Below are 56,495 nucleotides of genomic sequence, written 5' to 3' on the forward strand. Positions count from 1 at the left end.
GCAGCCTGCCCGCAAGCGGCATGTGTACCCGGTGATAATCACGCGGCGAGAGGTAGATGGTCGCGAAGCTGCCGCCGGCAAATTTTTCCGCCCACTCGGGGTCTCCCCCCAGCAGTTCCACACAGCTGTAGTCCTGGCCCTTGGCCTGGAAAATACGGCCATCGATGATATCGTCCAACTGGCTGATCGCCCCATCGGCCGGGCACACCACGTCGGCCTCGGCAACCGGTCGCGCCCCTTCCTTTAAAGGGCGGGTAAAGAAGGCGTTGAAGTTGGGGTAACGTTGGTAATCCGGTTCCTCCGCTTCACTCATGTCGACGTCGAAATGGCGAACGAACAGGCCGATGGCCTGGTTTTTCAGCCAGACGGGGTGTTCCAGTTCAGCCAGCCAGCCGGTACAACGGGAGAGCAGGTGCTGAGGCAGAATGTGCTGCAAATAGATGAAAAGTTTGTCCATGAGGCGTAGTGTATCGACTATGCGGGGAAACGAAATCAAAAACTGACGTGAAGATTTGGCTTGTACCCCTCCTGTTGGTATCTGCAGTCGCCCTGGCCCAGGAGGAACAACTCGACGAGGTCCCGGTAGCCCCGGAGGCCGACTCACAACAGGTCGAATCCGAAGAACCTCCCATCAACTGGGTAGACACCAGCCACACCGCGGTCGCGGACCAGGCCCAGGCCATGGTGGAGTGGATGGACGGTTTCTTCGGCGACCCGAACTACGACCTGGACAAGGCCGCCTCCTACCTGCGACTGGAATTTGAAAACGACTGGGAGCAAAACAAGGGCAACGACCTGGGCGTGCGCCTGCGCGGCAAAGTGCAGCTCCCCAAGATCAGCCAGCGGGTCGACCTGCTGTTCAGTGATGAGGAAGGTGACACCACCGACCAGGAAGAGCGTGAGGACAGCGACAATGTTTCCCTGCAATACAATGTCCGCAAGAGCACCCGCTCACGCTTCGACGCCACCATGGGCTTTTCATCCGGCAACCTGAAACCGGGCGTTCGTTACCGCATCGAGGGCGACCTGGATTTTGGCCGTCGCTACCGCTATATCCAGCGTATTCAGTACGAGGACGGAGAAAAGTTTTTCACCATTGGCCAGGCCGACCTTTACCAGAGCTTCAACACCCGCGACGTACTGCGCTGGAGTAACCGCCTCAAGTGGGGCGAGACCACCGAGGGAGTGGAGTGGCGTACCCGGCTGTCCCTGTTCCAGCGCTTCGCTGCGGATACTGATCGGCCGCTGGCGCTGAACCACTTTGTTTCGGTTCGGGGGGAATCCCGGCCCACCTCATTTATCAAGAATTACCGCCTGGGTACCATCTGGCGCCGCCAGGTGTATCGCGATTTCCTGTTCCTGGAAATGGAGCCGGCGATGAATTACCGACGCCGTGATTACGAGGACAGCCGCGACCTCAGCTGGAGCTTTGTCATTCGCCTGGAAATTGCCTTGTCGCGGGATTTCTCGCGGGGACGCAGTCAGGATCGTGAGGATGAGCGGGCGGCGGCGGATATGCCGGTCCCGGAAACCTGAGGGACAACGGTCATGGCTAGGACAGCGGCCAATCCACGGCCTGGGCAGATAGTGCCTCTCAGGGGCGCTGGATTCCCGCCTGCGCGGGAATGACGGAGTGGGTGCGACAAGGATGGGAACCGGCACGGGCAGAGGGACCGGCACACCGACCGGCACACCGACCGGCACGGGGACAGGGACCGGGGCAGGGACAGGGACAGGGACAGGGACAGGAATTGGCGCCCGACAGATAGAGCCGGTTGCCAGCAACCGGCGCCGGGGTCAGCGGCAACATGTGACCGGGCCTGGCCCGGTCACGATGAGCGCCACCTCGCTGCTATCGACCTACAAATTCTCCTCGGCAAACGCCGCCAGCCTGGAACGCACGATGCCGTTCACATGCATGATCCCGGCGTGGGGATAGCGCTTGCTCTTCTCCACCAGGTAGGTCAGTCCCGATGTCAGCGGACTGATGTACTTGTTGTCGATCTGGGCCAGGTTGCCCAGCACCACGATCTTGGAGTCGGCGCCCACCCGGCTGATCACTGACTTGAGCTGGAACTGGGTCAAGCCCTGACTCTCGTCGATAATGATATAGGCGTTATTGAAGGAGCGGCCGCGCATGAAGTTGAGCGACTTGAACTGGATGTTGGCCCGCTCTTTCACGTAATCGATACTGCCGTGGCAGGATTCGTCGGTACCGTGGAGGATCTCCAGGTTGTCGTCAAAGGCCGCCAGCCAGGGCGCCATCTTCTCTTCCTCGGTGCCCGGCAGGAAGCCGATCTCCTCGGCGATGGGCGGCGTTGACCGTGCCACTATCAGCTTGGAGTATTTCTTCTGCTCGAGTATCGCATGCAGGCCGTAGGACAGGGCCAGCAGGGTCTTGCCGGAACCGGCGGGGCCGGTAAGCACGGTCATGTCCACGCTGTCATCGTCGAGCAGGGACATCGCCATGGCCTGCTCCATATTGCGCGGCGCCAGTCCCCAGAAACGCTTGTGCATGAGGTTGTCGCGACTGTCGCAACGCAGGTAGACGAAGTCCTTGTCGACCCGTTTGACGAAGGCCATGAAGTCCTGATCGTCGTACAGGAACTGGTTGGGGTAGGCATGGGGAACCGACTTTCTCGGCACCCGGTGCAGGGTGCAATCCCCCTCGCGCAAGGTGTCCACCTCGCTGATTGTGGACCAGAAATCCCCTTCGATATGCTCGTAGCCCTTGGCCAGCAGGTCGATATCGTCGAGCACCCGGTCGCGCCGGTAATCTTCCACGTGCACCAGGCCGGAACCCTTGGCCTTGATGCGCATGTTGATGTCCTTGGTGACCAGGCAGACAAACTCGTTGGGATTCTCGGCCTGCAGCCGCAGGGCGACATTGATGATGCGATTGTCGTTGGCCTGGGCCGGGGTGCCGTCCAGGTAGGGCACGTCGGTATTTTCTGCCAGCAACTGGTCCGGGAAAATGGCCAGGGTGCCGGGCTGCATACCCTCCAGTTCCGACCCTGGTACCTCCACGCCCTCCTGGATTTCCTGGGGTGAGGCGGAGTCCACCACCTTGTCGATCATCTGGATGGCGATGCGCGCCTCGCGGCTCACGGTTTTGTCACGACGGTCCTTGATGTGGTCCAGCTCTTCGAGAACGGTCATGGGAATCACCACCCGGTGTTGCTTGAAGGCGGTGACGGCGGTGGGGTCGTGCAGGAGGACATTGGTGTCCAGTACATAGGTCTTTTTTACAACGGGTTTCAGGGTGGCAGATTTTTCTACGCGCAGGGCGGAGCCTGAATCCATAAAGCATTCCTCGCAGCTATTTCACTAATAGTTGGGTTTTGGTCTTGGGGAATGGGGTGACAGGCGCAGCAAAACTGCCAGGCCTGACCCGGTACTGCTGGTTGTGGGGTTTCCATGCTTGCCGCCGACTTCTGCGTTCGACGATGGTTTTTCCGGGGGGGGTGTTGGGGGTGGACTGTAGTGGAGAGCGAACAGGGCCGGAGCATGTCGAGCTCGGGGGCAGCGCAATCGCGCTTGATGTCTGACGCGTCTAAGCCAACCATCACTGGCTGGCCTGCGTCCGGAAATATTTCAAATTTCGCTTCCCGACGGGTTCATTACAGCAGCGTTGAATTTCATTACAAACGCTTCGACGGTACCTGTCAATGGAAAATAGCCACATCTGCGGGAATGACGGCAGAGGGAAGCGGGAATGCGGCGAGAAGACACGATAACTCACTGACAGCGGTGGCGATTTCCGCTAGGATAGCCCGCTTGTCTGTTCGCAATCGTAAGAATTCCCCTCCATGCTCAATCAGGACTCTCTCGCCCAGCTCAAAGGCCTCAAAACACAAATGGAGGCCGAAAAAGAGCGTGCCGAGGCGGTGGTCAAAGGTACCCAGGCCCGTTACGGATTTGCAGTCCTTGACGACGGCAGGGAAATCTTCATTCCCCCGGACGAAATGCTCAAGGCCTTTCCCGACGACCGGGTCCGGATCTGCATACGTCCGACCAAAGACAACAAGACGATTGCCGATATCGAGAAGCTCGTCGACAGCCCACTGGGTGATTTCACCGGCCGCTGCGTGCGCAAGGGCAAGGCGTTTTTCGTGGAGCCAGACCTGCCCCAGTTGAGCCGCTGGCTGTTTATCCCCCCCCACGCGCGCAACGGGGTCAAGGAAGGGGACTACGTGCGCTGCGCCATCCTCCGTCACCCGATTCGTGACGGCAAGCCACAGGCCAAGATACTCAGCGTCATTGGCAACGAGGAGACCCCCGGAATAGAAAATCTCTATTCGATGGCCAAGTACCGCCTGCCCGCCGACTGGGGAGCCACCAGCCGCAAGGAACTGGAACAGCAGCTGGCTGAATGCCGGCCGCTGGAAACCGAACGCCGCCGCGACCTCACCGATCTGGAATTCATCTCCATTGACGCGGCCAAGACCCAGGATATCGACGATGCGCTCTACGCCCAGATCGCCGATGATGGCTGGACCCTGTTTGTCGGCATCGCCGACCCCACCTCCTACATCCCCGCGGACTCCGACCTGCACCGCGACGTGGCCGCCCGCGGCACTTCCGTCTACTTCCACGGTGACGTGCTGCCGATGTTGCCGGAGGAACTTTCCCAGGATACCTGCGCCCTGTCAGAGGGGGTGGACCGACCTGCCCTGGTGTGCAAGATATCCGTACGGGACAACGGCGAGGTTGGCGAATTTGAATTTATGGAGGCGACGGTACGCTCCCGGGCCAAACTGTCCTACTACGCGGTGGACAAGTACCTCACCGGCCAGGACGATGAACTGATGAGCCATGCCTCCCCGCTGGAGGCCTTGTACCAGGTTTACCGGGCCCTGCGCGCCCACCGCGAGGAACATCACCTGGTGATGGAAGAGCGCCAGGAATACCGCTGGATCATGGACGACAACAAGCAGATCGACCATATCGAGCCCTTTGAGAAAATGCTCTCACAGAAGCTGGTGGAAGAGTGCATGATTGCCGCCAACCGCTGCGCCGCGCGCTTCCTCAATGAGCATGGCGCCAGTGGTCCCTATGTGACCCATCCCGGATTTCGCGGTGACCGGCTGGACGAGATCCGCAAGTTTCTGGAAATGCACGTGCCGGAAGCTGCCGAGCAGGACCCCACTACGGTGGCTGGCTACCGGGCCATCATTCGTGCCCTGTCGGCCCCCGAACACCCACTGCCGCTGCGGCCCATGATTAATCGCCTGCTGACCAGGGCCGAACTGGCCGCATCACCGGGGCCACATATGGGCATGGCGCTGGAGCATTACACCAACTGCACCTCGCCACTGCGCAAGTACGTGGACTTCCTGGTGCACCTGCAGATAAAGGCGGCACTCCACGGCGACGAAGCCCGGATGGTCGACGACCCACTGCTGGAGCAGCTGACGGAACGCATCAGCACCGTCCGCGCGGCGACCCTGGAGGCAGAACGCTGGCTGGCGGGCAAGCACCTGGCCCGGATGAACGAGCAGCGCGAGGGCATGACCTTCAAGGGCAAGGTCGTTCACGTCAACAGCAGCGGCTTCAACGTGCGCCTCGATGACAACGGGCTGGAAGGCTTTGTCGACCTGCGCAAGGACCCGGAAAAATTCAGTTACGACAAGTGGACCGCCAGCCTCACCAGCACTACCCGGCGCTTCCAGCTGGAGCAACCGGTCGAATTGAGGTTTACCGCGGTCGATCGTGACAACCAGCACCAGGCCAGCTTCGAATTGGTGGAGGGATGCGGCCTCAAGCCGCCGAAGGAAGAGAAAAAGGCCGCCGCAGAATAGCTGCAGCCAGGTCGCCAGTCAGTGTACCCGGCGATTCAGGGCAGTGGGCCGACTTACCGGAATCACTGCCGGGTCGGTCACTACCGGCGCTTCGTGCGCCAGTTGCCCCTGTACCTTGCTCACCAGCTTGATCATCTCGCCAACACCCAGGGCCCGCAAATAGGCGCCCATGTCCCGGTGTGAATCAAAAACCACATTGTGATCGGCATTGCGAAAGGCCCGGATAATCAACAGCTCGGAATTACTGTACTGGTTCTCTTCACCGAAAATCAGCTTGGTGAAGGTATCCACGATAGCCATTTCGCTGACCTGGCCCGCCGCCGGGCCGGTAATTGCGCGTTTCATTTCCCTTCCTCGGTGCTCCGGGTCTCACAGCTCACCCCCGGATGCGTTTGTTATGGGGTTCTGTTTTAGTATGGGCCACTGAATGTGACAGCCTGATTAAATATTAGGCAATATTTCACATTTTTGCTCAGGTTTTGAGCAAATTTACCCGGATGGGGTAGCTGTTTGGCTCTTTATTGGACTAACCCCCGGGCGCGGCTGGGCCGATATGCCTCGTCGGGACCGCCAAAAAACGTACGTCCTTGTACAGGCTCGGCTGCGGCCGTCCATGGCCGCAGACGCCCCGCCGAGGCATATCGGCCCAGCCGCGCCTGCTTAACCGAAACTGACCACCCAGAACTCCGGGTGTGCTCGGTGCCCTTGGGCGAAGGGTTCGCAGGTTCCCCTGCGGGGACGTCCGAGGGCAGGGACGCCCGAGGCCGAGCCTGGCATGGATGCCGCTTGTTGGCGGTCCCCGCAGGGATACCCGCGGAACCTGAAGCAGGGCCGAAACTTTGGGCCCTAAAGGGAGGGTTCGTCCAACGCAGGCTAATTAAAAGTGCGCGTTACCCGGCGTCCGCGGGAAGGGAATTGCGTCGCGGACGTTTTCCATGCCGGTGACGTAATTGAGCAGGCGTTCGAAGCCGAGCCCGAAACCCGCGTGGGGGACCGTGCCGTAGCGGCGCAGGTCGCGATACCACCACAGCTCCTCGCGCAGGTGCTCGTCCATGCGCGCGTCCAGCACATCGAGGCGTTCCTCGCGCTGGCTGCCGCCGATGATCTCGCCGATACCCGGGGCCAGCACATCCATGGCGGCAACGGTTTTCTCATCATCATTCAGGCGCATGTAAAAGGCCTTGATGTCTTTCGGGTAGTTCATCAGCACCACCGGGCGCCCCACGTGTTCCTCGGCGAGAAAGCGCTCGTGTTCCGAGGCCAGGTCCACGCCCCACGCCACCGGGAATTCGAATTTCCTGCCGGATTTCCTCAGGATGTCGATGGCCTCGGAGTAATTCATGCGCTCAAAGCGATTGTCGATCACCCCGCGCAGGCGGTCCAGGACCGTGTTGTCGATGCGCTGCTGGAAGAAGGCCATGTCGTCCTCGCACTCATCCAGTACCCGGGTGAATATGTGCTTGAGCAGGTCTTCCGCCAGGTCGGCGTCGTCGTCGAGGTCGGCAAAGGCGATCTCCGGTTCCACCATCCAGAACTCTGCCAGGTGACGGCTGGTGTTGGAATTCTCCGCCCGGAAAGTCGGACCGAAGGTGTAGACCTTGCTCATGGCCAGGCAGTAGGACTCGACTTCCAGCTGGCCGGAAACCGTCAAAAAGGACTCGCCGGCGAAGAAGTCCCGGCCATAATCCACACTACCCTGGTCGGTGAGCGGCAGGTTGGTCATATCGAGGGTACTGACCCGGAACAGTTCGCCGGCACCCTCGCAGTCACTGCCGGTGATGATGGGTGTATTGATCCAGTTGAAGCCGTGCTGATAGAAGTAATTGTGAATCGCATTGGCCAGGCTGGTACGCACCCGGGTTATGGCGCCAAAAGTATTGGTCCGCGGCCGCAGGTGAGCCTGGGTACGCAGGTATTCAAAGCTGTGGCGTTTCTTGGCGATGGGATATGACTCGGCATCATCGACCCAGCCGACCACTTCCACCGAGGTGGCCTGAATTTCGACACTCTGGCCCTTGCCCTGCGACTCCACCAGTTCGCCGCTGACCACCACGGCACAACCGGTGGAGAGCCTGAGGACTTCCGCTTCATAGTTGGCAAGGTCGCTGGGCACCACCGCCTGGATGGCGTCAAAGGCTGTGCCATCGTGCACCGCAAGGAAGGAAATGCCGGCCTTGGAGTCGCGCTTGCTGCGCAACCAACCGCGCACGGTAACCTGCGAGCCGACGTCGACTTCACCCTTGAGGGCGGCGGCGACACTGGTAGATTCAGACATGGTGATCTCTCCGCTGTAGAAGGCGCGGAGGATACCGGATTGGCCGGGTTCCGTCATGTACAGCAAGCCCCACGGGGTTGCGGGAGACGGGCGTCAGCTGCGGGCCGGGCACTGCGCAATCAGCGCGCCAGCCGGGTCAGCTTTGCGCCCTCGAGGCTGAGATCCGCCATCAGGCCCGCGTCGGTTAACACGAAACCGAGCACCTCCTCCCGGATATCGCCCGAAGACAGCTCGGCCAGTGATTCCGGGGTGATTAACGCCACCTCCCCGTCCATCCCGACCCTGAACACCCGGTGACCGAGAAAGTCATGCAGCGACTGTTTGGTCACGAAGACAATGACTTCGGACTTGAACCCGACACCGAGCGGCAGGCCAAAGGGCGCACCAGCGGTGGAGTAGTAACCCTCGGGCTTGCCATCGACGAGCAGCACGCCCTCGCCGTACTGGTCACCGACCCCAAATCCGACCTTGACGATGTCCGGGAAGACCAGCACGCCGGCGGCGTCACGCAACAGTTGCCCGCTTGCGCCGACCTGCTGTCGCAGGTGGGAGAGCAATTCAGCGCTTTTGGCCTGGATCTGCTCCAGCGTATCGGCACTCGCGCCCTGCGACCACAATGCCAGGGCAAGACAAAACAGGTGGGTAATCCTGCGCATGGGACACTCCCTTGGCCTAAAGGCTGAGTTTTTCGCCCACCATGGACTCAGACATCTGCCACAGCTGGTCGGCCAGATCGGGATCCAGGGCGTAGTCTTCCACACCGGCATCGCTCCCCGGGGTGGCGGCCCCGGCAATGTGGCAGTCCTCCAGGTACAGCCCGCCCTTGCCCTCCAACTCCGCCGAGGTGGCGGCCCAGACACTGGTTGCGGAGCCCTGCTCCACGGTCTTGAAGACGATATCGGCGATGTCCCTGCCCCTCAGTATCGCTTCCATATCGGCGGGCTCCATGTGCCGGCTGAGTTCAGTCATGATCATGCCCGGGTGCACTGCCAGGGAGCGCACACCCTGGTCCCGCAGGCGCTTATCAAGGGCAACCGTAAACAGGGCGTTAGCAGTTTTGGACTGCCCGTAAGCGGACCATTTCTCGTATTCACGGCGCTGGTAATTGGGATCATCGAGGTCCAGGGCGCCGAACTTGTGCCCGGCAGAACTTAGGTTGATGACCCGCGCTGGCGCCCCGGCCACCAGTGCCGGCGCCAACAGGCAGGTCAGCAGGAAATGGCCAAGGTGGTTGGTGCCGAACTGCATTTCAAAACCCTGGACTGTGCGCATGAGCGGGCAGGCCATGACCCCGGCATTATTGATCAACAGGTTGATCTGCGGGCATTTTTCCCGGATCTCGCGGGCGCCAGCGCGCACGCTGTCGAGGTCTGCCAGGTCAAGCAGAACCGTGTCAATCCGGGCGCTGGGCAGGGCTTCGCGCAGGGTGGCGACCGCCGCATCCAGCTTGGTCGCGTCCCGGGCCACCATCATCACCGCAGCACCGGCGCCGGCAAGCGCCCGCGTGGTCTCGACCCCGAGACCTGATGAAGCGCCGGTGACAACAGCCTGTTTGCCGCTGAGGTCTATACCGCTGATCACTTCGTCGGTGGTGGAATCGAAACCAAATGCAGTCATTGTGGATCTCCTTTTCGTTGGGGCCCTATTGTGACCCCGGGGCTTAGCCGCTTTAATGGCCGCAGGGGCCAGGACCACTGGCACACTCGATACGGAGCACAGCATCAACCATGAAAGCACAGCAAATCAAGGACTTTGAGGCCGGCGACTATATGAGCCTTGCCACGCGCAAGAAGTCGGGGGAGTGGGTGGCCACCCCGGTCTGGTTCGCGCCACTGGCGGGCAGTTACTATGTGTTTTCCGCCGGCCACGCGGGCAAGGTGAAACGCCTGCGAAACTTCAGCGATGCCAGGATTGCCCGCTGCACTGTCACCGGCAGGATCACCGGCGAGACGTTCGAGGCGGACGCCTTTGTCCTCGAGGGCAAGGATGAGGCCACCGCACTCAAGGCCCTGCATCTCAAGTACGGCCTCAAAATGAAAATCACGGATATTTTCTCTGCCCTGAGCGGCAAAAAACAGCAACGCGCCTATATCCGGGTCGACCCCCGCTAGCTACCGGGGTCATGGCGCCGACGCCATGGCGCGACTGATGGCCTCGTACTGGGCCCGGTAGGTTTCCTGCTCGTTGTACAGGTTGGCCTGGTTGATGGCCTTGTCGATGTAGCGCAGCGCCGCCCGCGGCTGACCCAGCTCCCGATAGATAAGCCCCATGGAGTACAGCAGCCTGGCGTCGTTCGGCTCCAGGTCCAGGGCGTCGCTGTAGTGAACCCTGGCGCCTCGCCAGTCCCCCTCCTCCGCCGCCTGGTCGCCCAGCCAGGCATGGTAGAAGGGGTTGGTGTCGCGGTAGCTATCGACCCTGGCCAGCCAGTAGGCATGCTCCTCCTCGCGTCCCAGCAGTTCATACAGGACCATCAGGTTATTCATCGCCGAGCGTTCCCAGGGATCGATTTCCAGGGCTTGCAGATAGGCCATTTCGGCCGCTTCATGTTGCTCCGTGCGCCGGTATACCACGCCCAGATTGACCCACAGGTGGGCCATGCGCGGGCTTAACTGCAGGGCGCGCACCTCGTGAAGCCAGGCCTCGCCCAGTTGATCACGGGCCAGTGCATTCATGGCGATATTGTTGTGGTACAGCGCCTGGGCATCGCGATCAGCGATCTCCCGGGAGCCGGCGATATCGCGCGCGGGCAACGGGTCGAGGTCGACCATGAACTGCTCCGTGGAGCTCAGGTGTACGACCGCGTTAACGTGCAGGCGAACCGCCACCCGCTCTCCCATGCGGGTCCAACTGGGCCTTACATCCAGCCACTGGTAGCGGGCATCCAGGCCCGCCTCCCTGGCCAGGGCAACAAACAGGTTGGCATAGGACAGGCAATTGGCCGACCGGCGGTGAAACGCCTCCCGGGCGGTGCCCTCGGCGAAGGGGTCGTAGTCCACACCGAGGGTGGCCGGACCGCTGACCGCTCGATGCAGCATGCGCAGGCGCTGGCGGCGGGAGCCGATTCCAGCGGTGTAGGTGTCTACGAAATGGCGCATCTCCTCATCCAGGGCCAACAGATCAGGGGTTTGTACCCGCTGGGAGACGTCGGCGATGGACAGTGTCTGGCCATGGAGGGACAGCGGCGCAATATTGGCAACCGCCATGGAGGCCGGGCCATGGCTGGCGCAGGCGCTGCACAGCAGGGAAACCAGCAGGCAAAGCGCTCTCCAGCCCCCCGGGAAGGGCGCAACGCCGTGAGTAAACCAGCCTGCGGGTTGTTGTGCCATAACCTGCCTCTACCCCCAGTATAACCGAGTTTGACCCAGGTCAATGCGCGATCAGCACGCCGGCGGCACTGTTACCCCCAATGTCAATGTTTCTGTCTAACATTAATAAAAGGAGCAAGCACATGACCCAGCACTTACTCGAGGAAGACACCGTCGCCGATAGGCAGGCCATGCGGCGCCTGGCCACCGTCATCGGGTGTTTTGTGGTCGCTACGGCGATTCTCGCGCTGGTCGTGGGACTGACAATGGGCTGACGCCCGGGGACTTGCTCAGGCCGCAGTGTGCAGCCCGCATTCGCGGCCGTCGTGGACCTTTGTGGGGTCGAAGTAGTGACGGCAGGTGGGCAGTGCATGCTGCTCCATATAGGCTTCCACGTCGTCTTCTGACCAGTTGAAAATGGGGGCCACCTTGATGATCCCCCGGCTGTCCATGGAGACAATATCCAGGGACTGGCGGTGCTCGGTTTCTTCCTTGCGAATACCGGTCAGCCAGATCTCGGGTTTGAAATCTTCCAGCGCCCGGGCGAAGGGTTCGAGCTTCACCTGGTGGGTAAACGCCTGGTGGCGTTCTTCCTCGTCCACGGTGGGTACGCCGCCCATGATCGCGTTGCGCCGTTCGGAGGTCATCAGCGGGGAATAGACGTGGATATTCAGTTCCAGGTCACGGATCAGGCGTTCGGCCACGATGTAGGTATCGCGCAGGTTGTAACCGGTATCGACCCAGATGGTGGGCACATGCTTGTCCACCTCACTCACCAGGTGCAGCATCACCGCCGCGTTCCTGCCCATGCTGGTGGTGGCGATGGTTTTCGCCTGCAACGCCAGTGCCCAGCGCACGATCTCCTGTGCGCTGGCATCGCGCAGGGCTTCGTTCACACTGTCCAGGTCCAAATCCAGCACTGGCACTGCTCTCATCATGGTCATCGGAACCGAACTTTAATGAATCAAAACCCGGTTTACAAATAACTGAAACTTATATGGATATTCCGATGCGCCATCACCCCGACCCGATCAGGCTGCCTTCGACAGGGTTTTTTCCAACTCCGCGTGCAGGTCCAGGAACTGGCCGGTGAGCTTGTGGCTGGGGGCCAGGTCGATCAGGGGACGGTGCTCGCGGTGCGATTCTTTCATCTTCACCGAGGTGTTGAGGTAGGTGTCGAACACCGGGTAGCCCTCTTCCTCCAGTTCAGCGACCAGTTCCCCGGGCAGTCGCGCCTGGGAGTTGAACTGGTTGATCACGATGCCCTCAACCTCAAGCTCCGGGTTGTGGTCTTCCTGCAGTTCCGCCAGGTTGTCCATCAGCGAGTACAGGCTCTGGCGGGCGAAACTGTCGCAGTCGAAGGGCACCAGCACGGAATCGGCGGCAATCAGGGCCGATTTGGAATAGAAATTGAAGTTTGGCGGCGTGTCGATGTAAATGCGGTCGTACTCACCATCGAGTTTTTCCAGTGCGTCGCGCAGCTTGTAGATCTTGTAGCGGGACTCCAGCTCTTTCTCCATGTCCGACAACACCGGGCTGGAGGGCATCAGGTAGAGGTTTTCGTAGGGGGTTTCCCAGACAAAGGAATCGGGGTTCTTCTGCATGCGCCGCGACCCCACCGTCTGCTTGAACAGACCAGCCACACCCTGGGCCTCGGCGGGAAATGCCTCGGCGTCGATTTCACCGACCAGATAATGGGTGGTATTCCCCTGCACATCCAGGTCAATGATCAGCGTTCGATAGCCCATACTGGCGCCAATGGCTGCGAGGTTACAGGTGATGCTGGTCTTGCCGACCCCGCCTTTCTGGTTGAATACAACACGTTTCATAGCTTCAGGAACCGCTCAGATAGTGGCTGGAAGGGAAGCTACCAGTGTAATCAATCACTTATTTCATTGTAAGCATCCGGGCCAAATTTCTGTCATGAAACTGCCTCGAGTCCGTTCCTGGCGTGCCCCGGGCATCGCCCAGGTGGCAGGGTTTTATCGGCCGCCGCGTGGGGCGGGCCCGGAACCTGCGGCAGATTGCTGCTGGCCTGGCCCTTGGCCACAACTAGTCCTTGATCCCTATCAGGTGAATCTCGAACACCAGGGCGGTGTTGGGCGGTATGGCGTCGCCGGCGCCCTGGTCACCATAGGCCAGCCGGGGCGGGCAGGCGATCCGCCATTTGTCACCCACCGACATCATCTGCAGGGCCTCGGTCCACCCGGGTATCACCTGGTTGACGCCGAATTCAGCGGGCTCGCCCCGCTCCACCGAGCTGTCAAACACCCGGCCATCGACAAAGGTGCCGTGGTAGTGGGTCACCACGGTCGAGGTCAGCCCCGGGGTGTCGCCGCTGCCGCTTTCCAGCACCTCGTACTGCAGCCCGCTGTCAGTCACGGTGACTTCGTCCCGCTCTGCATTGGCCTTCATGAACTGTTCGGCAAGGGCCTGGCGCTTGCTGGCGAGTTCCGCGGCGATGGCCTGCTGCCTGTCCTGGACCACCTGGTAACTCGGATTGAGCTCAGCGTCGCTGAGCTGGGCCTGCTGGTGCTCGTACCAGTGGCGCATACCGGCAATCACGGCCTCCAGGTCCAGGCCGTCAAAGGTGTTGCGGCGCAGCTGGTCGCCAAATTGCAGGCCAAACCCGTAGCTGACTCTCTGCTCGTCGGTGGTCAAATCCACCTCGGGGAGTAGTGACATAAGAAATTTCCACTATGCTGGTGATAAAGGCCGCAAACCTTAGCACATTAAACCCCAGCGGGAGGAACCGGCCATGCAGCCCGACATCGCGCAGATTCATGACTTCTGGTTCGGCCCTCTGACCGACGAAGGCATGTGCGCCGCCGACAGGCACGACCTGTGGTTCAGGGCCAGCGACAGCACCGACAGGCTGTGCCGGGATCGGTTCGGCCTGCTGGTGACCTCGGCGCTGGAGGGCCAGCTCGCGGACTGGCCCGACAGTGACCCCGGGCTCATCGCCCTGGTGCTGCTGCTGGACCAGTTCACCCGCAACATCTACCGGGGCACGCCGCAGGCATTTGCCGGCGACGAGCGAGCCCTGGCGCTGGCCCAGCACTGCATTGCCCACGGCCATCACCAGCGCTTGCCTGCCATTCACCAGGTTTTCCTGTTCATGCCACTGGAGCACTGTGAGAACCTGGAGGTACAGGATGAGTGCGTGGAACTGTTCACCCAGTTACAAGCCATTACCGGCCTGGAACAGGTCGCCAGCTTCTGTCGCTACGCCATCGCCCACCGCGACGTGATCGCACAATTCGGTCGTTTCCCTCATCGCAACGCCATCCTCGGTCGGGATTCCACCCCCGGGGAGCTGAATTACCTGGAACAACACGGAGGCTTTTAATGCGCTTACTACTGTTGCTGCTGTGTCTGCTGCCGCTGGCCGCTTTCGGCCAGCAAAAACCCTTTGACTGCAATAGTTCACCCCCCCACCGGCAGTTCGATTTCTGGCTGGGGGATTGGGAGGTACGGGATGGCGAGGGCAAGCTCGGCGGCCACAACCTCATTACCGCCGAGCAGCAGGGCTGTGTGCTGGAAGAGCAGTGGCGCAGCGTACAGGGCGGCACCGGCCAGAGTCTCAACTATTACGATCCGGACAGCGGCCAGTGGCGCCAGCTATGGCTGGACGCGGGGGCCAGCATTATCGATATCAGCGGCGGCCTGGTGGATGGCAGTATGGTGCTGGAAGGCAGTATCTATTACCTGGCGTCGAAGACTGAAAAACCCTTCCGCGGCACCTGGACCCTGCTGGCCGATGGCCGGGTGCGGCAGTTTTTCCAGGAGCAGGATGCCGAGGGCAACTGGCAGACCTGGTTCGAAGGCTTCTACCGCCGGGTCGAACAGCCGGAGTAGCTCAGTCGCTGCCCTGGGAAACCGACCAGAAGTCGTAACGGCCCTCGGTCATTTCTGCCTGCCAGACATCGAAACGGCCACTCTCCAGGTCGGCATAGGCCTGCTCGATGGAGTCGTTGACCTGGGGGTAGGCAAGCTGGTCCCAGGGGCAGTCGGCCCGGGAGAAGAACCCGCAGTCGAGAGACTCCGGGCCGGGAATACAGAAGTCGGTGTCCACCCGGGCGCGAAACGCCACGTAGACCTGGTTGATGAAGGTAATCGTGCCGGTCATATACAACTGCAATTGCTCGTCGGGCAGTAATATGCCGGATTCCTCGTGCAGTTCCCGGGCGGCGGCCTGGGCCAGGGTTTCACCGCGCTCCATAAAGCCTCCGGGAATTGCCCAGGCACCGCGCCGGGGCTCGATGCCCCGCTGCACCCACAGCAGCCTGTCGTCGTTGGCAACGAAGGCTGTCACCACGATCATGGGATAGTCGTAGTCGAGCTGGCCGCAGCGTGTGCAGCGCCAGTGATTGCGCGACTCCCCGGCCACCACGTGCCGTTCCAGCGCGCCACCACACTCCGGACAAAATTTGTGTTTTTCCAACACCAGGGCTCCTCCCCTTGCTGAAAAAACCATAGCACTTTGCCCTGGCAAAAGCATTGGCGCTATGCTGTCGCCTCGATAACAGCGCCAGAGACACCAGAATGACAAACCAGACCCCGCAGGTGCAACTCCTGCTGACCGGCAATGAGATCATGAGCGGCGACACGGTGGACTCCAACTCGGCAATGATCGCCAGGCGGCTGGATGAGCTGGGCATAGGCATTTACCGAAAAATCACCGTGGGCGACGACCCCTCACTGCTCAAGCGCGAACTGGCGGCGATCACAGCAGAGGCGGACCTGGTCATCGTCAACGGCGGCCTGGGACCAACCGTGGACGATCTCACCGCCGAGATCCTGGCGTCGGTGGCCGGGGTCGACCTCGAGCAGCATCCGGAGGCGGTGGCTCACCTGGAGCAGTGGTGTGCCGGACGCAACCTGGCGCTGAATGACGCCAACCTCAAGCAGGCCATGCTCCCCGCGGGCTGCACTATCGTCGACAACCCCATCGGCAGCGCGGTGGGTTTTGAGATGACCGTGAACCGCTGCCGCGTGATCTGCACCCCCGGAGTGCCCTCCGAACTGGCGAAAATGCTGGATATTATTCTTGCCGGTCTCGCCGCCGGGCGCGACAGTCCGGTAGAGAGAGACATCCTGCGCCTGCAAACCTTTGGCCTGGGGGAGTCCTCCGCCCAGCAGATCATTGCCGACAATATTCCCGACTGGCCCGCAGAGGTGGAGCTGGGATTTCGCGCCGGGGCGCCCCAAATGGAGATCAAGCTGAGTGTGAACAGCGCCGCCGCCCTGCCGGCAAGGAACCGCTGCCGGCAACAGCTGGAACAGCTGTTCGGTGACCACATTCTCGGTGAAGGCGACACTGTGCTGGCCGAACGGGTACTGGAACTGCTGCGGGAGCGCGGCGAAACCCTGACCACAGCCGAGTCCTGCACCGGCGGACTGATCGCCTCAATGCTGACCCGGATAGCGGGTTCGTCCGCAGGTTTTCACGCCGGTTTTGTCACCTATGCCAATCATATCAAGCACACCGTGCTGGGTGTTCCGCTGGCAGACCTGGAGACCCACGGTGCGGTGAGTGAAGCAGTGGTGCGGGCGATGGCCCTCGGGGCACTGGAAAAATCCGGGGCGGACCACGCTATTGCCGTGTCCGGTGTTGCCGGCCCCGGGGGCGGCAGCGAGGAAAAACCGGTGGGCACGGTCTGGCTGGCCTGGGGCAGCCCGGACACCCTGCGTACCCGCTGCCTGTACTGGCCGGTCGAGCGGGGTTTGTTCCAGACCATGATCGCCGCCGCCGGGCTGGACATGATCCGCCGCAGCCTGCTGGGGATCGACCAGGAACCACGCTACTTCCAGCAGCGCCGGGTCCGCCAGTCGCAGGATGAGTCGAATCAGACCTCCAGGGCGGGCTGATCCTCCGTGGGCACAGTCCGGTGCCATACCAGGGAGTGAAAACGCGTGACCTCTCCCGCCCGGTCCTTGCCGCTGAGCACCAGGGTCTGTCCATCCAGTTCGGCATGGCGCAGCTGCTCGCTGCCCGGGAAATTGGGATTGAGGCTCTGGGTGACATAATGGATTACATCGCCATCGGCAACGCGGTAGCGTCCTGCGTATTGAAAGTAGGAGCTGAAAGCTGCCGCCTTGCGGTCGTCCGGCAGCTTGCGATAATTCACATCCTCGGGAAACAGCGCGCGCTCACGGCGGGCGATACAGGCGCTCATCCAGCCATCCTCGGAATACATCAACAGGCCCTGGGGCTCTTCGCCAAAGGGGTAGCTGAAATCATCCCGGTCCGAGTAACCAATCGTCCAGGACTCCAGCTGCCAGGTGCCCACGAGGTCGTTTTTAGTGATCATCGGTTTCCTCTCGCTCAGGGTTGTAGTTGTGAGATTTGCCAGTCCCCGGACGCTGTCCGGGTGTAGAGAAAGCGGTCGTGAATTCGGTGCTCCCCTCCCTGCCAGAATTCGATTCTGTCCGGGATCACGCGATACCCCCCCCAGAAATCGGGCACGGGAATGTCCCCCTTGCCGAACTTTTCCTTGAGAACCATGACCTGCTTTTCCAGCATGGCCCTGGCGGATACCGGCCTGCTCTGGCGCGAGGCCCAGGCGGCTATCTGGCTCTCCCGGGGCCGGGTTACAAAATAGCTGGCGGATTCCGCCACGCTCATTTTTTCCACCCGGCCACCGGCAATGACCTGCCGGTCCAGCTCATTCCAGGGAAACAGCAGCGATACCGAGGGATTGCCGGCCATCGCCTGCGCCTTGTTACTGCCGTAATTGGTATAAAACACAAAGCCCCCCCTGGACAGCCCCTTCAGCAGGACGATGCGCTGCCAGGGAAGGCCCGCCTCATCGACCGTTGCCAGCACCATGGCCGTGGGATCCTCCAGGCCCGCCCGCACCGCCTGCTCCAGCCAGTGCTCGAACTGTTTCAGTGGATCGGCGTCGAGCATGTCGCGATCCAGCCCGCCGGCGGTATATTCGCGCCTGAAATCCTCGTATTGCACTAGCGCCCGCCCCCACTGGCCGGGTCAAGCCCGCCGCTAACGGCTGCGTGCCCTGTGCTGAGGCCCCGTTGATCTGCAATTACCAAACTTCTGTCCTCGCGTTGCTGCACCGAACCACCCGACTGGCGCTTTTCTGTCTCAGCAGGGCCGACCTGGAGAGTGTGAACCGGCCCCTGACCCTGCTACTCTTTGCCGCCAGATGACCGGTTGCTAATAGTAGCGGCCCCGTCCGGCACAGGCAAAGAAGGCGATACATGCAGGCACCCGAAATCATTGCAGCGACAGACCGGCAGGAACAAACCCTGGTAGACGTGCTCGCCGAGGCGTTCAGCGAAGACCCGGTGATGAACTGGGTGATCCCGGAACCCGCGCTGTACGCTGATTTTTTTACCCTGCTGGTTCGCGACCTGTTCCTGCCCAGGGGAATCGCGCATCTTGACAGTGGCAGGCAGGCGGCGGCACTGTGGCTGCCCCCGGGAATCAAGTTCGACATCGCGCCCAGCTTCTCGCTGCTGGGCCTGGTGTTGAGGCTGCTGCTGCGCAAGGGACCGCGCCCGCTGCTGCGTATCCCCCAGCAGGAGCGACTGTTCGGGCGCCATATTCCGGTCGATCCCCACTACCACCTGGTGTTCATCGGCTGTCGCAAGTCGGCCCAGGGCCAGGGGCTGGGTTCAGCCATGCTCAAGCAGGGCACCCGCATCTGCGACCAACAGCAAATGCCCGCCTATCTCGAGAGCTCCAACGAACTCAACGTGCCCCTGTATCAACGCCACGGGTTCGAGGTCATCGCCGAAGAATCGCTACCCGGCGGCGGCCCCAGGGTCTGGTTTATGTGGCGGGAGGCCCGCTAGCGGGGAGGAAACTCCGCCAGCGCCGCGGCTGCAGCTTGCCTGCGAAGTTCCTCGCCGCCTTGCTCAGCAGGCTTGGAGCTGAGCCGCGATTCAATAATCGAACGCCAGACGGAGCGGTTTCGCAGTGGGTCTATCATGTCGACAATGAAGGTTCCCTGGGTGTACTGGCGTATGCTGACATCTGACACCGACGGGCCACAGCCCCAGCAATTGTAGTAACTCATGCTGTTGTAAGTGCGCACGTCGGTGCGTTCCTCGGTCACCAGGTGCCAGACCAGGTACATGTCGGCGTCGGTGTTGTCTTTCACTATGTCAAAGCCCTGGAGCCGGAGTTGCTCCGCCAGTGCCGCGTCGATGCGTGCCTCCTGCATGTCGCTGATGCTGATCGCCGACAGGGCCTCGCGCTCCAGCGGTTGAATGGCGATTGTGCGGACCTTGCTGAAATCGAAGCTGGAATCGTAATCCGTGGTCGCCTCCAGCGGCGTGGTACAGGCGGTTGTGAACGCCACCAGGGTGGCGGCAATTAGGATCTGCAAGGCACGTGACAGCATGGGGCGGGGCTCCTCGGGTTTGACCTCATTATGAAATTGATCGCCGACACATTCAATCGGCGGTGCTGGGATACACCGGCGCCCGACGGGCCATGGCAGGTATTTCCGGGAACGGGGTAAAGCCGCGCCAGTCTTCCCCGAAATCGTCCGCCAGAGGGCGGCCAAAGGCGGCGTAATAACATTTGTCCATGATTTCATCGAGCTCTTCGGCGGTGGCCAGGCCCAGCAAAACCGCCGCTTCGGCCATGCCCTCGGCGCGCAGCCGGCGCCCCGGTGGCAAGTCCTCACCCCGGGCCAGCGCGGCAAACATACGCTGCCATCGCTGCTGTAACTCTTCCTGTAGTGGTTCCATGTCACTGCCTCCCTGATCCGGCCACTGGGCGAAACCCCGGGCGAGTAGCCAATCGCCAGCGGGATGCGCGCTTTTACCAACCGGCGTGAGAGTGTATATACTTTCTAGTCGGCCTGAACCCTTATTAATAACTGACAGGTGGCGACAGCGCCACCGGGACGAGCTTTCCAATGAGCAGAGCGTCTCTCATTCTCTACCTCGGCTGCGCCCTGCTGTTTGGCTCGGCGGCCAACAACCCGGCCGGGGCCGCCCCTACCGGAGAGACAGGGGCCCAGGGACAGGATTCACCTTCAGCGGAGAAAGCGCTGCTGCACAAGGACGACAGCGACGCCTACCGCCGGGAGATCGCCCGGCTGGAGTCCGCCATGGGAGCCTACGCTGACCAGTTACCGGAATACCTCCTCAGCCTGGGTCTCAACCTGCAGCAGAGCGGCCAGCACGAGGCCGCCATCGATGCTTTCAAGCGCGGCATACACCTGGCGAGAATCAATGACGGGCTGTACAGCGCACAGCAGATTCCCATGCTGCAGCGGGAAATTTCCAGTCACATTGCGCTGGGACAGTACGCCAAGGCAGACGAGCGTCAGTTTTACCTGTACCGGGTACAGATGCGCAATATGGAGGGGGGCATGAATCGGGCCCAGGCTTTCATGCAGCAGGCCCGTTGGCAATACAACGCCTACCGGCTTGATCTGGATGGCCAGGGCTTCGCCCGCTTGATGAGCATGTGGGATTTGTATCGCCTGGCGCTCAACGACATCATCGATCGCCAGGGTGAAACCTCACACCTGCTGGTCGAGCCGCTGGAGGGCATGTTGCTCGCCCAGTACCTGATCGCCGCCTACGATGTGGATGACGTCAACAGCCACCAGGGCGGCGACAACGTTTCGGTACAACAGCAACTGAACCGGTTTCACGCCTATCGTGCCCAGAGCTACCAGAAGGGTCGCGCCGTCATCCAGGCGATTTATGACATCGAACTTGCCAACGGCGGCGCTGATAATCGGAACACCGCTAACTCGAAGGTGATGCTGGGAGACTGGCTGCTCTGGCACGGCCAATGGGATTCGGCGATGAACGCCTATCAGGAGGCTACCGCGGAACTTGTGGCGCTCGGCGATGCCCAAGAGGATGTAGAGGCCATCTTTGCCGAACCGGTGGCACTGCCCAATTTCGACGGCGCCCGCCACCTGCCCGCGACAGTCCCGCCGGAGCAGGCTAACCTGCAGGTAGAGTTTGACGTCAACAAACATGGCAAAGCGCTCAACATTGAACGGGTGGACAGCAGCGACCTGTCCAGCGGACGCGCAAACCGGGTTCTGCGGACCCTGCGTAAAACCCGCTTCCGGCCACAGCTGGTCATGGGGGAACCGCAGGACACAGAGGGGGTAACCAGAGCGTATGAAATCGAGCAGCCGGAATAAGGCGTTGACACGGGCAATGACGCGACTGGCCCTGCCAACCGCAGCGGCGGGCCTATGCCTGTTACTGGCAGGCTGCCCGAGCGCCAGTAACCCGACCACACCGCAGCCGCCGGCCACACCCAGCAGTTCTTCCTCGAGCAGTTCTTCCTCGAGCAGCGCTTCCTCGAGCAGCGCTTCCTCCAGCAGCTCCGCCAGTCGTCCGTCCTCAAGCAGTGCTTCCGCCAGCAGTCCTTCGGCCAGCAGTTCGGCCTCCCGGCAGGGCGAGACCGGCACGACCGGGTCTTCGTCAGCGGGCGAGTCCACGCCGGGCGAATCCACGCCGGGCGAGTCCACGCCGGGCGACTCCACGCCGGGCGAATCCACGCCGGGGGAATTTCCCGCCGATACGGGTGGCAGTGAAGGCCAGGGAGAGCAGGTTGCGGGCCAGGACGGGAGCAACGCCGAGCCCAGCTTTGAGGAGGGTGGCGGCGATGGTGCCGAGCCCGGTTTCGAGGCCGGCGGCGCAGGCGGGCTGCCGAACATGAGCGACGAGCCCAGCTTTGAAGACATTCTCGCCGGCATGGAAGACGCCATGGGCGACCCGCCCGCCGGCAGCAACTCCGGCGGTGATGCACCCGGCGGGGCACAAGGCGCCGGCCAGGACGGCACTGCCGCTGAGCGGGGCGCGGAGGGGAACTTCCCAGGCCAGGGATCCGGCGGGGGTGCCAGTAGCAACGCTGGTGGTGGCCCGCTGACCCCTGCCGAGCAGGTCGCCATCCTCGATGCCCGGCTGGAGCAGGGTACCGGTGAATTCGACGCCATGATCCTTGAGGAACAGGCGGTGCAACGGCAGGCTGCCCGCAACAGCACAGCCCAGCAATCGCCGGTGAGTGAGGCCAGCGGTTCCGGCGGCAGCAGCGATTCCGGCGAGTACGGCGGCGGTGTCGCCAGCAACAGCGGCGGCTACGGCGGCGGCATCGGGGGGGCGAGCGCCGGCGGCGGTGACCTGCCGCAAAATACGGCCAAATACCCTCCCCCGGGCGATATTCCCTCCGGCGATGACGATGACGTGGTCGCCCGCCAGCTGCGGGAAGCGGCCATGCGCGAGCCCGACCCGGCGGTGCGGGAGAAACTCTGGGATGAATACCGCAAATACAAGGGTATAGAGAAGTAATGATGGTGCGTGCATGCCTGGCCAAGGTACTGGGTGTTGTCACCCTGGCGGCCCTGTTGGGCGGCTGTGTCAACCAGACCGTCAAGAGCACCTCCGTGCCCACGATCGACAGGGCATCGTCGGTGATACCGGAAAGCCAGCTGCTGGACGTGGCCATTGTTATTTTCGATCCCGGCCTGGATGACTACGACGGCGATGAGCAGATCTACCCCGAGGTTCGCAAAGCCGAATCCCGCTATATGCCCAACCTGCTGTCCCAGGCCATGCAGGAGAGCGGTGCCTGGGGTGCGGTCAGGGTGGTACCCGACCCGCAGCGGATCTCTGACCTGATCGTCACCGGCAGGATCGTGCACTCCGATGGCGAAACCCTGGAGCTCGATATACAGGCCGAGGATTCACGGGGTTACCAGTGGCTGGACAAAACGTACCAGGGCCAGGCCAGCGCCTATGCCTACCAGACCACGACCCGCACTAGCTACGATCCCTTCCAGGCGGTTTACAACAACATCGCCAACGACCTGTTCAAGGCCATGGGTGCACTGCGACCGAAAGATCGTGAGAACGTCAGGCTGACGACAGATCTGTTGTTCGCCCAGAGTTTCTCCCCTGACGCCTTTGCCGGCTACCTGGCGAAAAATCGTAACGGCGTCTACCTGGTGATGCGCCTGCCGGCAGACAACGACCCGATGCTGGAGCGCATTGGCACTATTCGCGAGAGGGATAACATGTACGTCGACACCATGCAGGAGTATTACAACGCCTTTGGTGTGGAGATGATCGGTCCCTACCAGGAGTGGCGCAAGCTCAGCTACGAGGAAGCCATCGCCCTGCAGGAACTGCAGGCCGATGCCAGGCGGCGCCTCATCGCTGGCGCGGTGGCTGTCGCCGCCGGTATCGCCGGCATGTCCAGCAACGACAGCTACAGCCGCTCGGCGGGCAATGTGGCGGTGATTGGCGGTGGCTACCTGCTGAAAAGCGGCCTGGAAAAGCGCAACGAGGCGCAAATACACGTGCAGGCCCTGGAAGAGCTGGGGATGTCGCTGGAAGCGGAGATCACCCCCCAGGTCATCGACCTGGAGGACCGTTCAATCACCCTGAGCGGCAATGTTGAGGAGCAGTATGCGCAATGGCGCGAGTTGCTGGCCGACATCTACGCGACCGAAATCGGCGCCCTGGAGGATCCGGGGGCAAACCGCGCCGGGGATTCTGCCGCCACCCCTGATACACTGCGGGACCAACAGTAACGTACCCTGTCAGATAAGGTCCGCGCAGTAGATGTCTTCCCCCAATCAGCAACTGGAGCCCACACCGTTTGAGCCCGCCACCCCGGCGGAACCGGATCCGGTCGCGGTAAAGTCGTCACCTGACTGGGTGCTGCCGGCGCTGGCTTTGCTGGCAGTGCTCGCCCTGCTGGTGGTGTTCTGGCTGCCGGAGCAGGTCGCGGAAACCGACGCCATCGCCGGACCCGGGACCGCCGCGACTCCCGCAACCAGCGGGACCCGCAACCCGGCTTCCACCAGTACCGCCGGTAAATCGGCCGGACCGGAGGTATCACCCTGGTCCGATGCCCAGGCGACGAAACTTCGCAAGGAAGCCCAGGGGGTACTGCAGGAGCTGCTGGACCTGCAGTTCGAGCTGGAGGAGCGCGGTGCCCCGGTGTGGGCCGACGATGCCTACCCGGCAGCCATCGCCGTTGCCCAGAACGGGGATGAGCTGTATCGACAGCGCCAGTATGTGGAGGCCAAAGCACGCTATGAAGAGGCCCTGGCCCAATTACAGGCCATCAACGACAGCATCCCGGCAGTGGTAGATGCCCAGTTGGAGTTGGCCCGCAACGGCCTTCAGGAAAGCGCCGTGGAACAGGTGCAGCGGGCGCTGGAGCTGGCAGCAATGATCGAGCCGGAAAATGCTGCGCTTGCAGGGCTGCAGCAGCGCGCTGCAGTCATGCAGCCGTTACTGGAACAGCTGAACCAGGCCAGCGAAAGCGAAGCGGCAGGAGATCTGTCCTCGGCGGTGGAGCAGCTTGAACAGGCAGTTGCCCTGGACGGGGAGCACCAGCGGGCCGCGGCCGAGCTGGCCCGGGTCAACGCGGCCTACCTGGAGCTGCGGTTCAACGATGCCATGAGTGACGGCTACAGCGCATTGGACGAGGGCCGGTACAGCCAGGCCCGCGACGCCTTCGGGAAGGCGGAAAAATTGCGACCGGGGTCAACCGAGGCCAGTAGCGCGCTGCAGGAAGTTGCGGTGGCACAACAGGCCAGTCGCCTTAGCGCGCTGAAGCGCGAGGGAGCCAGCCTGGAAAAATCGGAACAGTGGCAACAGGCCGTGGAGGCTTACCGGAGCGCCCTGGAGATGGACAGCAGCCTGCTGTTCGCGGTGGAAGGCCTCAAGCGCAGCCAGTTCAGGGCACGGCTTGACAAGCAATTCCGTGCCGCCATGCTGCAGCCGGAGCGGCTCTCTGACGTGGCGGTGGCGGAAGCGACCGCTAAACTGCTGCAGCAGGCAAAAGCCATCACGCCCCGGGGACCGGTCCTCGATGAACAGATAAACAGCCTGGAAGTCCTGCTGCAACAGGCCAATACCCTGGTGCCGGTGACGCTGCACTCGGATGGCGAAACCGAGGTCATCGTCTACAAGGTCGCCAGGCTGGGCAAGTTCCAGCAAGAGCAACTGACCTTGCGCCCCGGGACCTACCGGGTACGTGGCAGCCGGGTGGGCTATCGTGATGTGTTGCACGAATTCACCGTCAGTCACAGTGGCAACCTGCCCCCCATTGAGGTTCGCTGCACGGAGCAGATTCTTTGAGCCAGCAAAACCCGCCGGACCACGCCAGCCCGATTGAACCCAGCGCATTCCAGCCGCTGGAAGCGGCCACTGACGCACCCTCCCGCCAGTTTCAACCCCTGCGGTGGACCGTCGCCGGTCTCGGGCTGCTGTTCCTGTTAATCATGGGCTTTCTGCTGACCTCGCGTTCCCTGCAGGTCATCGTGGTGGCCCAGTCAGCGGCGAACATCGATATCAGCGGGCTCGCCCTGCCCTTTGGCGAGCGCTACCTGCTGCGCCCCGGGAATTACACCATCGAGGTCAGGGCCGAAGGCTACCATCCCTTTACCACCGAGGTGACAGTCACCGACAGCGACAGCCAGAGCGTGGAAGTGGTTTTGCAGCCGCTCCCCGGGCTGGTCAGTATCGAGTCGCAACCAGCCGGTGCCCGCGTGACGGTGGACGACCAGCATCTGGGAGACACTCCGCTGAGCGACCTGGCGCTGGAGGCAGGCGAACGCAAAATCGTCATCGAGGCAGAGCGTTACCTGCCCCTGCAGCAGAACGTTGAGGTCACGGGTCGACAACTGCCCCAGCAGCTGAGCGTAGCCCTGGAACCGGCCTGGGCTGAGGTGTCCATCAGCAGCGAACCGGTGGGGGCAGAGATCCTGATTGACGGCGAAACCGTCGGCACCACGCCAGCGGTACTGGAGGTACTGCAGGGCGAACACCAGCTGATGCTGCGGCAAACCACCTTTGCCAACTGGCAGCAGGACCTGGACATTGTCGCCGGCCAGCCCAGGGACCTGGGGACCGTCAAACTACAACCCGCTGCCGGGTTGTTGCAGCTCACCAGCCGCCCCAACGGCGCCAATGTCACCCTCAACGGGGAATTCCAGGGCCAGACGCCGCTGGAGCTGGAAATCGCCCCGGGGCGCAGCCATCGCCTGGCGGTGTTCAAGCCGGGCTATCGGCGGCACAGCGAAACCGTGCAACTGGAAGCGGCTACCCAGGACAGCCGCACCGTGACCCTGCAGGCGCAGCTGGGCGAGGTTCGCTTCAGGGTTTCGCCCGCTGAGGCGGAGATCCGGGTCAACGGCCGGCCCCGCGGCAAGGGCAGCCAGGTACTGGCGCTGCCCGCGGTCGCCCACCGGGTCGAAATTTCACTGCCCGGTTATGCCACCGTCAAGCGCAGCATCACCCCCCGGCCGGGACTGGAACAACTGGTGGAGGTATCACTGCAGACCGAAGCGGAGGCGCGCGCCGCCCGGATCAAGCCGGAAGTCACTACCGCGCTGGGGCAGACCCTGCTGCTGTTCAACCCCGCGGATTCGGCCACTGCCGACTTCACCATGGGGGCCTCCCGCCGCGAACCCGGACGCCGCGCCAATGAGGTGCTGCACCCGGTTTCCCTGCGACGAAGCTTCTACCTGCAGACCACCGAGGTTACCAACGCCCAGTTCCGCCTGTTCGAGGCCTCCCATGATTCCGGCCAGATCGAGGGCAAGAGCCTCAATCGAGACCACCAGCCTGCCGTGCAGGTGAGTTGGCAACAGGCAGCCTCTTTCTGCAACTGGCTGAGCAGGAAAGAGGGGCTGCCACCCTTCTACCGCGAGACCAACGGTATCATTACCGGCTACAACCCTTCGGCGACGGGCTATCGATTACCCACCGAAGCGGAGTGGGCCTGGGCGGCTCGCTCCAGCGGTGAACAGCTGCTGAAGTTCCCCTGGGGTGACGATTTCCCACCCGCTAACCCGGTAGAAAACTACGCGGACAGCAGCTCTGCGTTCGTGACCGGGCGGGTCCTCACCAGCTACAAGGACGGCCACGTGGTGAGCGCCCCGGTCGCCTCGTTCCCCGCCACCGACAAGGGCTTGTACGACCTCGGCGGCAACGTCGCCGAGTGGGTCCACGATGTTTACACCATTCCTTCCGCCAACGGCACCGTGCAAACAGACCCGCTGGGCAGCCAGTCAGGGGACAACTATGTCATTCGCGGGGCGAGCTGGTCCCACAGCCGCATTTCAGAGCTGCGCCTGTCCTACCGGGATTATGGGCAAGCGGGACGCGATGACGTAGGATTCAGGATAGCGCGGTACGCGGAGTGAACTCATGAACAGGCTGCTGATACTATTACTGGCACTGTGGGCAACCGCGCTGTGGGCCCAGACAGACACAGAGCAAGCCCCCGCCGAGAACGAGAGCCAGGATGAGCAGGTGGCCGAGGAGCCACAACCGGCAACCGATCCCTTCGATTACGAATCTTCCGAGCAGATCTCAGAAGACCTCTCGGTCTCCTTTCCGGTGGACATATAGGACCAGCCCATGAAGCAGCGGATGTCATCCGAATTTATTTACCAGTTATTCGCCCTGCTGATTGCGGTGATCGTTGTTCATGCGGTTTATGTGGGCGCCATACGCCCCGCTGCCGATGCCCAGATTCGCCAGGAGATGGAGCAGCAGGCCGCGGGCGAGGACTTTGTACCGGAAAGAAGCTTTGTGGTGGTCATCCGCGACTTCGAGCAGGAGGCCTGCTTTATCCTGCTGATCTGGGCGCTGGCGATCATGGGCTACAAGGGCAAGCGCACCCTTGACGAGCAGGAACTGCTGGACCGGCGCCTGCTGGATATTCCCGAAGGCACCAGCGTACTGCCGGAAGATGCCCGCGAATACAGCCGCTCGCTGGAAGCCCTGCCAGAGAAGGAACAGGACTACCTGCTGCCCAGAACCCTGCTGGGCGCCCTGCAACGATTTGCCACTACCGGCAGCATCCAGGCGGTGTCCGATACCATCAAGGAGAACTGCGAAATCGAGGCGGACCGGCTGGACTCGGAACTGTCCATGGTGCGTTACATCGCCTGGGCGATTCCCTCTATCGGATTTATCGGCACAGTGCGCGGTATCGGCGAAGCCCTGGGACAGGCCTACAAGGCAGTGGAAGGTGACATCTCCGGGGTGACCGTGAGCCTGGGCGTGGCCTTCAACAGCACCTTCGTCGCCCTGGTTCTGTCCATTGTCATCATGTTCTGCCTGCACCAGCTGCAACTGTCACAGGAGCGACTGGTACTCGACTGCCAGCGCTACGCCGACAAGCGCCTGATGCGCCACCTGGTGTCCCCATGACTGTACCGCTGCTGGACATCAACGACTGCCTCCTGCAGCTGTGGGGCAGCGGCCCGGTACAGCAGAGCCCCGGCTACGCCTTGCTGGAAGGCAGCGACTACCGCTTTGGCAACAGCGCCAGGGGTAGCGCCCGGCTCCGGCCCAGGGACATCAATAATCGCTTCTGGTGGCAGCTCAGTGTGGAGCCGCTGCAGCCGGCCCTCGGGCCGGCCCGCCATACGGCAGACCTGGTCCACGCCCACCTCAAACAGATCCACGGTGATGCCGGCGAACCGGCGGAACTGCTGCTGGCCTGCTCAGGCAGCATGCAGCGAGAGCAATTGAGCCTGCTGCTGGGGATCGTTCAGCAGTGCCCCTTCGACGTGGTGGGGCTGGTCAACCGCAGCGCCCTGCTGGGCAGCCTGCACGGCGGCCCCGGGCGCCTGTTCCACCTGGAAATACAGCTACACCAGGCCCTGATCACCGAGCTTGCCCAGAATGGCGACGACATCGTGGTACAGCGCAGCGTGCCGCTGCCGGGCTGCGGACTGCTGCAACTGCAGGAGCGGTTGGTGGAAATCATTGCCGGTACGTTTATCCGCCAGACGCGATTCGACCCGCGGCGTAAGGCTGACACCGAACAGCAGCTGTACGACGCCCTGCCACGGGCGCTGCAAACCCTGGCCGACAGCGGCGAGTGTAATATTGAAGTCAACGGCTATCGCGCCAGGGTACTGGCCGCCGATATGGCCAGCGCCGGCCAGCGCCTGTTCAATGCTGCGGCGGAAACCATGGGCAGCCTGTCGCCCGCGGATCGGCTGGTGGTCGACCCCCTGGTGGCGCTGCTTCCTGATCTGGCGCACAAACTCCCGGAGGCCCGAGTCGCTGCCGCCGATGCGCTGTGGCAGGCGGCAACGCAGCACGGTGAAAGCCTGCTCAATCGCGGCGGCCCGCTGAGTTTCGTCAACGCCCTGCCCTGCCTGGCGGCGGATAATAACGGCCCCATTGAGCCACAGGCGCTGGAGCCGGCGCCCGCAACAGTGAGCGAGCCCACCCACCTGCTCGCGGGTGCCACCGCCAGGCCCCTGGTTGCGGGCATGAAACCGGCACCGGGACTGGAAATCAGCCGGGCAGGTGAAACCTGGCTGCTGCGGGGGAAAGGCCGCCTCAACGACCACGAGTTACAGGGCAGCAAGCCCCTGGCTGCGGGCGACCGGGTGGTCGCCGCCGATGGCAGCGAATTCCAGCTGATAGACGTCGTGCCAGGCCATGGCTAGGCGCAAGCGCAGTTTCACCACGTTTAACCTGAGCTTCCTCGACATCATGTCCTGCGGTTTCGGGGCGGTGGTGCTGGTATTCCTGATCATCGATCACTCCATGGCGGTTTATTCAGAAGACCTCAACCAGGAGTTACTGTCCGAGGTCAACCTGCTGGAAGAGGAGGTACTGGAGGGCAGGGAGGGGCTGGTGCGGCTGCGCAACACGCTGTCAGACATCGACCGCCAAACCGTGGAAGCCCAGGGTCGGGCAACCCGGATCACCGAGGAAATGGATGAGTATGAGGCGCTTATTGCCGCCCTGCGGGCCGATGGCTACACCGAGGATGAAGCCATCGAGCAGTTGAAGGCGGAGGTCCGCTCGCTGGAAGAAGAAGTCAGCAAACTGCGCGAGGCAGCCCCCGAGGACGGCGGCAGTAGCGCCCGCACCTATATCGGCGAGGGCAACCGCCAGTACCTCACCGGCCTCAATCTGGGGGGACGCAACATTGCCATCCTGCTGGATGTGTCCTCCAGTATGCTGGCGGACCGGCTGGTCAATATCATCCGGCTGCGTAACATGGGTGAGGATGTGCAACGCAAAGCCGACAAGTGGACCCGGGCTGTCGACACCGTGGACTGGCTCACCGCCCAGCTGCCGGTGAACGCCGAGTACCAGGTGATCACCTTCAATACCGACGCCACCACCTTGCTCGGCGGCACCGAGGGCAAATGGCTGGAGGTCGCGGACCAGGCCCAGCTGGAACAGGTATCCACCGAACTGCGCAAAATCGTACCGGCAGGTGGCACCAGCCTGGAGAATGCGTTTATTGCGCTGCAGCGCCTGTCACCTTCACCGGACAACATATTCCTGATTACCGACGGCCTGCCCACCCAGGGCACCAGCCCGCCCCGGGGCACCAAGATCAGCGGCCGGGACCGCCAGCGACTGTATCGCCAGGCCATTCGCCAGCTGCCGGACGGTGTACCGGTCAATGTGATCCTGGCGCCGATGGAGGGCGACCCCATGGCCGCCTCCGAGTTCTGGCAGCTGGCGCAGGTCAGCCAGGGGGCCTTCCTCAGCCCGTCGAAGGACTGGCCCTGATGGCTCGCCGGCGCACCACCGAAGAATTCTCCCTGTCCTTCCTGGACGTGATCTGCTGCGGCTTCGGCGCGGTGATCCTGCTGCTGATGATCACCAAGACAGTGCAGCCACAGATCATCGAGGCCTCCACCGTCAACCTGGAAGGCAAACTCGCCGACCTGCAGGAACAGATTTACGAGATCCGCGGCGAGACTGTCATCCTCAACCGGGACCTGAACGCCAGGCAGGAACAGTTGTCTCAATACAGGGAGCGCATTGCCATCCTGCAGGCTCAGCTGGCAAGTACTCGCTCCAGCTACGACAGCATCCAGGTAGAAAGCAACAGTAATGACGTGATCACCGAGCAATTGGCCATCGCCCGCCAGCAGCTTTCCGAGGAAATGGAACGCCTGCTGGGCAAAGAATACCAGTCGAAAAACAACCTGATCGGCGGTATTCCGGTGGACAGTGAATATATTATTTTCATCATCGACACCTCGGGGTCGATGTTTTCCTACGCCTGGGACCGCATGATCCAGGAGGTTGAATCAACCCTGGCCATTTACCCCGAGGTTAAAGGCATACAGGTCATGAACGACATGGGCCAGTACATGTTCAGCCGCTACCAGGGCCAGTGGATCCCGGACACTCCGGGCCGGCGCAAGGTGATCATGCAGAACCTGCGCAACTGGAACGTGTTCAGTAATTCCAGTCCGGTTGAGGGCATTACCGCGGCCATCCGCACATTTTACGATCCCGGCAAGAAAATTAGCCTCTATGTTTTCGGGGATGAATTCACCGGAGAGTCTATTTCCCAGGTGGTGGAAACGGTCGACCGCATCAATCGCGAGGATGCCAGCGGCAATCGCCTGGTGCGCATCCACGGGGTCGGCTTCCCGGTGCAATTTATCCGCGCACCACATCTGCAGACGACGGGCATTCGCTTCGCTACACTTATGCGAGAGCTGGCTTATCGCAATGGAGGGACATTTGTCGCGCTCAATGACTTCCGCCCCTGAATGGCGCCTGCTGGGCATGACTGTGCTGCTGGCACTGCTGGCCGGCTGCGGGCCCACCACAGTCAAGGTACAGGGCAGCTTCCCCGAACCGCTGATGGAACCGGTGCCCCTGACCCTGGGCGTCTGGTACACGAAAGACTTTGCCAATCACGAATTTTTCGACGAAGCCAAGTCCCGCTCGGAATCGGGCTGGGTGGTCAATACCGGCGAAGCCCAGGTGGCCATGTGGGACACGCTGCTGGCGGGCATGTTCTCCCGTCTGGTGCATATGAAGGGCAAGCCCGCTCCCGGGCAAATGAACCAGGTGGTCAACGCAGTGCTCATCCCCCACGTGGATGAACTGCAATACGCCATTCCCCAACACACCAACGTCAAGGTCTACGAAATCTGGATGCGCTATCGCTTCGAGCTGGTGACCAATGCCGGCAAACCGATTGCCGAGTGGACCATGCCCGCCTACGGCAAGACCCCCACCGCCTTCCTGCGCAGCGACGAGGCGGCGGTCAACCTGGCGGCGGTCATGGCACTGCGTGACGCCGGCGCCAATTTCGCCACCAGCTTTACCCGGGTGCCCGCCGTGGCCGAGTGGCTGGATGGTAGACAGGTCGGCAAGGTTCCGGCCGTGGCTCGGGATATGCCTGCCGAGGTCGGCGCCGACAGCGATACGGTGGCCGTGCCGGTTATTGTAAACGGTGACCCGAGTGCCGGGCAGGCAGTCGAGGAAATCAAGGAGGTTGAGTAATGAAAACCACCCTCTTCGGGCCTCTACTCCTCATCACCCTGCTAACAACTGGCTGCGTGACCTCCACGGTCGATGAGATGGTCTTCAACGAGCCCACCGCCGGCATCGGTGATGCCTCGGTGGTGATTCTCGGTCGGCGCCATGCCAGCGACTATGAAACCGAACCGGACTTTATCGAATGCGTGGGGGATCATATCTCCTCGCGGGACAAGAGCATCTCGATTATCGACGAAATCGACTTTGTAAATGCACTTTATCCCTGGTTCGAACCGCGCACCGCTCCCCTGCACCCGGGGGACATCGACCGCCTGCTGGCGCAGGAGCCCGTGGCGCAGCGCCTGCGTGAACTGAAAACCGAATACATGATCTGGATCGATGGCGTCACGGTGCGCTCGGACTCCGCCGGTTCCATGACCTGCGGCATCGGCCCCGGTGGCGCCGGCTGCTTCGGTTTCGGCACCTGGAACAACGACTCCAATTACGAGGCCGTGATCTGGGACTTCACCGACCGCGCGGAAGTGGGCCGGGTCAACACCTCCGCCAGCGGCCAGTCCTACATGCCCGCCGTGGTCATACCCATACCCATTATCGCCCCGGTGCAGGGCACCGCCTGCGATGGAATCGGCGACCAGCTACTGGAATTCCTTTCCAGCGAGTACTGAGAATGCGACTGGTAGCGATCATTACCACCCTCACTTTGCTGCTACCGGTCAGTGGCGCCGCAGTGGCCAGGGGGGAGGAAGAACACCAGAAAATCGTCGAGTCCGGACAGGTCTATGATGACCCGGAACTGCAGGCCTATGTCAATCGAATCGGCCAGAGCCTGGTGGCGAATTCCGACAAGCCGAACCAGGAGTTCACCTTTACCGTGCTGGACACGGAAATGATCAATGCCTTTGCCGCACCCGGCGGCTATATTTACATCAGTCGGGGCCTGTTGCCCTTTCTCGATTCCGAAGAAGAACTGGCCGGGGTAATCGGCCATGAGATCGCCCACGTCACGGCCAACCACCACGGACGCCGCAGTCGCCAGGACCTGACCAACAAGATTGTCGCGACCACCGCCTACATTCTTACCGGCAGCGGCGATGTCGCCGACGCCTCGACCATGTACGGCGCCGAACTGATCAGTGGCTTCGGCCGGGACATGGAACTGGAGGCGGACGGACTGGGTGCCGAGTATATGTACAAAACCGGCTACGACCCCCAGGCGCTGCTGGAAGTCATCAGTGTGCTGAAGGACCAGGAACAGTTCCAGCGGGTCAAGGCCAGAGCCACCGGCAAACCCGCCGGCACCTATCACGGCCTCTACGCCACTCATCCTCGCAATGACAAGCGGCTGCAGACGGTGATCCGCAAGGCCGGCGAACTGGACCTCGATGAATACGTGGAAAGCCCGGAGAAACCGGGGGAGTTCCGCAGCCATATCCAGGGCCTGGTCTGGGGACCCAGCATCCAGAGCGAGCGGGACGAGAACCGCTACTACCACAACAAGCTCTCGTTTACTTTCCAACACCCCGAAGGATGGACCGTGCAGTCCGGCAGTCAAGCGGTAGTCGCCAGGGCGCCGGACGGGAGCGCTTCACTGACTATCACCCTGCGTCGCAAGGACGGCAGCTCACCGGAATCCGTGCTCAAGGGCAGCGCCAGGGGTGACCTGAGCGCAGGCACCGACCTCGAGCAGGCCGGTTTGAAAGGCTATTCGGCCATCGCCAGCAGTGGCGGTGTGTCAAAAAGGCTGGCGGTCATCGACTACAATTACACCTACCTGTTTCAGGGCGAGTCGAGCGATTTCGCTGCGGACGACGCGACCCTGCTGCAGATGATAGAGAGCTTCAGACCCACCCACCCCAAGGAGAAGCAGGCGGGAACGCCGCGCTACATCCAGTACATCCAGGTGCCGAGAGGCGCCACCTTCGCCAGCATCGCCGCCAGTATTCGCATTCCCTATGCGGAAGAGCAGCTACGCCTGCTGAACGGCATGTATCCGCGGGGAGAACCGCGCACTGGCGACTGGATCAAGGTTATCCGCTAGGACTTCTGCTGCACCAGTACCCAGGGCGGTGCCACTACTGCCCACAGTTCCTGGTTGATCTCGTACCAGGCCAGAGCCTGTTCGTCCTGAACCGGTGCGATCCGGTGGTCGGCAATCCACTGCTGGAATTGCCGGGTATTATCCAGGCCCAGCTGCACGGCGACTTCCACCAGATCCAGTTCGGCGGCCACGGAAATCACATTGCCATGGGCATAGTAGGTCTGCAGGTCGTGCCAGTTGATACGCGCGGTCTGGCTGAGGTACTCCTTGCGCAGCAGGGTTTCACGATCTTCTGGTAAATCAGCCATAGCGGGGATCTGCGACAAAGGGGTTGCTGCGCCGCTCCTGGCCAAAGGTCGAGGTGGGACCGTGGCCCGGGATAAAAGTGATTTCATCGCCCAGTGGGAACAGTTTTTCGCGAATACTGGCGACCAACTCGTCGTGATTGCCCATGGGAAAATCAGTGCGGCCTATCGAGCCCTGGAACAACACATCGCCAACCCAGGCGACTTTTTGAGGTTCGTACAGGAACACCACATGGCCCGGCGTGTGACCGGGACAATGGATGACCTTGAGGGTCTGCTCCCCTACGGTCACCGTGTCACCCTCTTCAAGCCAGCGGTCCGGCTCGAAGGCATCGGCGTGGGGGAAGCCCGCCATCCTGCACCACTCCGGGAGCTTTTCCAGCCAGAAACTATCGGCTTTCTCCGGACCTTCTATGGGCACTCCCAGTTGCTGGCGCAACACGTCGGCGGCGGCGCAATGGTCCATGTGGGCGTGAGTGAGGATAATCTTTTCCACCGTGGCGTCCATTTTCTCCACGGCTTCCAGGATGCGATCGACGTCACCGCCGGGGTCGACAATGGCCGCCCGGCCGCTGGCCTGACACTTGATGACGGAACAGTTTTGCTGGTACGGAGTCACCGGCACGATGGTGCACTGAATAGACATGACTGGGCTCGATTCACTATGGGTGGCAAATTTTACCACAGCCCCGAACGGGCTGTGGCGAGCTATATCAGCCTACCGCAGGCGAACTGCGTCCACCGTCACTGTCCAGTTGATCGGCCATCGGGTCATCGAAAACATGCTGGTCGAACTGATCTTCGCTTTTACCGACTATGACCGAGACGGTGGCATCGCCAGTGACATTAACCGCGGTCCGTACCATATCCAGCAACCTGTCCACACCAATGATGAGTGCTATGCCTTCCACCGGCAGTCCCGCCTGCTCCAGCACCAGGGCCAGGGTCACCAGGCCAACACCGGGAACAGCCGCAGTGCCGATCGAGGCCAGGGTGGCGGTAAGGACCACTGTGATGAAGTCACCCATCGACAGGTCTACGCCGTAGACCTGGGCGATAAACACGGTCGCCACACCCTGCATGATGGCAGTGCCATCCATGTTGATCGTCGCGCCCAGCGGCACGGTAAATCCGGCCACGGAATTGTGCACGCCCAGGCGTTTTTCAACCGTACGCAAGGTGATGGGCAGGGTCGCCCCCGATGAGGCGGTACTGAAAGCGAAGGCCCAGACCGGGCGCATTTTACGTATCAACATCGCCGGAGACAGTCCCGCCAGGCTGCGCAGTAAAATACTGTAAACACCCAGGGCATGTAACAACAACACGCCCAGCACGGTGAAGAAGTAGGCCGCCAGATCCATGATGGCGCCGATACCCATACTGGAAAACAGTCGGGAGAGCAGCGCGAACACGCCATAGGGGGCCAGCGCCATCAGCACTTCCACCATTTTCATAATCACCGCATCAACGTCGCGGAAGAAACTCGCCAGTCGTCTTCCCGGCTCACCGGCGTGGGAGATGGCATAGCCGAACAGCAGGGCGAAGACGATGATCTGCAGCATCTTGCCGTCGGCCATCGCGCGCACCGGGTTGGAAGGGAAAATATCCACCAGGACATCGGTGATGGGCGGTGCCGGCCCGGCCTGGAAGTCGGCCGCCCCCTCCAGCACCACACCGGCACCGGGACTCAGAAGAACGGCAAAAAGCAGCGCCAGGCTGATCGCAATAGCCGTGGTCGCCAGGTAAAAGGACAGGGTCTTGACGGCGATGGGCCCCATGCGGGCGCTGTCGCCCAGTGACGATGAACCGCAGATCAGTGACACCAGCACCAGCGGCACTACCAGCAATTTGAGCGAGGCAATGAAGATACGCCCGATCACGTCAAACAGGCCGTTTACCAGGTAAACATCAACCAGCGACTTGAGCTCGGCAGAGACACCCGTGGCGTGCATCAGCATATTGATGATGGAGCCGGTGGCAATACCTGCCACCATGGCGATCAGGATACGATTGGTGAGGCTCACTCGGGACACTCCCCGTTCAGGTAGCCGCTGACGGCATCGTCCGCGCAGGCATTGCAGGCCGAGGAATACTGTTGCCGGCCCCCGGCGACGAGGTCAGCGCACACGGGCGCATACTCCATGGTGCAGACCTGGGGCCTGGGATCTGTACATTGGGTCACGAGCGTCGGTGCGGGATAAGTCTGGCAACCGGCCGTCAATATCAATAATAGCGCGCCCAGGGCAATACGCATGGGGAAAAACTCCAGATGTTATGAAATACGGCAAAGCCTACCATTTGTGGCAGTCAAGCGCAGCATCCGCTAATCGCCAGCTCGCCCTGCGAGCGGTTCAGCCCGGCAGTTCGCGCGGAATCAATAAACGCTGTAGTTGGCCGCAACCCGCTTGCAACTGACTCCAGCACTCGATCGACAAACTCAACCGGGCGTATCCGGCAGTGGGCAGGTTATCCAGCTGCCATTGCCCCAGCAGTTCGTTGATCAGTTCAGTGAGAGCCGGGTTGTGACCGATGATAAACAGGCTCGACCTGTCGCTATCCGTGGCGGCGAGCCACCGCCATAGCGCTGCGGCAGAAAAGGTATACAGGGCCTCATCAACCGTGTGGTCACAGTCTGCCAATGCCGGCCAGCCCTCACACAGGCCCGCCAGGGTCAGGCAGGCGCGCCGTGCCGGGCTGACAAAACTATCCACGGGCGCCATCTCCGCGGCAAGTGCGGCTCCCATGCGCGGGGCGTCACGGCGCCCGCGTTTGTTCAGAGGCCGCTGGCGATCTGGAAGACCCGGATCATCCCAGGCGGATTTGGCATGACGCAGCAGATGCAGTGTCTTCATATCTCACCACCTCAGCAGTAAACGGCAGTTTGTACGCTGTGACGGACTGGAACACAAGCGCCGGTGAATGCGGGGAAACGGTTTTCCCCTGCCAATCTTGCGTTTGCGCAACAACCTAGCTAGAGTCAATAGCGTTGTAAGTGGTAACTGTACCAGGTCGATTTACTTACCCAGGTTGTTGGTAGTATGGGCGAGTGACCTCCATGAACGCCGTAAGGCCACCTGTGGAGTAGCTGTGCTAAGACACCAAACAGTAGCACCATCTTGCCGACAGCTCGCCCCCCGCGACCTGCCAGGGGCTTTCTTTGTGCCCCGTTTCTACCCCCCTAGCCCCCGCTGCCCCGCTTTTCCTCCCCTCAACCGGGGGAATATCGTCGCCTCCGGGAGGCACAGCGTTTGAGTTCAGCCGACACCAGCCTGCTGCCCTTTGTGGTTTATTTCGTCGCGGTGCTGCTGCTGGTGGCCACCATGCTCGGGCTGTCGTTCCTGCTGGGTCAGCGCCGCGCCAACAAGGCCACCAACATGCCCTTTGAATCGGGCGTGCTGTCAGTAGGCTCCCCGCAGATCCAGATGTCGGTAGAGTTTTACCTGGTGGCCATTTTCTTCGTCATCTTCGATCTGGAAACCGTATTTATTTTCGCCTGGGCGGTGGCATTCTTTGAGCTGGGCTGGGAGGGTTTCCTGGCGATTGCCGCCTTCATCTTTATTCTCGGTGTTGCGCTGGTCTATGAGCTCAGTACCGGCGCCCTTGACTGGGGAATCAAGCGTGGCAGCGGTCGCCACCCGGAGGAGCTGCACTGATGGAGTGGAACCTGAGCCGACCAGAAGACATCATCACATCCTCCCCCGGCAGCGTCAGTGTCGAGGAGCAGATCAAGCGCAACGTGTTCTTCGCCAAACTGGAAGACCTGATTGCCTGGGGGCGCGCCCATTCCCTGTGGCCGTTCAACTTCGGGCTCTCCTGCTGTTATGTGGAAATGGCCACCTCCTTTACCAGTCGCCACGACATTGCCCGTTTCGGCTCCGAAGTGATTCGCGCCACCCCGCGCCAGGCAGACCTGATGGTCATTTCCGGTACCGTATTTCGCAAAATGGCGCCGGTGGTGCAACACCTCTATGACCAGCTGCTTGAGCCGCGCTGGATTATCTCCATGGGCTCCTGCGCCAACTCAGGGGGAATGTACGACATCTACAGCGTGGTCCAGGGCGTGGACAAATTTATCCCGGTAGACGTCTACGTGCCCGGCTGCCCACCCCGGCCCGAGGCCCTGATGCAGGGGCTGATGATGCTGCAGGATGCGATAGAGCAGGAGCGCAGGCCCCTGAGCTGGGCGGTGGGTGACCAACAGGTGATCAAACCAGACATGCCCTCTCGCCGGGACATGCTGCAGGAGGAGAGGAATCGGGCGACCGAATTGAAAGACCCGGGTGGTGTATAGCACTGGCCACGGGTCATTCCGGCGCAAACCGGGATCCGCAGTGTACGCGCGGGTTGTCCGGGTTTATGAAAGCGGGCTCGGGAAGGAATAACAGGCTAATTTCCAGCTAGAGAATAAGAAGAGGAATAACCAGCCAGTGTTAGAGGCACAGGTAACAGCAGACAGCTCAGGCGTGGTGGACGATTTGTTCGCGCGCTTCGGCGCGCCCTGTTTCAGCAGCCAGCCCACCCCCGACAATACGCCCACGCTGTGGGTGGAGCGGGAAAAACTGCTGGAGGTACTGCGGCACCTGCACAAGGATTTCCCCATGCTGCTGGACCTGTTCGGCATTGACGAACGGTTGCGCGAGCACAAACCCGAGGCCGCCCAGGATTTCACTGTGGTCTACCACTTGCTCAACCTGGAGGCACGGGAAGAGATCCGCATCAAGGTCGGGGTCACCGCCAATGACGCCAGCGTGCCCTCGGCCCACCAGATCTGGCCCAATGCCAACTGGTACGAGCGGGAAACCTGGGACATGTTCGGGGTGGAATTCTCCGGGCATCCCAACCTCCGCCGCATCCTCCTGCCGCCCACCTGGGAAGGCCACGCCCTGCGCAAGGACCACCCGGCCAGGGCCACCGAGATGGAACCCTTCAGTCTCGACGAGGAAAAACAGGCCGCCGAGCAGGAAGCGCTGCTGTTCAAGCCCGAGGAGTGGGGCATGGCCCGGGCCACCGAAGACACCGAGTTCATGTTCCTCAACCTGGGTCCCAACCACCCTTCGGTTCACGGCGTTTTCCGGATTGCCCTGCAACTGGACGGCGAGGTGATCGTCGATGCCGTTCCCGATATCGGCTACCACCACCGTGGTGCCGAGAAGATGGGCGAACGGCAGACCTGGCATTCGTTCATCCCCTACACCGACCGCATCGACTACCTGGGCGGGGTCATGAACAATCTCGCCTACGTCATGGCCGTTGAGCAGCTGGCCGGCATCGAGGTACCGCCGCGGGCGAAGGTCATCCGCATCATGATGGCGGAGCTGTTCCGCATTTCCAGTCACCTGGTGTTCTACGGGACCTTCGCCCAGGACGTCGGCCAGATGTCGCCGGTGTTCTACATGTTTGCCGATCGGGAACGCCTGTTCGGCATCGTCGAGGCGATTACCGGCGGGCGTATGCACCCGGCCTGGTTCCGCATCGGCGGGGTGGCGCAGGATCTGCCTGAGGGCTGGCACAGGCTGGTTGGCGACTTCATCGACAGCATGCCGAAACGGCTGGATCACTACCAGACCATGGCCATGGATAACAGCATCCTCAAGCAGCGCACGGTGGGCATTGGCGACTACACCACCGAAGACGCGCTGGCCTGGGGTATTACCGGCCCCTCACTACGGGCCACGGGCATGGATTTCGACCTGCGCCGGGACCGGCCCTATGGCGGCTACGACCAGTTCGAATTCGAGGTGCCAGTGGGCAATCGCGGCGACTGTTATGACCGGGCGGTGGTGCGAGTGGAGGAAATTCGCCAGAGCCTGCGCATCATCCGCCAGTGCCTGGACAACATGCCCGAAGGGCCCTACAAGAGCGAGAACAAGCTCGCCACACCCCCGCCGAAGGAACGAACCCTGCAGGACATCGAAACCCTGATACACCACTTTCTCTCGGTCAGCTGGGGGCCGGTGATGCCCGCGGGAGAAGCCTCCTTCCCGATCGAGGCCACCAAGGGCATTAACAACTATCACCTGGTCAGCGACGGCGGCACGACCTCCTATCGGACCCGGATCCGTACCCCGTCCTTCCCGGCATTACAGCAAATCCCCGATTACAGCCGGGGGCTGCTGATTGCGGACCTGATCGCCATCATCGCCAGCATCGATTTCGTCATGGCGGACGTGGACAGGTGATAGCATGACCGAGACCACGTCCATGCAACTGGTACCGACCCTGAGTGAAGAGGAACTGCGGCTGATCGACGCCGAAATCGCTCACGTGCCCTACCGTTCCGCCGTCGCCATTGATGCCCTGAAGATTGTCCAGCAACACCGGGGCTGGGTCTCTGACGAAAGCATCAAGGCCATCGCCAGTTACCTGGACATGTCTGCCGATGAGCTCGATGGCATAGCGACGTTCTACAACCTGATTTTCCGCCGTCCGGTGGGCGACAAGGTCATCCTGCTCTGTAACAGCATCAGCTGCTGGATCAAGGGTTGCGATGGCCTGCAGCAGAAGATCACCGAGCAACTGGGCGTGCAATTCGGGGAAACCACCAGCGACAACCGCTACACCCTGCTGCCGGTGACCTGCCTGGGCGCCTGCGACAAGGCCCCGGTCATGATGGTGGGAGAGGAACTGCACGAAGACGTGGCCGAAAGCAGCATCGTGCGCATTCTCGGCGGGAGCACAGAGCCATGAGCCTGGACCGCCCACTCACCCGCAACGTGCGTGCCGATCGCAGTCCCACCGATATGGCGGCCTATGAAGCCAATGGCGGCTACCAGGGGTTGAAAGCAGCGGTGGGCAAGCTGTCCCCCGCCGATTGCCTGGAGATCCTCAAGGACTCCAACCTGCGCGGCCGCGGCGGCGCCGGCTTTCCCACCGGCATGAAGTGGAGCTTCGTCCCCATGGGCGACAAGTGCTCCCCCGGCGACAAGTACCTGATCTGCAACGCCGACGAGATGGAGCCGGGAACCTTCAAGGATCGCCTGCTGCTGGAGTGTGACCCTCACCAGTTGATCGAAGGCATGATCGTGGCGGCCTACACTCTGCAGGCCAATGTCGCCTACATTTTTATCCGCGCCGAATATTTCAAGGCCGCCGCCTTGCTGCGCGAGGCCATCGCCGCCTGTCACCAGAAAAACTACCTCGGCAACAACATCCTCGGCAGCGACTACAGCCTTGAGATCCACATCCACGCCAGCGCGGGGCGCTATATCTGTGGCGAGGAGACGGCGCTGATCAGTTCGCTGGAGGGCAAGCGAGCCAATCCCCGCGCCAAACCGCCGTTCCCCCAGGTGAGCGGGCTGTGGGGGCGCCCGACGATTGTCAATAACGTGGAAACCCTGTGCAACGTGCACCACATCATTGAGCGCGGCGCAGACTGGTTCAAATCGCTGGGGCTGACCGAAGACGCCGGCACCAAGATGTACGGCGTCAGCGGCCGGGTGAAAAGACCGGGATGCTGGGAGCTGCCCATGGGCACGCCAGTGCGGGAAATACTCGAGGAATACGCCGGCGGCATGGCCGATGGCTACAGCCTGAAGGGATTTCTGCCCGGCGGCGGATCCACGGATTTCCTGGTGGGGGAACACCTGGACCTGGCGATGGACTATGAGACCATCGGCAAGGCGGGATCGCGTATGGGCACCGGCACCATGATCATCCTCGATGATAAAACCTGCCCGGTGGGCTTCGTTAAAAACCTGATCGAATTTTTTGCCCGCGAGTCCTGTGGCTTTTGTACCCCCTGCCGGGACGGGCTGCCCTGGTCGGCTCAGGTACTGGACGATATTCAGCACGGCCGGGGCCGTGACGAGGACATGGACACCCTGGCCCGCCAGGTTAAGTTTATCGGCGCTATCGGCAATACCCACTGCGCCCTGGCGCCCGGTGCCATGGAGCCGCTACAGAGCGCGATGAAATACTTCCCGGAGGCGTTTGAGCAACACATCCAGGGCAGTTGCCGGCACTGCAGTGGAGGTGGCCACTGATGCCGACCATTCGCATAGACGGCGTTGAATACGAGGTGCAAGCGGGCAAGAACCTGCTGGAGAGCTGCCTGTCGCTGGGGCTGGACCTGCCTTATTTCTGCTGGCACCCGGCCATGGGATCCATCGGTGCCTGTCGCCAGTGCGCCGTGGTTCAGTACCAGAGCGAGGAAGACGAGCAGGCCGGCCGAGGGCGTATTGTCATGGGCTGTATGACGCCGGTCTCCGACGGCGCGATATTTTCCCTGGACGGCGACCGCGCCCGGGAGTTCCGCGAGGCCATCGTCGAATCACTGATGCTCAACCACCCCCACGATTGCCCGGTCTGCGCCGAGGGAGGAGAATGCCACCTGCAGGATATGACGGTCATGGTCGGCCATCGCGACCGGCACTACCGGGGGCGCAAAAACACTCATCGCAACCAGTACCTGGGCCCACTGCTCAACCATGAGATGAATCGCTGTATCGCCTGCTACCGCTGCACGCGCTACTACCGGGATTACGCCGGCGGCACCGACCTGGCGGCCATGGCCGCCCACGATCATGTCTACTTTGGCCGCCACGAGGAGGGCATCCTCGAAAGTGAGTTTGCCGGCAACCTGGTGGAGGTTTGTCCCACCGGGGTATTTACCGACAAGACCCTGGTGCATGACTACACCCGCAAGTGGGACCTGCAGTCCGCGCCCTCGGTTTGCGTGGGCTGCGGGGTGGGTTGCAATACCCTGCCCGGTGAGCGCTATGGCCGGCTCAAGCGCATACACAACCGGTTCAATGTCGAGGTCAACGGCTACTTCCTGTGCGACCGCGGGCGTTTTGGCGGTGGCTTCGTCAATAACCAGCAGCGACTGGATTACCCGGGACTGAGAGGCGACGACGGTCGTTACAACGCCGTGGATCACCACCAGGCCCTGCAGCACATGGCGGAGGCCTGCCGCAACGCCAGGGTCGCGGCCATCGGCTCTCCGAGGACATCGATAGAAGCCAATTTCCTGTTACGGCAGCTGGTGGGCACAGACAATTTCTGTCCCGGTTTCACCGAACTGGAACAGACACTGGTCAATCTCGCGCTGGAATTGCAGCAGCAGAGCAGCGCCGTCATTGCCGATATTCGCAGTGTCGAATCGGCAGACGCGGTACTTATTCTCGGCGAGGACCTGACCAATACCGCCCCACGCCTGGCCCTCGCGGTGCGCCAGAGTGTGCGCAACAAGGCCTATGAAATGGCTGCCGGGTTGGGCCTGGAAACCTGGCAGGATGCAGCTATTCGCAATCTTGCCCAGGACCGGCGCAGCCCGCTGTTCATCGCCGCCAGTGGCGACACGCGACTGGATGATGTGGCCGAGCAACACCTTAGCCTGGCACCGCAGGATGTTGCCCGGCTTGGCTTCGAGGTGGCGGCCGCAATCCGGGGCGGGGGTGGCGTCGGGAACAGCGACACCGCGGCGGGCCGGATTGCCGCCGCCCTTATGGAGGCCAAGCGCCCCCTGGTCATCTCCGGCACCAGCAGTGGCAGCCCGCAGGCACTGCAGGCGGCAGCGGCAGTCGCCGAGGCCCTCGCCGGGGCGGGTCACAGGCCCATGCTCAATTTCACCGTGCCTGAAGCCAACAGTCTCGGCCAGGCGATGCTTACCGGCAGCGCTGCGCCCTCCCTGGAAGCCATCGCCGAGCGCTGTGACCGCGGCGAGATCGACACCCTGCTGGTCCTGGAGAACGACCTCTACCACCGGACCCCGGCGGCCCTGGCCGACCGTCTACTGCATAGCGATAGCGCCATTATCGCAGTGGATGGCCTGGACAATCGCACCACGTCTGCGGCCCGCCTGGTACTGCCCGCCGCCAATTTCGCGGAAACCGAGGGCACCCTGGTGAGCCTGGAAGGGCGCGCCCAGCGTCACTACCCCGTGTTCCTGCCCCAGGGCGAACGGCGCCCGTCCTGGGTGTGGCTGCTGGCCTGCATGAAGGAGTTGGGTCATCCCACAGCGACGGACCTGCACCAGTTTGACGACATCACCCGGGCCTGTGCGGCCACAGTGCCTGCGCTCGCCGGCATCACCGGCGCAGCTCCCGACCATCACTTCCTCAATGTCGGGGTCAAGATTCCCCGCCAGCCCCACCGCTATTCTGGGCGCACCGCCATGCGGGCCGACATCTCGGTGCACGAACCGAAACAGCCGGAAGACGAGGAATCGCCGCTGGCGTTCAGCATGGAGGGACTCAACCGGTGGCAACCGGGAGCCCTGCTGCCCTTCGTCTGGGCACCCGGCTGGAACTCCAACCAGTCACTGCACCGCTTCCAGTCGGAAGTGGGAGGCCCCCTGCGCGGAGGGACTGCCGGTATGCGTCTGCTGGGTGCGGGCACTACGGGTCCCACGGCCGCTATCGACCCTCCACCGTCATTTACCCCCGTCGAGGGTCGCTGGCAGTTGGTGGCCCGGCATCGTATTTTCGGCTCGGAAGAACTCAGTGCGCTGAGCCCGGGAATCTGCGAGCTGGTCGAGCCCGGCTTTGTCGAAATGCGCGGTGCCGACGCCCATGGCCTCGGCCTCACCGAAGGTGATGGTGTGGAACTGGACGCTGGCCTTGCAACCCTGGCCGTGAAAATCAATGACAGTATTCCACCCGGTTGCCTCGGTTACGCGGTCGGCCATGCGGGCACCGCCAATCTTGCGGCCGGGGCCAGCGTCAGCCTGGCCAAAGCGACAAACTGGCAGCGCCCCCCGCAAGTCATCAGCACTGATCGCAGCGGAGGCGGCCATGTCTGAGTTGGGCACCATCACCTTCGGTCTGTTGATCATTCTCGCCGCGGTGGGTGGCGCAGCGGTTTTGACCTGGTTTGAGCGTCGGCTGCTGGGCATCTGGCAGGATCGCTATGGTCCCAACCGGCTGGGCCCACTCGGCGCCTTCCAGGTACTGGCAGACATGCTCAAGCTGCTGACCAAGGATGACTGGGTGCCGCCGTTTGCCGATCGCCTGGTGTTCGTGTTCGCGCCCACTGCAATCGTGGTGGCGATGATGCTGGGCTTCGCCGTGGTGCCCTTTGGCCCGGAACTCTACGTGCTGGATATCAATATCGGGCTGCTGTTCTTCCTGGGCATGACCTCGCTGGCGGTATACAGCGTGCTGCTGGGAGGGTTGGCCTCCAACAACAAGTACGCCCTGCTGGGAGGGTTGCGTTCTGCCGCGCAAATGGTGAGCTACGAGGTCTTCATGGGGCTGTCACTGATGGGGGTCGTGATGCTCACCGGGAGCTTCTCTATGCGTGCCATCGTCGAGGCGCAGCAGGACCTGTGGTACTGCATACCGCAGGTACTGGGCCTGTTTACCTTTATGATTGCCGGCATCGCCGAGAGCCACCGCCTGCCCTTTGACCTGCCGGAAGCGGAGCACGAACTGACCGCCGGCTTCCACACCGAGTACGGGGGCATGAAATTCGCGATGTTCATGCTCGGGGAATACCTGGGGCTGATCCTGATTTCCTGCATGATCACCACCCTGTTTTTCGGCGGCTGGCTGGGCCCGGTCTTACCACCCCTGGTCTGGTTCTGCCTCAAGGTGTTTGCATTGATCTGCTTCTTTGTCCTGCTGCGCGCTGCGATCCCCCGGCCACGCTACGACCAGCTCATGTCGCTGGGCTGGAAAGTGATGTTGCCGCTAACCCTGTTCAATCTGCTGTTGACCGGTGCCGTTGCACTGTGGATGGAGGGCTGATGCCATGCTCAAGGCACTGACCAGTCAACTGCGCACCATCTGGACCATACTGCAGCATACATTCACCCGGGCAGAAACCGTCCAGTACCCGGAACAGAAACCCTATCTCGCGCCCCGTTATCGCGGCCGTATCGTCCTGACCCGGGACCCGGATGGCGAAGAACGCTGCGTGGCCTGTAACCTCTGCGCGGTAGCCTGTCCGGTGGATTGCATTGCCCTGCAGCAGGGGGTGAAGGAGGACGGCCGCTGGTACCCGGAGTTTTTCCGCATCAACTTCTCCCGCTGCATCATGTGCGGCATGTGCGAGGAAGCCTGCCCCACCAATGCCATCCAACTGACCCCCGACTTCGAGATGTGTGAATACAAGCGGGAGAATATGATCTACGAAAAGGAACACCTGCAGATCGACGGCACCGGCAAGTACCACGACTACAACTTCTACCGGGTGGCGGGGCTGGCCATCGCCGGCAAGGACAAGGGTGAGGCGCAGAACGAGGCCGCGCCCATTGACGTGAAGAGCCTGCTGCCATGATCGTCGTCCTGTTCTACATCGCAGCCGTTATCGCCCTGGCGGCCACCGTGGCAGCCCTGACCCGCACCAACGCCACCCACGCGCTGATCTACCTGATCGTTTCCCTGCTGGCAGTAGCGGTCATGTTCTTCCTGATGGGGGCACCCTTCGCCGCCGCACTGGAGGTGGTGATCTACGCCGGGGCAATCATGGTGTTGTTCGTGTTCGTGATCATGATGCTGAACCTGGGTGCTGCCGGGGAGGCGCGAGAACGCCAGTGGCTGGCCGGGCGCAGCTGGTTCGTCCCGGGGTCGATGGCCGCCCTGCTGCTGCTGGAAATGTTACTGGTTCTGGGCGATGCCCACGGCGTCACCAGTGGCACCGCCGTTTCCCCGAAGGTGGTCGGTATGACCCTGTTCGGACCCTACCTGCTGGCGGTGGAAATTGCCTCCATGCTGCTACTGTCCGGGCTGGTGGGCGCCTATCACCTGGGTCGCCGATTCATTGTGCGCAGGGGGGACCACTGATGGATGGCCTGATGGTCCCCATGGAGCACGTGCTGGTCGTCGCCGGTCTGCTGTTCACCTGCGGCCTGTTCGGGTTGATGCTGCGCCGCAATATCATCTTCATGCTGATGTCACTGGAAGTGATGCTCAATTCCGCGGCGCTGGCATTTGTCACTGCCGGTGCCCACTGGGCCCAGGCCGATGGCCAGGTGATGTTTATGCTCATTCTCACCGTGGCCGCGGCAGAGGTCGCTGTCGGCTTGGGCCTGGTGCTGCAGATCCAGCGTCGCTTCAAGACCCTGGATATGGACCGGGCCAACAGGTTGCGGGGCTGATATGAACAGTATTGTCCTCATACCCCTGCTTCCCCTGCTCAGTGCTGCGGTGCTGATACTCAGTACCGGGAAAATGCCGCGCACTGTCGCCTCCCTGATGGGCGCCGGCAGCATTGGCCTGTCGGCACTCTGCGTGGCCCTGCTGGCCAGCAGTTTCCTGGCAGACGGGGAGATCCGGGAGCTGACCCTGTGGACCTGGATGAGCATCGGCGATTTCAGCCCGCGCATCGCGTTTTACATCGACGGGCTGACCATTGTGATGATGTCGGTGATCACCGGGATCGGCTTCCTGATTCACCTGTATTCCATTGAGTTCATGTGGGACGACGAATCCTTGTGTCGCTATTTCGCCTACATGAACCTGTTTGTCGCCGCCATGCTGTTACTGGTCATGGCGGACAACCTGCTGTTGCTCTACCTCGGCTGGGAAGGAGTGGGCCTCTGCTCTTACCTGCTGGTGGGCTTCTGGTACCGTGACCCGGACAATGGCGCCGCCGCTCGCAAGGCCTTTATCGTGACCCGGATTGGCGATACCGCGATGGCCCTCGGACTGTTCCTGCTACTGACGGAGCTGGGCACCCTGGACATCCAGCCACTGATGGTGGCGGCCAACACCCAATGGCAAACAGGTGACACCCTGCCGGTATTGGCGACGGCGCTACTGCTGGGTGGCGCGGTGGGCAAATCGGCCCAGTTACCCTTACACACCTGGCTGCCGGACGCGATGGCCGGCCCGACACCGGTCAGCGCGCTGATCCACGCCGCCACCATGGTGACCGCCGGTGTTTACCTGATCGCCCGCACCTACGGCCTTTTCCTGCTGGCGCCCGCCACCCTCGAAGCCGTAGCCTGGATAGGCCTGGCGACCCTGCTGATCGCCGCATTCGCCGCCCTGGCCCAGAACGACATCAAGCGTATCCTGGCCTACTCCACCATCAGCCAGATCGGCTATATGTTTCTCGCCCTTGGCGTCGGCGCCTTTGCCTCCGGCATATTCCACCTGGTAACCCACGCCTTCTTCAAGGCCCTGCTGTTCCTTGCCGCCGGTGCCGTGATTCACTGCCTGCACCACGAGCACAATATTTTCCGCATGGGAGGGCTGCGCTCGCGACTCCCGGTCGTGTTTGCCAGCTTTGTGATTGGCTCGGCAGCTCTCGCTGCCCTGCCCTTTACCTCCGGCTTTTACAGCAAGGACGCGATTCTGTTGGCCGCCTGGTCATTGCAGGACATCGGGCCATGGCTGTGGGCGGGCGGGCTGCTGGGGGCCCTGCTCACCGGCATCTACAGCTTCCGCCTGGTATTCATAGTGTTCTTTGGTGAGGCCCGGACCGAGCCCGATCGCCAGCCCGGCTGGAAAATGGCGGGACCGCTCATTCTGTTGTGCGTACTGTCGATCGTCGGTGGCTGGATTGCGCTGCCGCTGGCCGGCGTTTTCCCCGCCGCCGAGAGTCACCCTGTCAACCACAGCGTGGAGTGGATCAGCATCGGCGTACCGCTACTCGGGCTGCTGCTGGCCTACCTGATGTTCCTCGGTGGCCAGATATCCGTCGATAAACTGCTCAGCGCCCCGATGGCGCGCCGACTGGTGGATTTCTGGTTCAGCGGCTGGCGGTTTGACCAGTTATACGACCTGCTGTGGGTCAAACCCTACAAGGCCATCGCCCACTGGTGGCGTAACGAACCGGTAGACGCCCTGTACAACGGTATTGTGGCTGCCAGTCAGTGGGGGCATCGCCGCTTGCTCATCCTGCAGAATGGCGAACTGCGCTGGTACGCCACTATCATGGTACTGGGTCTCGTGCTGTTACTCGCTGTCATGCTGAGGAATGCGCCATGATGCTGCAATTGATTCTGCTGCTACTGGTTGCGGGCGTGGTAGCCTGGCAGGCCGAGCGCTTCAGCAGCACCTTACCTCGCTGGGTGACCGTGGTCGCGGTGCTGCTTGCCCTGCTGATGTTGATCGCCAATCTTGGCGGGATCCCGGCGGAACGATTCACCCTCGTCAGCTACCCCGGCGAGCCCCAGGGCTGGCTGATGTACAGCCAGCACGCCTGGATTCCCCGCTTCGGCATCAGCCTGGAATTCGGGATGGATGGATTGAGCCTGCTGTTACTGCTGCTGACCCTGGGTCTGGGTCTGGTGGCAGTGGTTTCCTCCTGGGATGAGATCGAGTTCAAACCCGGCCTGTTCCAGGCCAATCTGCTGTGGACGCTGGCCGGCGTAGCGGGCGTATTCCTGGCCCTGGACTTGTTCCTGTTCTTCCTGTTCTGGGAAGTGATGCTGATTCCGATGTACCTGCTGATCGCTATCTGGGGGCACGAAAAACGTGCCTACGCGGCGATGAAGTTCTTCATCTTTACCCAGGTCTCCGGGTTGCTGATGTTGCTGTCCATCGTCGTCCTGGCCTTCCAGGGTGCCGGCGAAGACGGCATCAGTTTCAGTTACAGCGACCTTCTCGCCAGCGCCCCGACCGGGCGCGCCGGCATGCTGACCATGCTCGGTTTCTTCATCGCATTCACCGTCAAGTTACCGGGCTTCCCTTTCCATACCTGGCTGCCCGACGCCCACACCCAGGCACCCACCGCAGGCAGCGTGTTACTTGCGGGCATCCTGTTGAAGACTGGCGCCTACGGCCTGCTGCGCTTCTGTATACCGCTGTTCCCCGAAGCATCCATGCAGTTTGCGCCTGTGGCCATGGGCCTTGGGGTCCTCGGTATTGTCTACGGCGCCATCCTGGCTTTCGCCCAAAGCGACTTCAAACGCCTGGTGGCCTACTCCAGCGTCAGCCATATGGGCTTTGTATTGCTGGGCCTGTACGCCTGGAACAGCCTTGCCCTGCAGGGCGCGATCATGCAGATGGTAGCCCACGGTGTCAGCACCGCCGCCCTGTTCATGATGGCCGGCGCCCTGCAACACCGCCTGCACACCCGCGATATGTTCCGCATGGGCGGACTATGGCAGCAGGCGCCACGAATGGGTGCCTGCGCCATGTTCTTCGCAGTGGCGTCGCTGGGACTACCGGGAATGGGGAACTTCGTTGCCGAGTTCCTGGTGTTGGCGGGACTGTTCGCCGTGTCACCCTGGATGACTGCAGCCGCGGCCCTGGGACTGATCACCGCGGCGGTGTACTCGCTGTGGATGATGCAACAGGCGTTCCAGGGCAGGCCCGACAATAACCGGGAGATGGCTGACTTTGGCGTTCGCGAAATGTCGGCCATGCTGGTGATGATGGCTGTGCTGTTAGGGTTGGGCCTGTACCCGCAGCCGCTGTTTGACCTGACTCAACCCGTGCTGGAGGGCTTGCTGCCGAGGATGTCCGAGCCAATGTCCGCGCTGCCCCGGCTGTTAAGCGAGGTATCGCCATGAGCGCCAGCGACTTCCTCGCCATCGCGCCACTGCTGGTGCTGGCGGCCGGTGCCACCGCAGTCATGCTGCAAATCGCCTTCATGCGCAGCGTCCCGGTTACCGCCATACTGTCGATGGTGGCCCTGTTGCTGGCGGCCCTTTCCTGTGTCAGTGCAGCGGCTATCACGCCGCTGCAGGTGGGGGCACTGTTAAGCGCTGATCAATTCAGCCTGCTGTTTACCGCCCTGTTCTGCGTCGCCGGCGCCGTGACCTGCGGCCTGTCTCTGGATTACATTCGTCACCACGGCGACGAGCCGGAAGAGTATTTCCTGCTCATCGTGCTGGCAACGCTGGGGGCCGGCGTACTCGCCTACGCCAACCACCTTGCCTCTCTGCTGCTGGGCCTGGAACTGCTGTCGGTGTCTCTCTATGCACTGATCGCCTACCCCAATCGTTCGCTACTGCCACTGGAAGCGGCGAGCAAGTACCTGGTGCTCTCCGGCGCGGCCTCCGCCACCCTGCTGTTTGGTTTTGCCCTGTTATACGCCGGCACCGGCACCCTCGCATTTGCCGAACTCGGCGAAAAGCTGGGACAAGCGGAGATGGGAACCGGGCTGTTGATGGCCGGCTCAGCAATGATCTTCGCGGGACTGGCCTTCAAGCTATCCCTTGTCCCCTTCCACCTGTGGACGCCCGATGTCTACGATGGTGCACCGGCTCCGATCAGCGGCTTCCTCGCTTCAGTCGGCAAGGCCGCGGTGTTCGTCGCGCTGCTGCGCCTGTTCCTGGAAGCCGACCTGTTCCGCTATTACAAGCTGGTGCAACTCACCGGCCTCACCGCTATCTTGAGCATGCTGGCAGGGAACCTGCTTGCGCTGCTACAAACCAATATCAAGCGTATGCTCGCCTACTCCTCCATCGCCCACCTGGGTTACCTGCTGATGGTGTTTATGATCTGCCTGGATACGGGCAGTCGGGCCCTGGCGGTGGAGGCCGCAATGTTTTATCTCATTGCCTATACCGCGACCACCATCGCCGCTTTTGGCTTGCTAACCCTGATCAACGAAAGCCAGGTTGAACGGGAACAGGTCCAGCTACAACAGGTGAGCGGACTGTTCTGGCGCCAGCCACTGCTGGCCGGTTTGATGCTGGTGGCACTACTGTCTCTGGCCGGCATCCCCCTGACCGCCGGTTTTATCGGCAAGTTCTACCTGTTCACTGCCGCGGTGAGCGGTGGCAACTGGGTGCTGCTGGCCGCGCTGATACTCGGCAGCGCTATCGGCATATACTACTACCTGCGTGTGGTGTTCTACATGACCCGTGGCGCCGATGAACACAAACACACGGTTACGCTGTCCCCCGGCTGGTCAGGGAGTGCCCTGTCCTGCCTGCTTATCGCCAGCATTCTCGTGCTGGGAATTGTGCCTCAGACCCTGATGGCATATTTACGGTCTATACTCTAGTCAGAGACTGGAGTCTGGCTACACCAAGGAGGTGTTTATGCTTCAATCCGTTAATCTCCGCGACTACATGCTGAAGCACCCGGTAAGGGTTAGAGCCGATGCCAACATCCTCGATGCCATGCAGGTCATTATCGACAACAAGGTCTCCGGCATATGCGTGGTCGATGACGCCGACAACCTCGTCGGCATTCTCTCAGAACTGGACTGCCTGCGAGCGGTGCTCAGTGCCACGTATAACAAGACCGGCATCGGCGAGGTTCGCGAGCACATGGCCTCGGACAACCTGGTGGTGGCGCATCCCGACGAGGACATCATCGATGTGGCCCAGGACATGCTGACCAAGAACAAACGACGGCGGCCGGTGGTCGAAAATGGCAAGCTTATCGGCCAGATCACCTGCCGGCAGCTGCTTAGCGCGGTAAAGAAATTCCGTCAGTAGGCCCGTTCCCGCTCGCTGCCCTGCCCCCGGTCGCCACGCTGGCCGGGGCAGGCACAAAATCAATTGAATTTCCAGATCGTATTACGCTCGCGGCTGCAGCATAATCCCTTCTCCACGCAGTAACCCATCAGCAGATCGGCAAAGACGACCATTAAATGAGCAAATCGATTTCCCAGCGTATTGCGGAAGAACTCGCAGTGCGAGAAGCACAAGTAAACGCAGCCATAGGCCTACTGGACGAAGGAGCCACCGTCCCTTTTATCGCCCGCTATCGCAAGGAGGTCACCGGGGAGCTGGACGACAGTCAGATGCGCCTGCTGGAGGAACGCCTGCACTACCTGAGAGAAATGGAAGCACGCAGGGAGAGTATCCTCTCCAGCATTGAGGAGCAGGGGAAACTGACCCCTGAACTGGAGAAGTCACTGCGTGAGGCGGATACCAAGAACCGCCTGGAAGACCTCTACCTGCCCTACAAACCCAAGCGGCGCACCAAGGCGCAGATCGCTCGCGAGGCGGGCCTGGAGCCGCTGGCCACCACGCTGCTTGAGGATCCGGAGCAGGATCCGGAGGTCCTGGCCGGGCAGTACCTCAATGCCGAGGCCGGCATCGACGACAGCAAGGCGGCCCTGGACGGCGCACGCCAGATCCTGATGGAGCGATTCGCCGAGGATGCAGACCTGCTGGCGAGCCTGCGTCAGTTCCTCACCGACAACGCCCAGCTGGCATCGAGATTGGTCGAGGGCAAGGAGCAGGAAGGCGCCAAGTTCCGCGACTACTTCGAGCACACCGAGCCGCTGGCCAAGGTGCCTTCACACCGGGCCCTGGCCATGTTCCGGGGCCGCAACGAAGGTATCCTCAACATCAATCTGGTCATGCACGCCGATGAGAAACCCAGCGATGCCCATCCCTGCGAGGCCATGGTTGCCGAACACTGGAATATCGTGGACAAGGAAAGGGCCGCCGATCGCTGGCTGCGAGAGGCCGTGCGCTGGACCTGGCGCGTCAAACTGCTGACCCACCTGCAAACCGACCTGTTGGGGCAATTACGCGAGCGCGCCGAAGCGGAAGCGATCGAGGTCTTCGCCCATAACCTCAAGGACCTGCTGCTGGCAGCGCCCGCTGGCCAGAAGGCCACCATTGGCCTGGACCCGGGCCTGCGAACCGGGGTAAAAGTCGCGGTGATCGACGCCAACGGCAAGGTGCTGGACCACGGCGCCATTTTTCCCAACCCGCCGCAAAAGCGCATCCAGGAAGCGGAAGCCACCCTGCTGCACATGATCCGTCAATACGGAGTTGAACTGATTGCCATCGGCAACGGTACCGCGGGACGGGAAACCGACAAGTTTGTCGGCGATATCCTGAAAAGCCATCCGCAACTCAACTGCCGCAAGGTAATGGTCAATGAGGCCGGTGCCTCCATCTACTCCGCCTCGGAATTCGCCGCCCGGGAATTTCCCGATCTCGATGTCACCATTCGCGGTGCTATTTCCATTGCCCGCCGGCTGCAGGACCCTCTGGCGGAGCTGGTGAAGATCGAGCCCAAGTCCATCGGTGTGGGCCAGTACCAGCACGATGTGAGCCAGGTACAGCTGGCCAGGCAGCTCGATGCGGTGGTGGAGGACTGTGTGAACGCGGTCGGGGTGGATGTAAACACCGCTTCGGTGCCGCTGCTGACCCGGGTGTCCGGACTCAACCAGAGCATTGCCACCAACATTGTCCAGCTGCGGGACACCCAGGGCAGTTTCAGCACTCGCAAGGACCTGCTGAAGGTCAGCCGGTTTGGTGACAAGACCTTCGAGCAGGCAGCGGGCTTCCTGCGGGTAAGCGGCGGCGACAACCCCCTGGACGCGTCCGCGGTTCACCCCGAATCCTACGGTGTGGTTGAGCAGATCGCGGCCCAATGTCACCGGGAAGTGCGCAGCATCATCGGCGACAGCAGCTTCCTGCGCGCACTCAATGCCGCCGACTACACCAGTGAGGGTGTCGGTCTGCCTACCGTGCAGGACATTATCGCCGAACTCGACAAACCGGGACGGGACCCCCGCCCCGAGTTCAGGATGGCTGAGTTCCAGGAGGGTGTGGAAAAACTATCTGACCTGCGCCCGGACATGGTGCTGGAGGGAACGGTAACCAACGTCACCAATTTTGGCGCCTTCGTCGATATTGGCGTACACCAGGACGGCCTGGTGCATATCTCCGCACTGGCTGAAAAGTTCGTCAAGGACCCCCGCGACGTGGTCAAGGCCGGCGACATAGTCAGGGTCAAGGTGATGGAGGTGGACGAGCCCCGCAAGCGCATCGGTTTGTCCATGCGGCTCAGCGACAAGGCCGGTGAGCAGAGCGACAGTCGCGGCGGAAAAAAGCGCCGTAGTGACAACAGTCAACGCCCACAGAAAGTGCACCGGGAAAAGCCGGCGGCGAACAATGCTTTCGCCGCGGCGTTCGCCAATGCCAGGCAGCGAAAGTGAAACAGGCTTGCGGCTGCCGGCACTCCCACCGGTAGTGTCCCAATAAGCGATCGGCGTCCGGCCTGGGGCGGGCGCTATCGAAAACAGTGTCCGCCGGGGCAATATCGGCAAGTATGGAGATACCGGTGCGTACCTCGTCCCCAATGGGGGCAATGCATGCCTGCTCCTGTTGGCCCAGGCCGGCTTCCAGCGGTGGTTTGCCCACCGGAGAATTGCTGTTTCTCATCTGATATCCATGTCCTCTGGCGGCTAATCGACTATTCTAGTCTAGATCCGGGTGCGTTAATCCGGGCTGCCAAAATCGACTTGTGCCCTGGCGGTTTAGCCGGCACAGTCTAGAATTGCCCAACCAGACAGGAGCCTTTGCATGGAACAGCTTACCGAACTGGACAATGCCTTTATCCAGATGGAGAGCAGTCGCACTCCCATGCACATTACACCCGTTATCTTCTACGACCAGTCGGGCGTGGCAGGCGGCAGGGTCCGGTTCAAGGATATTCTGCAGGTGTTCGAAGGCAACCTCCACAAGTCAAAGATCTTCCGCCGTAAACTGGCCGGGGGCGCCCTCGGCTTCGACACCCCTTTCTGGATCGAAGACGAAAACTTTGACCTGGAGTTCCACGTCCGTCATATCGCCCTGCCCAAACCCGGCGACTGGCGGCAGCTGTGCATACTGATGGCCCGGCTGCATGCCAGGGGCCTGGACATGACACGTCCGCTGTGGGAGGCCTATGTCATCGAAGGATTGAACAA

56 protein-coding genes (2 of these 56 running past the window's edge) are annotated in these 56,495 nt (G+C 61.8%); 37 read left to right on the plus strand and 19 right to left on the minus strand.

The features are described from left to right. Positions 1–457: the 5' portion of an archaetidylserine decarboxylase gene (gene asd / locus E2F43_RS15310; RefSeq protein ID WP_133214167.1), read on the minus strand. The gene continues 404 nt to the left of window position 1, outside the view; 457 of the gene's 861 nt are visible here — the first part of the coding sequence; its start codon is at positions 455–457; the stop codon falls past the left edge of the window. Positions 458–504: 47 nt separating this feature from the next. Here asd and E2F43_RS15315 point away from each other — a divergent pair, with 47 nt between their 5' ends. Beyond that, positions 505–1,536 (plus strand): hypothetical protein, encoded by a 1,032-nt coding sequence (locus E2F43_RS15315; protein ID WP_133214169.1) that lies wholly within the window; start codon positions 505–507, stop codon positions 1,534–1,536. Between the two features lie 324 nt (positions 1,537–1,860). Here the strand turns inward: E2F43_RS15315 and E2F43_RS15325 are convergent, their stop codons facing one another. Continuing rightward, positions 1,861–3,303, minus strand: a complete 1,443-nt coding sequence (locus tag E2F43_RS15325) for a PhoH family protein (protein WP_133214173.1) — start codon at positions 3,301–3,303, stop codon at positions 1,861–1,863. Between the two features lie 506 nt (positions 3,304–3,809). Here E2F43_RS15325 and E2F43_RS15330 point away from each other — a divergent pair. Then, positions 3,810–5,801, plus strand: coding sequence for a ribonuclease R family protein (locus tag E2F43_RS15330; RefSeq protein WP_133214175.1), 1,992 nt, complete (start codon positions 3,810–3,812; stop codon positions 5,799–5,801). Positions 5,802–5,819: 18 nt separating this feature from the next. Here the strand turns inward: E2F43_RS15330 and E2F43_RS15335 are convergent, their stop codons facing one another. From E2F43_RS15335 to E2F43_RS15350, 4 genes are all read right to left on the minus strand, one after another. Further along, on the minus strand, positions 5,820–6,146 hold the full coding sequence (locus tag E2F43_RS15335) for a hypothetical protein (RefSeq protein WP_133214177.1): 327 nt from the start codon (positions 6,144–6,146) through the stop codon (positions 5,820–5,822). 532 nt (positions 6,147–6,678) lie between these two features. Continuing rightward, a complete protein-coding gene (gene asnS / locus E2F43_RS15340; RefSeq protein ID WP_133214179.1) occupies positions 6,679–8,076 on the minus strand; it encodes an asparagine--tRNA ligase in 1,398 nt (465 codons plus the stop codon). A 119-nt stretch (positions 8,077–8,195) separates the two neighbouring features. Continuing rightward, complete coding sequence (locus E2F43_RS15345; RefSeq protein ID WP_133214181.1) at positions 8,196–8,732, minus strand: lipid-binding SYLF domain-containing protein; 537 nt, start codon at positions 8,730–8,732, stop codon at positions 8,196–8,198. 16 nt (positions 8,733–8,748) lie between these two features. Then, positions 8,749–9,693 (minus strand): SDR family NAD(P)-dependent oxidoreductase, encoded by a 945-nt coding sequence (locus E2F43_RS15350; protein ID WP_133214183.1) that lies wholly within the window; start codon positions 9,691–9,693, stop codon positions 8,749–8,751. Positions 9,694–9,803: 110 nt separating this feature from the next. Here E2F43_RS15350 and E2F43_RS15355 point away from each other — a divergent pair, with 110 nt between their 5' ends. Continuing rightward, positions 9,804–10,187 (plus strand): PPOX class F420-dependent oxidoreductase, encoded by a 384-nt coding sequence (locus tag E2F43_RS15355; RefSeq protein ID WP_133214185.1) that lies wholly within the window; start codon positions 9,804–9,806, stop codon positions 10,185–10,187. Between the two features lie 9 nt (positions 10,188–10,196). On the opposite strand, the gene E2F43_RS15360 is transcribed toward E2F43_RS15355, so the two are convergent. After that, positions 10,197–11,402 (minus strand): tetratricopeptide repeat protein, encoded by a 1,206-nt coding sequence (locus tag E2F43_RS15360; RefSeq protein WP_133214187.1) that lies wholly within the window; start codon positions 11,400–11,402, stop codon positions 10,197–10,199. A gap of 122 nt (positions 11,403–11,524) precedes the next feature. Here E2F43_RS15360 and E2F43_RS19480 point away from each other — a divergent pair, with 122 nt between their 5' ends. After that, positions 11,525–11,656, plus strand: a complete 132-nt coding sequence (locus E2F43_RS19480; protein WP_275259684.1) for a hypothetical protein — start codon at positions 11,525–11,527, stop codon at positions 11,654–11,656. Positions 11,657–11,671: 15 nt separating this feature from the next. On the opposite strand, the gene E2F43_RS15365 is transcribed toward E2F43_RS19480, so the two are convergent. The 3 genes from E2F43_RS15365 to E2F43_RS15375 form a co-directional block, all read right to left on the minus strand. Further along, positions 11,672–12,301 (minus strand): phosphoadenosine phosphosulfate reductase domain-containing protein, encoded by a 630-nt coding sequence (locus tag E2F43_RS15365; protein ID WP_238946946.1) that lies wholly within the window; start codon positions 12,299–12,301, stop codon positions 11,672–11,674. A gap of 111 nt (positions 12,302–12,412) precedes the next feature. Further along, positions 12,413–13,210 (minus strand): ParA family protein, encoded by a 798-nt coding sequence (locus E2F43_RS15370; protein ID WP_133214189.1) that lies wholly within the window; start codon positions 13,208–13,210, stop codon positions 12,413–12,415. Between the two features lie 223 nt (positions 13,211–13,433). Next, complete coding sequence (locus tag E2F43_RS15375) at positions 13,434–14,066, minus strand: BamJ family beta-barrel-assembly machinery protein (protein ID WP_133214191.1); 633 nt, start codon at positions 14,064–14,066, stop codon at positions 13,434–13,436. Between the two features lie 73 nt (positions 14,067–14,139). Between E2F43_RS15375 and E2F43_RS15380 the strand changes: the two genes are divergently transcribed. Both E2F43_RS15380 and E2F43_RS15385 read left to right on the plus strand, forming a co-directional pair. Beyond that, a complete protein-coding gene (locus E2F43_RS15380; protein WP_133214193.1) occupies positions 14,140–14,730 on the plus strand; it encodes a DUF924 family protein in 591 nt (196 codons plus the stop codon). After that, the gene (locus E2F43_RS15385; protein WP_133214195.1) at positions 14,730–15,239 is read left to right on the plus strand and encodes a hypothetical protein; all 510 of its coding nucleotides are present in this window, start codon (positions 14,730–14,732) and stop codon (positions 15,237–15,239) included. The genes E2F43_RS15380 and E2F43_RS15385 overlap by 1 nt, the downstream gene beginning before the upstream one ends. Position 15,240: 1 nt before the next feature. On the opposite strand, the gene E2F43_RS15390 is transcribed toward E2F43_RS15385, so the two are convergent. Further along, a complete protein-coding gene (locus tag E2F43_RS15390) occupies positions 15,241–15,825 on the minus strand; it encodes an NUDIX hydrolase (protein ID WP_165954344.1) in 585 nt (194 codons plus the stop codon). 101 nt (positions 15,826–15,926) lie between these two features. Between E2F43_RS15390 and E2F43_RS15395 the strand changes: the two genes are divergently transcribed. Further along, entirely contained in the window at positions 15,927–17,252 is a 1,326-nt protein-coding gene (locus tag E2F43_RS15395) for a CinA family nicotinamide mononucleotide deamidase-related protein (RefSeq protein WP_133214199.1), read from the plus strand. On the opposite strand, the gene E2F43_RS15400 is transcribed toward E2F43_RS15395, so the two are convergent. Together E2F43_RS15400 and pdxH are read right to left on the minus strand one after the other, a co-directional pair. After that, complete coding sequence (locus E2F43_RS15400) at positions 17,231–17,695, minus strand: lipocalin-like domain-containing protein (protein WP_133214201.1); 465 nt, start codon at positions 17,693–17,695, stop codon at positions 17,231–17,233. The genes E2F43_RS15395 and E2F43_RS15400 overlap by 22 nt on opposite strands. Positions 17,696–17,709: 14 nt before the next feature. Further along, on the minus strand, positions 17,710–18,348 hold the full coding sequence (gene pdxH / locus E2F43_RS15405; protein WP_133214203.1) for a pyridoxamine 5'-phosphate oxidase: 639 nt from the start codon (positions 18,346–18,348) through the stop codon (positions 17,710–17,712). Between the two features lie 254 nt (positions 18,349–18,602). Here pdxH and E2F43_RS15410 point away from each other — a divergent pair, with 254 nt between their 5' ends. Further along, positions 18,603–19,199 (plus strand): GNAT family N-acetyltransferase, encoded by a 597-nt coding sequence (locus tag E2F43_RS15410; protein ID WP_133214205.1) that lies wholly within the window; start codon positions 18,603–18,605, stop codon positions 19,197–19,199. Here the strand turns inward: E2F43_RS15410 and E2F43_RS15415 are convergent. Beyond that, positions 19,196–19,750, minus strand: coding sequence for a DUF4136 domain-containing protein (locus tag E2F43_RS15415; RefSeq protein WP_133214207.1), 555 nt, complete (start codon positions 19,748–19,750; stop codon positions 19,196–19,198). The two genes, E2F43_RS15410 and E2F43_RS15415, sit on opposite strands and share 4 nt — an antisense overlap. 52 nt (positions 19,751–19,802) lie before the next feature. Beyond that, positions 19,803–20,102, minus strand: coding sequence for a hypothetical protein (locus E2F43_RS15420; RefSeq protein WP_133214209.1), 300 nt, complete (start codon positions 20,100–20,102; stop codon positions 19,803–19,805). Positions 20,103–20,272: 170 nt separating this feature from the next. Between E2F43_RS15420 and E2F43_RS15425 the strand changes: the two genes are divergently transcribed. Genes E2F43_RS15425 through E2F43_RS15485 form a run of 13 tightly spaced genes read left to right on the plus strand, consistent with a single transcriptional unit; the run spans position 20,273 to position 34,683 of the window. Then, complete coding sequence (locus tag E2F43_RS15425; RefSeq protein WP_133214211.1) at positions 20,273–21,526, plus strand: energy transducer TonB; 1,254 nt, start codon at positions 20,273–20,275, stop codon at positions 21,524–21,526. Positions 21,527–21,542: 16 nt separating this feature from the next. Continuing rightward, positions 21,543–22,679 carry a hypothetical protein gene (locus E2F43_RS15430; protein ID WP_133214213.1) on the plus strand — a complete coding sequence of 379 codons (1,137 nt, stop codon included), beginning with the start codon at positions 21,543–21,545 and terminating at the stop codon, positions 22,677–22,679. Then, a complete protein-coding gene (locus E2F43_RS15435; RefSeq protein WP_238946947.1) occupies positions 22,679–23,923 on the plus strand; it encodes a hypothetical protein in 1,245 nt (414 codons plus the stop codon). Before E2F43_RS15430 ends, E2F43_RS15435 begins: the two co-directional genes overlap by 1 nt. 31 nt (positions 23,924–23,954) lie before the next feature. Then, the gene (locus E2F43_RS15440) at positions 23,955–25,484 is read left to right on the plus strand and encodes a tetratricopeptide repeat protein (RefSeq protein ID WP_133214215.1); all 1,530 of its coding nucleotides are present in this window, start codon (positions 23,955–23,957) and stop codon (positions 25,482–25,484) included. Continuing rightward, positions 25,481–27,553, plus strand: a complete 2,073-nt coding sequence (locus E2F43_RS15445; protein ID WP_133214217.1) for a PEGA domain-containing protein — start codon at positions 25,481–25,483, stop codon at positions 27,551–27,553. Before E2F43_RS15440 ends, E2F43_RS15445 begins: the two co-directional genes overlap by 4 nt. Positions 27,554–27,557: 4 nt before the next feature. Continuing rightward, positions 27,558–27,761, plus strand: coding sequence for a hypothetical protein (locus tag E2F43_RS15450; RefSeq protein ID WP_133214219.1), 204 nt, complete (start codon positions 27,558–27,560; stop codon positions 27,759–27,761). Between the two features lie 9 nt (positions 27,762–27,770). Further along, positions 27,771–28,568, plus strand: a complete 798-nt coding sequence (locus E2F43_RS15455) for a MotA/TolQ/ExbB proton channel family protein (RefSeq protein WP_133214221.1) — start codon at positions 27,771–27,773, stop codon at positions 28,566–28,568. After that, positions 28,565–29,824, plus strand: coding sequence for a hypothetical protein (locus E2F43_RS15460; protein WP_133214223.1), 1,260 nt, complete (start codon positions 28,565–28,567; stop codon positions 29,822–29,824). The genes E2F43_RS15455 and E2F43_RS15460 overlap by 4 nt, the downstream gene beginning before the upstream one ends. Next, a complete protein-coding gene (locus E2F43_RS15465) occupies positions 29,817–30,908 on the plus strand; it encodes a vWA domain-containing protein (protein ID WP_133214225.1) in 1,092 nt (363 codons plus the stop codon). Before E2F43_RS15460 ends, E2F43_RS15465 begins: the two co-directional genes overlap by 8 nt. After that, positions 30,908–31,906: a VWA domain-containing protein gene (locus tag E2F43_RS15470; protein ID WP_133214227.1), complete on the plus strand. Its 999-nt coding sequence runs from the start codon at positions 30,908–30,910 to the stop codon at positions 31,904–31,906. The genes E2F43_RS15465 and E2F43_RS15470 overlap by 1 nt, the downstream gene beginning before the upstream one ends. Then, positions 31,890–32,648: a hypothetical protein gene (locus E2F43_RS15475; protein ID WP_238946948.1), complete on the plus strand. Its 759-nt coding sequence runs from the start codon at positions 31,890–31,892 to the stop codon at positions 32,646–32,648. The genes E2F43_RS15470 and E2F43_RS15475 overlap by 17 nt, the downstream gene beginning before the upstream one ends. Continuing rightward, complete coding sequence (locus tag E2F43_RS15480) at positions 32,648–33,310, plus strand: hypothetical protein (protein ID WP_133214229.1); 663 nt, start codon at positions 32,648–32,650, stop codon at positions 33,308–33,310. Before E2F43_RS15475 ends, E2F43_RS15480 begins: the two co-directional genes overlap by 1 nt. Positions 33,311–33,312: 2 nt before the next feature. Then, a complete protein-coding gene (locus E2F43_RS15485) occupies positions 33,313–34,683 on the plus strand; it encodes a M48 family metalloprotease (RefSeq protein ID WP_133214231.1) in 1,371 nt (456 codons plus the stop codon). Here E2F43_RS15485 and E2F43_RS15490 read toward each other — a convergent pair. From E2F43_RS15490 to E2F43_RS15510, 4 genes are all read right to left on the minus strand, one after another. Continuing rightward, positions 34,680–34,991 (minus strand): DUF2288 domain-containing protein, encoded by a 312-nt coding sequence (locus tag E2F43_RS15490; RefSeq protein ID WP_133214233.1) that lies wholly within the window; start codon positions 34,989–34,991, stop codon positions 34,680–34,682. The genes E2F43_RS15485 and E2F43_RS15490 overlap by 4 nt on opposite strands. Next, a complete protein-coding gene (locus E2F43_RS15495; RefSeq protein WP_133214235.1) occupies positions 34,984–35,634 on the minus strand; it encodes an MBL fold metallo-hydrolase in 651 nt (216 codons plus the stop codon). The genes E2F43_RS15490 and E2F43_RS15495 overlap by 8 nt, the downstream gene beginning before the upstream one ends. A 67-nt stretch (positions 35,635–35,701) precedes the next feature. Continuing rightward, positions 35,702–37,012 carry a dicarboxylate/amino acid:cation symporter gene (locus E2F43_RS15500; RefSeq protein ID WP_133214237.1) on the minus strand — a complete coding sequence of 437 codons (1,311 nt, stop codon included), beginning with the start codon at positions 37,010–37,012 and terminating at the stop codon, positions 35,702–35,704. Between the two features lie 327 nt (positions 37,013–37,339). Then, entirely contained in the window at positions 37,340–37,840 is a 501-nt protein-coding gene (locus tag E2F43_RS15510; RefSeq protein ID WP_133214241.1) for a SixA phosphatase family protein, read from the minus strand. A gap of 396 nt (positions 37,841–38,236) precedes the next feature. Between E2F43_RS15510 and E2F43_RS15515 the strand changes: the two genes are divergently transcribed. From E2F43_RS15515 to E2F43_RS15590, 16 genes are all read left to right on the plus strand, one after another. After that, positions 38,237–38,641: an NADH-quinone oxidoreductase subunit A gene (locus E2F43_RS15515; RefSeq protein ID WP_238946949.1), complete on the plus strand. Its 405-nt coding sequence runs from the start codon at positions 38,237–38,239 to the stop codon at positions 38,639–38,641. Further along, the gene (locus E2F43_RS15520) at positions 38,641–39,279 is read left to right on the plus strand and encodes a NuoB/complex I 20 kDa subunit family protein (RefSeq protein WP_133214243.1); all 639 of its coding nucleotides are present in this window, start codon (positions 38,641–38,643) and stop codon (positions 39,277–39,279) included. The genes E2F43_RS15515 and E2F43_RS15520 overlap by 1 nt, the downstream gene beginning before the upstream one ends. A 136-nt stretch (positions 39,280–39,415) precedes the next feature. Next, entirely contained in the window at positions 39,416–41,167 is a 1,752-nt protein-coding gene (nuoC, locus tag E2F43_RS15525) for an NADH-quinone oxidoreductase subunit C/D (protein WP_133214245.1), read from the plus strand. Between the two features lie 4 nt (positions 41,168–41,171). Next, positions 41,172–41,675, plus strand: coding sequence for an NADH-quinone oxidoreductase subunit NuoE (nuoE, locus tag E2F43_RS15530; RefSeq protein ID WP_133214247.1), 504 nt, complete (start codon positions 41,172–41,174; stop codon positions 41,673–41,675). Continuing rightward, entirely contained in the window at positions 41,672–42,970 is a 1,299-nt protein-coding gene (nuoF, locus tag E2F43_RS15535; protein WP_133214249.1) for an NADH-quinone oxidoreductase subunit NuoF, read from the plus strand. Before nuoE ends, nuoF begins: the two co-directional genes overlap by 4 nt. After that, complete coding sequence (nuoG, locus tag E2F43_RS15540; protein ID WP_133214251.1) at positions 42,970–45,729, plus strand: NADH-quinone oxidoreductase subunit NuoG; 2,760 nt, start codon at positions 42,970–42,972, stop codon at positions 45,727–45,729. The genes nuoF and nuoG overlap by 1 nt, the downstream gene beginning before the upstream one ends. Then, the gene (nuoH, locus tag E2F43_RS15545; protein ID WP_133214253.1) at positions 45,722–46,675 is read left to right on the plus strand and encodes an NADH-quinone oxidoreductase subunit NuoH; all 954 of its coding nucleotides are present in this window, start codon (positions 45,722–45,724) and stop codon (positions 46,673–46,675) included. Before nuoG ends, nuoH begins: the two co-directional genes overlap by 8 nt. 4 nt (positions 46,676–46,679) lie before the next feature. Further along, a complete protein-coding gene (nuoI, locus tag E2F43_RS15550) occupies positions 46,680–47,207 on the plus strand; it encodes an NADH-quinone oxidoreductase subunit NuoI (protein ID WP_238946950.1) in 528 nt (175 codons plus the stop codon). Continuing rightward, positions 47,204–47,713: an NADH-quinone oxidoreductase subunit J gene (gene nuoJ / locus E2F43_RS15555; protein WP_420820779.1), complete on the plus strand. Its 510-nt coding sequence runs from the start codon at positions 47,204–47,206 to the stop codon at positions 47,711–47,713. Before nuoI ends, nuoJ begins: the two co-directional genes overlap by 4 nt. Continuing rightward, the gene (nuoK, locus tag E2F43_RS15560) at positions 47,713–48,027 is read left to right on the plus strand and encodes an NADH-quinone oxidoreductase subunit NuoK (RefSeq protein WP_133214255.1); all 315 of its coding nucleotides are present in this window, start codon (positions 47,713–47,715) and stop codon (positions 48,025–48,027) included. Before nuoJ ends, nuoK begins: the two co-directional genes overlap by 1 nt. Before the next feature lies 1 nt (position 48,028). Beyond that, a complete protein-coding gene (gene nuoL / locus E2F43_RS15565) occupies positions 48,029–49,864 on the plus strand; it encodes an NADH-quinone oxidoreductase subunit L (protein WP_133214257.1) in 1,836 nt (611 codons plus the stop codon). Continuing rightward, positions 49,861–51,393, plus strand: coding sequence for a complex I subunit 4 family protein (locus tag E2F43_RS15570; RefSeq protein WP_133214259.1), 1,533 nt, complete (start codon positions 49,861–49,863; stop codon positions 51,391–51,393). Before nuoL ends, E2F43_RS15570 begins: the two co-directional genes overlap by 4 nt. Next, the gene (locus E2F43_RS15575; protein WP_133214261.1) at positions 51,390–52,835 is read left to right on the plus strand and encodes an NADH-quinone oxidoreductase subunit N; all 1,446 of its coding nucleotides are present in this window, start codon (positions 51,390–51,392) and stop codon (positions 52,833–52,835) included. Before E2F43_RS15570 ends, E2F43_RS15575 begins: the two co-directional genes overlap by 4 nt. 37 nt (positions 52,836–52,872) lie before the next feature. Further along, a complete protein-coding gene (locus E2F43_RS15580) occupies positions 52,873–53,274 on the plus strand; it encodes a CBS domain-containing protein (RefSeq protein ID WP_238946951.1) in 402 nt (133 codons plus the stop codon). A 155-nt stretch (positions 53,275–53,429) separates the two neighbouring features. Next, complete coding sequence (locus E2F43_RS15585) at positions 53,430–55,742, plus strand: Tex family protein (protein ID WP_133214263.1); 2,313 nt, start codon at positions 53,430–53,432, stop codon at positions 55,740–55,742. Positions 55,743–56,109: 367 nt separating this feature from the next. Then, a protein-coding gene (locus tag E2F43_RS15590; protein WP_133214265.1) for a WS/DGAT/MGAT family O-acyltransferase crosses the window boundary here: on the plus strand, positions 56,110–56,495 show its 5' portion. Its footprint extends 1,120 nt past the window's final position; only the first 386 of its 1,506 coding nucleotides appear in the window; it begins with the start codon at positions 56,110–56,112; its stop codon lies beyond the right edge, outside the window.

It is taken from the genome of Seongchinamella unica (genome assembly GCF_004354085.1).
GTDB lineage: Bacteria > Pseudomonadota > Gammaproteobacteria > Pseudomonadales > Halieaceae > Halioglobus > Halioglobus unicus.

What these genes read in the sequence shown, in the direction of transcription:
- nuoJ (WP_420820779.1), top strand. Translation starts at nt 47,204, where the DNA reads ATGATCGTCGTCCTGTTCTACATCGCAGCCGTTATCGCCCTGGCGGCC.
- E2F43_RS15480 (WP_133214229.1), top strand. Translation starts at nt 32,648, where the DNA reads ATGAAAACCACCCTCTTCGGGCCTCTACTCCTCATCACCCTGCTAACA.
- E2F43_RS15460 (WP_133214223.1), top strand. Translation starts at nt 28,565, where the DNA reads ATGACTGTACCGCTGCTGGACATCAACGACTGCCTCCTGCAGCTGTGG.
- E2F43_RS15495 (WP_133214235.1), bottom strand. Translation starts at nt 35,634, where the DNA reads ATGTCTATTCAGTGCACCATCGTGCCGGTGACTCCGTACCAGCAAAAC.
- E2F43_RS15400 (WP_133214201.1), bottom strand. Translation starts at nt 17,695, where the DNA reads ATGATCACTAAAAACGACCTCGTGGGCACCTGGCAGCTGGAGTCCTGG.
- E2F43_RS15580 (WP_238946951.1), top strand. Translation starts at nt 52,873, where the DNA reads ATGCTTCAATCCGTTAATCTCCGCGACTACATGCTGAAGCACCCGGTA.
- E2F43_RS15375 (WP_133214191.1), bottom strand. Translation starts at nt 14,066, where the DNA reads ATGTCACTACTCCCCGAGGTGGATTTGACCACCGACGAGCAGAGAGTC.
- E2F43_RS15415 (WP_133214207.1), bottom strand. Translation starts at nt 19,750, where the DNA reads ATGCTGTCACGTGCCTTGCAGATCCTAATTGCCGCCACCCTGGTGGCG.
- E2F43_RS15355 (WP_133214185.1), top strand. Translation starts at nt 9,804, where the DNA reads ATGAAAGCACAGCAAATCAAGGACTTTGAGGCCGGCGACTATATGAGC.
- E2F43_RS15520 (WP_133214243.1), top strand. Translation starts at nt 38,641, where the DNA reads ATGGAGTGGAACCTGAGCCGACCAGAAGACATCATCACATCCTCCCCC.
- E2F43_RS15370 (WP_133214189.1), bottom strand. Translation starts at nt 13,210, where the DNA reads ATGAAACGTGTTGTATTCAACCAGAAAGGCGGGGTCGGCAAGACCAGC.
- E2F43_RS15440 (WP_133214215.1), top strand. Translation starts at nt 23,955, where the DNA reads ATGTCTTCCCCCAATCAGCAACTGGAGCCCACACCGTTTGAGCCCGCC.
- E2F43_RS15585 (WP_133214263.1), top strand. Translation starts at nt 53,430, where the DNA reads ATGAGCAAATCGATTTCCCAGCGTATTGCGGAAGAACTCGCAGTGCGA.
- nuoG (WP_133214251.1), top strand. Translation starts at nt 42,970, where the DNA reads ATGCCGACCATTCGCATAGACGGCGTTGAATACGAGGTGCAAGCGGGC.
- asnS (WP_133214179.1), bottom strand. Translation starts at nt 8,076, where the DNA reads ATGTCTGAATCTACCAGTGTCGCCGCCGCCCTCAAGGGTGAAGTCGAC.
- E2F43_RS15380 (WP_133214193.1), top strand. Translation starts at nt 14,140, where the DNA reads ATGCAGCCCGACATCGCGCAGATTCATGACTTCTGGTTCGGCCCTCTG.
- E2F43_RS15575 (WP_133214261.1), top strand. Translation starts at nt 51,390, where the DNA reads ATGAGCGCCAGCGACTTCCTCGCCATCGCGCCACTGCTGGTGCTGGCG.
- E2F43_RS15455 (WP_133214221.1), top strand. Translation starts at nt 27,771, where the DNA reads ATGAAGCAGCGGATGTCATCCGAATTTATTTACCAGTTATTCGCCCTG.
- E2F43_RS15425 (WP_133214211.1), top strand. Translation starts at nt 20,273, where the DNA reads ATGAGCAGAGCGTCTCTCATTCTCTACCTCGGCTGCGCCCTGCTGTTT.
- E2F43_RS15490 (WP_133214233.1), bottom strand. Translation starts at nt 34,991, where the DNA reads ATGGCTGATTTACCAGAAGATCGTGAAACCCTGCTGCGCAAGGAGTAC.
- E2F43_RS15510 (WP_133214241.1), bottom strand. Translation starts at nt 37,840, where the DNA reads ATGAAGACACTGCATCTGCTGCGTCATGCCAAATCCGCCTGGGATGAT.
- E2F43_RS15435 (WP_238946947.1), top strand. Translation starts at nt 22,679, where the DNA reads ATGATGGTGCGTGCATGCCTGGCCAAGGTACTGGGTGTTGTCACCCTG.
- nuoH (WP_133214253.1), top strand. Translation starts at nt 45,722, where the DNA reads ATGTCTGAGTTGGGCACCATCACCTTCGGTCTGTTGATCATTCTCGCC.
- nuoF (WP_133214249.1), top strand. Translation starts at nt 41,672, where the DNA reads ATGAGCCTGGACCGCCCACTCACCCGCAACGTGCGTGCCGATCGCAGT.
- E2F43_RS15420 (WP_133214209.1), bottom strand. Translation starts at nt 20,102, where the DNA reads ATGGAACCACTACAGGAAGAGTTACAGCAGCGATGGCAGCGTATGTTT.
- E2F43_RS15330 (WP_133214175.1), top strand. Translation starts at nt 3,810, where the DNA reads ATGCTCAATCAGGACTCTCTCGCCCAGCTCAAAGGCCTCAAAACACAA.
- E2F43_RS15450 (WP_133214219.1), top strand. Translation starts at nt 27,558, where the DNA reads ATGAACAGGCTGCTGATACTATTACTGGCACTGTGGGCAACCGCGCTG.
- E2F43_RS15465 (WP_133214225.1), top strand. Translation starts at nt 29,817, where the DNA reads ATGGCTAGGCGCAAGCGCAGTTTCACCACGTTTAACCTGAGCTTCCTC.
- E2F43_RS15350 (WP_133214183.1), bottom strand. Translation starts at nt 9,693, where the DNA reads ATGACTGCATTTGGTTTCGATTCCACCACCGACGAAGTGATCAGCGGT.
- E2F43_RS15410 (WP_133214205.1), top strand. Translation starts at nt 18,603, where the DNA reads ATGCAGGCACCCGAAATCATTGCAGCGACAGACCGGCAGGAACAAACC.
- nuoI (WP_238946950.1), top strand. Translation starts at nt 46,680, where the DNA reads ATGCTCAAGGCACTGACCAGTCAACTGCGCACCATCTGGACCATACTG.
- nuoL (WP_133214257.1), top strand. Translation starts at nt 48,029, where the DNA reads ATGAACAGTATTGTCCTCATACCCCTGCTTCCCCTGCTCAGTGCTGCG.
- nuoE (WP_133214247.1), top strand. Translation starts at nt 41,172, where the DNA reads ATGACCGAGACCACGTCCATGCAACTGGTACCGACCCTGAGTGAAGAG.
- E2F43_RS15570 (WP_133214259.1), top strand. Translation starts at nt 49,861, where the DNA reads ATGATGCTGCAATTGATTCTGCTGCTACTGGTTGCGGGCGTGGTAGCC.
- E2F43_RS15335 (WP_133214177.1), bottom strand. Translation starts at nt 6,146, where the DNA reads ATGAAACGCGCAATTACCGGCCCGGCGGCGGGCCAGGTCAGCGAAATG.
- E2F43_RS15485 (WP_133214231.1), top strand. Translation starts at nt 33,313, where the DNA reads ATGCGACTGGTAGCGATCATTACCACCCTCACTTTGCTGCTACCGGTC.
- nuoK (WP_133214255.1), top strand. Translation starts at nt 47,713, where the DNA reads ATGGATGGCCTGATGGTCCCCATGGAGCACGTGCTGGTCGTCGCCGGT.
- E2F43_RS15385 (WP_133214195.1), top strand. Translation starts at nt 14,730, where the DNA reads ATGCGCTTACTACTGTTGCTGCTGTGTCTGCTGCCGCTGGCCGCTTTC.
- E2F43_RS15430 (WP_133214213.1), top strand. Translation starts at nt 21,543, where the DNA reads ATGACGCGACTGGCCCTGCCAACCGCAGCGGCGGGCCTATGCCTGTTA.
- E2F43_RS15360 (WP_133214187.1), bottom strand. Translation starts at nt 11,402, where the DNA reads ATGGCACAACAACCCGCAGGCTGGTTTACTCACGGCGTTGCGCCCTTC.
- E2F43_RS15395 (WP_133214199.1), top strand. Translation starts at nt 15,927, where the DNA reads ATGACAAACCAGACCCCGCAGGTGCAACTCCTGCTGACCGGCAATGAG.
- E2F43_RS15345 (WP_133214181.1), bottom strand. Translation starts at nt 8,732, where the DNA reads ATGCGCAGGATTACCCACCTGTTTTGTCTTGCCCTGGCATTGTGGTCG.
- E2F43_RS15475 (WP_238946948.1), top strand. Translation starts at nt 31,890, where the DNA reads ATGACTTCCGCCCCTGAATGGCGCCTGCTGGGCATGACTGTGCTGCTG.
- E2F43_RS15325 (WP_133214173.1), bottom strand. Translation starts at nt 3,303, where the DNA reads ATGGATTCAGGCTCCGCCCTGCGCGTAGAAAAATCTGCCACCCTGAAA.
- E2F43_RS15470 (WP_133214227.1), top strand. Translation starts at nt 30,908, where the DNA reads ATGGCTCGCCGGCGCACCACCGAAGAATTCTCCCTGTCCTTCCTGGAC.
- E2F43_RS19480 (WP_275259684.1), top strand. Translation starts at nt 11,525, where the DNA reads ATGACCCAGCACTTACTCGAGGAAGACACCGTCGCCGATAGGCAGGCC.